This is a genomic window from Anaerocolumna sp. MB42-C2, from assembly GCF_030913705.1.
GTDB lineage: Bacteria > Bacillota > Clostridia > Lachnospirales > Lachnospiraceae > Anaerocolumna.
On sequence record NZ_CP133190.1, the window covers coordinates 403,700 to 461,370 of the forward strand.

The window sequence follows — 57,671 nt, forward strand, 5'->3', positions numbered from 1 at the left end:
GGCTGCAATCTGATTGATTGTATTTTCATCTAATACGGTTATCTTAGGCATAGCTTAACCTCCTGTCCTACAGACGACTTTTGATCTTTTGCTGTATCTGGTATAACTTATTCATAGCTTCCATAGGAGTTAACGTATTCATATCCATTTCTTTTAACTCCATAATAATATCATCGTTTGAACTCAAGTCAAATAAGGACATCTGATCCGGAATTTCTCCATGCCGCTTTTTCATTTTGGCTGTGAGATCGGACATGTTTTGTTCTCTTAGGATAATTTCTTCTTTGTCTTTCACAGGAACTTTTTTATCTATATTTATGGATCTGGCTTTTTCAGCAATATCATTTTTACTTAATTCATCAACGATTTCGTGGGCACGTTTTAATACACTATCCGGTACACCGGCTAATTTTGCCACCTGAATACCATAACTTTTGTCCGCTCCGCCCTTAATGATTTTACGCAGAAAAATAATATCTTCACCATGTTCTTTTACAGCGATACAATAATTGTTAACACTGTCAAGTTTCCCCTCTAATTCCGTCAATTCATGATAATGAGTAGCAAACAGCGTTTTAGCACCAAGCAATTTTGGATTACTGATATGTTCCACCACGGCCCATGCAATACTTAATCCGTCAAAAGTACTGGTACCTCTACCGATTTCATCTAAGATCAGGAGGCTGTTCTTGGTAGCATTACGCAAAATATTTGCCACTTCTGTCATTTCAACCATAAAAGTACTTTGACCGGAAGCTAAATCGTCAGAAGCACCGACCCTGGTAAAGATTCGGTCTACAATACCGATCTCGGCATGGGCCGCCGGTACAAAACTTCCAATCTGTGCCAATAATACGATTAAAGCAGTTTGACGCATATAGGTAGATTTACCCGCCATATTGGGACCGGTGATAATAGAAATACGATTTTCTTTATTATTTAGATAGGTATCATTGGTTACAAACATATCATTCGATAACATCTGTTCAACCACAGGATGCCTTCCGTCTTTAATATCAATCACACCGTTTTCATTGATGGATGGTCTGGTAAAATTATTCCGTTCTGCAACCAATGCCATGGAAGCAAATACGTCGACCTTAGCGATTGCTTTCGCCGTTTGTTGGATCCGGTGTACCTCGTTCCCAATCTTATCCCTGACTTCACAGAAAATATCATACTCAAGGGAATAAAGCTTATCCTCAGCCCCTAAGATGACATCTTCCAGTTCTTTTAATTCTGGTGTAGTGTATCTTTCTGCATTAGCCAGAGTCTGCTTTCTTATCCAGGTATCAGGTACCAGATTCTGGTAAGAATTCGTTACCTCCAGATAATAACCAAATACCCGGTTAAATTTAATTTTTAAATTTTTGATCCCTGTATTTTCTTTTTCCTTGGTTTCCAATTCGGCAAGCCATGTTTTTCCTTCCGTTTTGGCTTTCCGTAATTTATCTACTTCCTCATGATAGCCGTCCTTAATAATACCGCCTTCCTTAACGGCAAGAGGCGGCTCTTCCACGATAGACTGTTCTATTAAATTAAAAATATCTTCTAACGGATCTAATTCCGTATAGATTTGTTTTAATAATTGACTGGAAGTATATTCAAGAAGTCCTTTAATATATGGCAACATGGATAAAGAAGATTTAAAAGATATTAAATCTCTGGGGCCTGCACTTTTATAACTGATACGGCCGATTAAGCGTTCCAGGTCATAAATGGGATTTAAATATTCTCGAATCTCTTCTCTGGTTATTACAGTATTATTTAATTCGGCAATCGCATCCAGTCTTTCATTAATTTCACTCTTATCTATTAACGGCTGCTCCACATAACTTCTTAATAATCTGGCACCCATGGCAGTTTTGGTTTTGTCAAGTACCCATAACAGGGAACCTCGTTTCTGCTTTTCTCGTAAGGTTTCCACTAATTCCAGATTTCTTCTTGTTGAACTGTCTAATAACATATATTTACTGGTGCTATAAGGGGTTAGTCTGGTTAGGTGGCTTAAGGAGTTTTTCTGGGTTTCATATAAATACTGCATAACGGCTCCTGCCGCAATCACTCCAATAGTATAATCCTTTACTCCAAGCCCTGCAAGGGAGGATACTTTATAATGCTCTTTTAAAGAATTAACACATAAGTCATCATCAAAATACCAGGGTTCTAAATCAGATACCGATATCTGCATCCGGTTTTTTAGATCTTCTATATCAACTCCGCTTACCATAAATGTGCTGTTACATATAATTTCAGAGGGATTGAATTTATTAATTTCATCTAAAAGTTTCCGATCCGTATCTACTTCCGTAACATAAAAATCTCCGGTAGTTACATCTACGGTTGCGATTCCATAAGCATTTATGGTATGTACGATTCCCATTAAATAATTATTTTTACTTTCATCCAGAGCCTGGGGATTTAAATTGGTTCCGGGCGTAACTATACGAATTACCTCTCTTTTTACAATCCCTTTAGCAGCTTTTGGATCCTCCACCTGTTCGCAGATTGCCACACGGAATCCCTTACTGATTAATTTATTCAAGTAACTTTCTACCGCATGATAAGGTATCCCGCACATGGGAGCACGTTCCTCTTGTCCGCAATTTTTGCCGGTTAAGGTGATTTCTAATTCTTTTGAGCAGGTTAATGCATCCTCAAAAAACATTTCATAAAAATCCCCAAGACGGTAAAAAAGAATGCAATCTTTATATTGATTTTTAATTTCCATATACTGCTGCATCATAGGTGTTAATTCAGCCATATTTGTTCGTCCTTCCGTATCTTCCTGATTCATGTTTTATCTTCTAAGTTTATTCTAACCGGAAGAAACTTTTCTCTTGTTTCCTGCCGATTCTATTTGCGTGAAAAATTAGCAAATGTTTATGCCCTTAAGAAAATGCACATCTCTTTTGCAGCTTCCTAAGCGATTGAACAACTCTCTTAATGTCCGCAAAAAATACAGCTTACCGGATAACATCGTCTGCTAAATTATCCCCGTCTGCTGCAGTAGTTGCTAATACATCGCATCTTTCATTCTGCGGATGTCCGTCATGGCCTTTCACCCATATAAACCGAACTTTATGAGGCTCTATGGCTTTTAAAAGTCTCTGCCACAGATCTACATTTTTCACCGGTTCATTTTTACCTCGTTTCCAGCCTTTTTTTATCCAGCTCTCAAGCCAATGCTCATTAAAAGCTTTGACTAAATATTGTGAATCAGAATATAAATCTACTTCACAAGGTTTTGTCAACGCTTCCAGTCCAATGATGGCTGCCATTAATTCCATTCTGTTATTCGTAGTTTTTTTGAAACCACCGGAATATTCTCTCATATGTTCCGTTCCATTCGAATCTATATATACTAATATAGTTCCATATCCGCCTGGTCCATCCGGATTACCTCTTGCAGCTCCATCGGTATAAATTGTTACTTTCATTTACTTCCTCCAAAAAAATGCTTGCTTTTACTATAATCTATTCTGTTAACATTTCAAACTTCAGATTCATCTGGTCAAAATTCAAAGATATTATATCATAATTGCAAAAGTAATGCAAAAACTGTTCTGTTAATGAAAAATTATATACAATTATCGGTGAAAATCACTCTCCAATAATTAAATCAGATGCATACGGAAGTGTATGTATCCAATCACATACAATATGCCACTCATTTAGCTTATGATTTTTCCTAGAGTGATAGATATTCAAAAGGGTTTCATAATTTAAGGTACAGGTTCTTAGCTGGTTATAGCTGGACGGTAACAATTGAATCATATTATACCAAATAGTTTTATCTTTATTTTCGATATATCTGATTCTTAATTCTTCTAAGTATTTAATTAAAACTAAGAATAGTTCTTTCGATTCTGTGTTTAGTTGATCGTAACTAAAATCATCCAATTCAAATGATTTACTATGTATTTTATGCATGGTGCTGGTGGAATTAGATACTGTTGCAACTTTATAAGTATCAAACTCCTTCCACCAATATAAGGGTGCGGTAATATCTACAGACACCAAAATCTGACGTATAAATTTCCGATGGTCACTTCCGGCACGACATAGTTTTTTAACCAGTGCTAAATCTTGTTCACCTAATACATACGATCCATCTGCTGAATAATAACTGTCACTCTTCTCCCAGCTGTTCATAGGGTTTCTTGCACCCCGTATGGAATTGTCCAAATTCATTACACTCGTTTTATCAATTATTAACATATACCCTCCAATAATTTCGACATTTTTAACTCTTGATACGATTGCCATCTTTCGTAGTGGCCATTTCTGCCATGCCATATATAATGGTATGAAAAGGAACAAGTGAATCCCATATAAAACGGTTATTATCTACCGAAGATTCTCCGCAGTCTATAATCTTAGTATGTTCTCTTAGGTGCTCTAAAGTGTCAATAACCGGTTTTAATTTATCATGGGAAATAGAATCACTAAAATCACTGATATTCTCTAAGATAGTATCTACAAATACATGAGCTATGATCTCTATAGCCAAAGAGTGGTTACTTATCTTTAGGGGTTTCTCGAATATAGTTTCATAGGTGTTTAAAATATGCTGAGATAAAAAATAAGAACCATGAGATGGTAATTCCAGGAAATTCATCAGCATATCGTCAGCTTTAATACGAACCACACTATCCTCATATTGAATCGATATATTGCTAAAGTCTTTATTCCACATTTCCATATTAATGATTCTCCTTTGTATTACTTAGTGTTACGACAACCAATTCCGGCCTGTTAAAGATTCTTACAGGTATTACACTATTGCCAAGTCCCCTGCTCACAACCATAGAGGTACTTATTTTTAAGGTTAAGCCGCTTGTATATTTTGGTAAAAACCCTTGATTCGGAGCATAAATTCCGCCAACAAAAGGTATTCTGAACTGTCCGCCGTGGGCGTGACCGCAAAACACCAAATCAATCTTATTCGCAGCATAAATATCTATTAACTCAGGCCTATGGGATATTAAAATCTTAAATGTATCAGCAACTTGATTTGATACCGAATCTGCCATTTTACTTAAGCATTCATTGATTTCTTCCTTTTGCGTTAATGGAAATGGATCGCCTAATCCCATAAGAACAATTGATTTCTTATTTCTGGTTAACAACATAGCTTGATTATCCATTATAACGGTACCGGCTTCAAGCAACTGTTTCTTTAATTCTGAATATTTATCAGACCATTTTTCATGATTACCGGTTACAAAATAGACAGGAGCAATTTTTAAAACCTGTCTTATATAATCCATGGAAATATTTATATTAGTATGGTGGCTATCAATCATGTCACCGGTAATAACAATTATATCCGGTTTTATTTTTTTAGTCAGTTTCACTAATTTTGCCTGGTTCCGTCCAAATTCTTTATTATGCAAGTCAGAAACCTGTAAGATTTTAAACCCTTGAAAAGCCTCAGGTATTTTTTCATTTGAATACGGAATAGTGGTAATTGTTATGTCATTATTTTGCCAATAGAAAAACAGAATCAGTGAAACGAATGTAGAAATTAATAATAATCTATTCTTCTTAATATATAATCTTAATTTCATCTACCTTTCCTTTCAGTATTACTAATTCAGATTCTTTATTATCTTATTACTAGCCCGTTTAAAACGAATTATCTATGCCGTTCTATGCATAACTCAACTAAATATACTAATAAAGTTATTTCTATTAATTCAGTTTATCTTAATATATCCCAGGTACCCTCCTCTAAGAAATGATTGGCACTGCTGGCAGCATTATCTATGATATCTTGTGAATATCCCATAACACCAAGGAGTTTAATTGCATTTTTAGAGATGGCCCTTCCGGAAAATAATTTATAATCAAATAAAACATTATTATCAACCACCTGTTCCTGGAAATGGTAATTCGAATAATAATTTTCCAAAATATGCGTTAATTCAATATCATGTGTTGCCGCAAAACACATGGCATTTCCCTGCGATAAACTGTATAATATCTGAGAGGATGCCGCTATACGTTCCAAGGTATTCGTTCCTCTTAACACTTCATCAACAAAACATAAGGTAGGAACTTTGTCATTGAGACGGTCTAATATTCTTTTTAATGATTTTATTTCAACTATATAATAACTTTCTTTGCTGAAAATGCTGTCCTGCAATGCCATGGAAGATGCTATCTGGAAAAAGCTCGCTTTATAACTTTTACTCATGGAAGTGTAAATCGTTTGTGACAGGATTGCATTAATAGCAAGGGTTTTTATAAAAGTAGATTTACCGGATGCATTAGAACCGGTAATTAGTACACATCGGTTTTCGTTAATAGAATTCGTTACGGGATCTTCAATCATTGGATGAAATAAATCTGTTACGTTAAGAAACGGAACTGAATCCTTAGTAAATTCAGGAATACAGTAGTAATCAAGCATGGTCCTAAAAGAGGCGACTGCAATCATACTGTCCAAAATTCCAATCTTAACATACATTTCATTTAACACAGCACGATTTTGCTTAAATGTGTTTAACATTGAATTAAACTTGATTAAATCTGTATGAAATAACATTCTTTCATAATCTAAAATCAGATCCAGCAAATCACCGTTGGGATTTTTACCGGCAACTACTCTGGAACCTTTTTTAAATTTTGAAAACTGAGAACGTGCTTTCTCCAATTGTTCCGTATAAGTTTTAATTTCCGGTATTTCCAGTTTGGTTATATCCTTTACCGAATTTAACAAACGGATTATATAAGAACAAACACTGAAGTATGAGTCAATTTCTGCCTTACGTCTATAGTACTGAATTATGTTATTGGCTACCATTACAAAAGTTAAAAAACCACCTGCTGCCGGATTAATGAAAATAAGCAAGATAGCTGCTATTAATCCGCCGGCCATAAAATAATGGGGAAGGCTGCTTTTTAATTTTAAATTATCTAATTGATTAATATATTCATAAACTGAAATATGCCTCAATTTACCCATTCCACGTAAAGCCACCTGTAACAGAATCCTTTTATCTTCATTTTTTTGAAAAAATTCAATCAGGCGGTTACGTTCTAATAAATCCTCTTCGTTAAATTCAATTTTTCGTAAAACAGAATATAGATACTCCTCACCCATTGCGCTTCCCGTATTGTTAATCAGCATAAAGATCTGATCCATATCAATATCGTTCCATGTAATATCATCAACATCCTGGCTATCTTCTTTAATGGATCGGTAATAACTGGATAGAGATTTTAAGGTCTCGTAAGTATACTCCTCTTCAGGTATCTGTCCCCATTCACTTTTAAATTTTTGTATTAATTTAATTCTGTTGTTTTTCTTATCATAAATGCTTTTCCCTATAAAAGCTGCAATAACCGCAAATCCAATAATTATAAAATCCATATTTCTCCTTACCGTATGCTTTCGCATAACTCCCCTGACGGGTTTGTTTTTCTTATGTTTTATTCTGTATAAACATCATTCAAATTATTATAAATTTTACAGTTCATTATGTCAACGTTTTCTCATTTACATATATTATAATATTCTGATTTAAATTAAAACTAATTAACTATATTAGCGTGCATCCCATCGGTCGTGCTTCTAATTCATGGGGAAGTTTGCAGGACTTTCCTCGTATGAAATAAAGCAAGGATGGAATTCTAAGAATTCCATCCCGTAAAATAATTTTTTAAATTATTACTTAATCATTAATAAATCTTACTACTTTTATTGGAGATCTGTAATACATATTCGAAATCTTAATACCCGTTCTAGGGTTACTTGCATGAATAACCTGACCATTACCAATATACATGGCAACATGACTGATATAACTTCCACTTCCATAAAAGACCAGGTCACCAGGTCTTACCTCTGATGAATTAATCGAGAATCCGGCAGTAGCCTGCCCTCTGGATACTCTTGGGAGATAATAACCAAAATGCGAATATATTCCTCTGGTAAACCCGGAACAATCAACTCCGTTTGTTAGACTATCACCGCCCCAAACATACGGATTACCTAAAAATTGTTTTGCGAATGCAACCATATCCGCTCTTACCCCGGATACTCCGGCCTGTAATTCTTCAACCGTAACAGCTTTTTGCAACGCATAGGACAAATCGATATACTGTCTGGCTACATACCCTTCGTCACTATCAATATTAACTTTAATCCAATCGGTACTTACTTCTTCCACTTCTAATTCTTCATCTATCGGTACGCTTGTGAGAACTTCAGATAATAGACTTTCATCTGTTCTGACATTCAATGTCTCCGTATTAACAGTAGCGATTAAACTTCCAACTTTCTTAGCAAGTTTGACTGCTTTATCTCCGGTAATCAAATAAGATTTCATTACATATCCGGTAACCTTACCGGATTTTATCTTAGCCCATCCATCCTTATCTACGTCTAAAATAGTACATCCTGCATTCTTTGGTAACTTTCCAATTATCTTCTCATCTTCGCCCGGACCGCTTCTAATGTTCAAGTGATTTTCTACATCTGCAATACCTAAATTACTATAATCATAAGCTGCAACACTGGATTCCAGGGTTGCTATCGTTATCTCAGAAGCAGCGGCAGTGTTGCCTGAATTATAATAATTGTCCAATGTAACCGTTATTCCTGCAATAGGTTGCTCCCCATATACAGTTTCAGCACTTGAAGTTTTAGAATTTATTGCAATTAAAGCGGTTCCAGCGATACATAGGCATGAAATCTTCAGAAACTTTGCATTTACTTGGTTCATCGGTTTCCTCCTTGGAACATTAATTTAATATGTACCTGTAACAGTTTTATCTAAGTTGTTACAAATATATTAAATTTATTTCTAACTTATTATAGCAATAGTTCATAAATTTGTCAACTATGTGTCAGAAATATTTTACAATTTTGTTAAATCGAATAATATTTTTGTAATACTGTAAATTATAGGTAAAAACAAATCATATCTTCTCACCTACCACCAAATACAATTTTTATTTACGACTTAGTTTATGTGCAGCAACTAGTAAGTCCTTTCATAGTAATATCATAATATCATAAGACCAGGGAATTTGGATAAGTTTAGAAAATCCATTGAAAGCATCCGTTTCCTATGATATAATCTCTAAAGTTATGACTACTAAGAAAGCTGGTAAACAAATGAAAATACTTACAAATTTCCATCATGAACGGGACTTTAACTTCTTTTTGCTTGCAGGACTATTCTCTGGAATTGGAGCAGGCATTAATACATCCATTTTCAATAATTATTTAAGTGATATCTTCAAACTATCCGAAGATACCAGAGGGTTCCTTGAAGTACCCAGAGAAACACCGGGCTTTTTAATTATGATAGTTCTGGCAGTATTAAGTTCACTCGGCGATGTACGGATTGCGATGCTTGGTATGGCGGCCGCAGGAATGGGTATGCTTGGACTCGGTGTGCTCTCGCCCACCTTTGCAGTCATGATCATCTGGATGATGATGTACAGCCTGGGTACACATATGATCATGCCGGTTACTCCATCCATTGGCATGTCCTTGTCCAATCAGGAATCCTTCGGAGCCAGACTTGGAACTGTCAGTGCTTTTGGCTTGTCCGGTAGTATTATTGCTTATGTCTATATTTTCTTGGGCTTTAATTTTTTACATATGACTTATCAGACTGCTTTTTTGACCGGCACTGTTTTCTATATGTTTGCTGCTTTTGCAGTGGCGATGATGAAAAAGGGCGGACCGGACGTCAGAAAAGTAAAATTTGTATTCAGAAAACGTTATTCTCTCTATTATGTACTGGCTGTCGTCAGCGGAGCAAGAAATCAAATATTTTTGACGTTTGCCCCCTGGGTACTGATTAAGGTGTTTGACGTTAAGCCTCAGATGTTTGCTATCTTAGGAATGGTGGTTGCCTTTATCAGTATAGGCTCACGGAAACTAATTGGTAAATTGATTGACAACCGTGGTGAGCGGTTCGTACTGACTTTGGAAGCGGTTCTGTTATTAGCCATTTGTCTCGGATATGCCTTCTCGGGCAGAATTTTCTCCGCCAGTGTCGCCGTGATAATTATCGCCGGCTGTTATGTCATTGACAATTCCATGTCTGCGGTAGAAATGGCGCGTTCAACTTATGTACGTAAAATTGCCGTAGATCTTGCCGACGTGACTCCGACGTTGTCAACTGGTGTAAGTCTGCAGCACATCGCCTCAATGGTCATTCCTATTTTCGGCGGTCTTTTATGGATGGAAGTCGGATATCAGGCTGTATTTATGGCTGCTGCTGTTATCGCGCTCTTGAACCTGATTCTTTCCAGAAGAATTAAGATTGTATAAAATACTTAAACCAGTATTCACTGCAGAAAGGTTTCAAATAATTCCAGTCGGTTCCTTCTCAAAGCTGTTATTCTTAAGCTTACGCTACACTGCCAGCCTCTAACCTACTGCTGAACAAAAAATTCAGTCGAAGCATGAACTTCGACTGAAAAGTTAAGACCCAAACCTATTACTTAAGCGCCGTAAAGAAGCGGATACTCGCTTATAAGATTAGATTATAATACAGATAATTCCTCCATTGCTGTCATTAATAATCTTCTGCATCGTTTCCTGAAGTTTTAACTGGCTTTCATCTGTCATCTTATTAATCTTAGTACTAATCCCCTCATCTACTAATTGCTGAATCGATTTTCCATAAATATTAGTTTCCCAAATACCATTCGCATTTTCTGCTGAATTCTTTTTAATATAAGCAATCAGATCATTTGCCTGCTCTTCACTGCCGACAATAGGAGCAATCTCCGTTTCGATATTTGCATTTATCATGTGTATGGATGGTGCCTTAGCTTTAATCTTTACACCGAACTTATTACCATGTTTCATAATCTCAGGTTCTTCGATGGTAATTTCATCCCTGGTTGGCGCAACTACTCCATACCCTCTGGAACGCACCTGGTTGCAGGCACTGCTTACTTTTTGATATTCATTTTTCATATCAGCAAGTTCCCTGATGGTACTGATTAACTGATATTCATCCGCAATTGGAACACCGATTAAATCACTCAGTATTGTATAATAATAATTATCATCAAATTCTACATTGACTTTGACTTTACCGTTTTCCATTTCTATTTTATCGATATTAAATTTTTTAACATACTGGCTGTCTGTTGTTAAATTATCTGTTCTTGCATCACGGATTAAAGATATTTTCTTTAGCAGCTGCTTCACTGATTCTATTAAATCCATTTTCAGCCAATGATCATCGGGTAACATCTCAGCCCATTTTGGTATGTAAAAATTAATTTCGGATACTGGAAAAACAGATAATATGTTAGTCATAATACGATGAATATCATCTTTTTTTAATTGCTCACAGTTAACCGGCATAACCGTCACATTATATTTCACCGCTATATCATTTGCTAAATTTAGTGTACTTTCGGAATAAGGCCTATTGGTATTGAGTAAAACAATAAACGGTTTTCTAAGTTTCTTTAATTCCGCAATGGTTTTTTCTTCCGCCGGAATATAATTATCTCTTGGAAGATCGCCGAAGCTTCCATCCGTTGTTACAACAATACCTATGGTTGAATGATCATTAATAACTTTCTGGGTTCCGATTTCTGCTGCCTGGGTAAAGGGTATTTCATAATCAAACCACGGCGTTTTTACCAAACGCTCCTGCTCATTTTCAATATGACCGGAAGCTCCCTCAACCATATAACCCACGCAATCGATTAGACGAATGTTAACTTTTGTATTATCCCCCAATTGAATCTCCGCGGCTTCTTTGGGTATAAACTTTGGTTCAGTAGTCATTATGGTTTTACCGGCAGCACTTTGGGGCAATTCATCTATTGCCCTTTCTTTGTTATGTATATCCTGAATATTTGGAATAACCAATAGATCCATGAATCTTTTGATAAAGGTAGATTTTCCCGTCCTAACCGGCCCCACCACACCTATGTATATGTCACCGCCTGTCCTAGCCTTAATATCATTATATACGTCGTATATCTGATTCGATAAGTCAAGTGACGAAAATTGCTCTAACATATGCCATCCTCCTTTCGGTTCTAATTAAACATATGCTAGAGCAAACTTTTTTATTCTATAGTTGTATATTACATTTATATAATTTTTTTCTTGAAATGAATTTAAGAGATATTATTTTATATTCAATTAAATTTCGACTATTATTTATATTCTACAATCAGTATAAAATATACCGCTTATTTATTCCATTTTAATTCGCTATATTCTCTTCTTTTATCTCGAAGCAGTAAATCGGCAACTGCTTCTTCTGCAGATTTATTTTCAAACAGAACCAGATTAATCTGTTCTACAATAGGCATTTCTACATTATATTTCTTAGCCAGTGCAAGCGCTGCCTTTGCGGAATAAACACCTTCTACAACCTGCTTTACTTCTGCCATAGCTTCACTCATGGTATATCCTTTCCCAATGAGATAACCGGCATTACGATTACGGCTATGCTTACTTGTACAGGTTACAAATAAATCGCCGACTCCGGATAAACCTGCAAAGGTTTCAATCTTCCCCCCCATGGCAACTCCAAGGCGACTAATTTCTGCAATACCTCTTGTCATAAGAGCAGCTTTTGTGTTATCGCCAAAGCCTAACCCATCTGCTACACCAGCGGCTAATGCAATGACATTTTTAATGGACCCTCCAAGTTCAATACCAATTACATCCGGACTGGTATATACCCGGAAACGTTCACTCATAAATACATCCTGAATAAAATAAGCAGTGGCCTTAGAATCAGCTCCAACTACACAAGTTGTAGGAATTCCCCTGCTTACTTCTTCCGCATGACTTGGCCCAGACATAACAGCCACATCCGCGTTATTTAATTCTTCTTTTAATATATCCGTTAGTGTATCAAGGGTTGTTTCTTCAATCCCTTTTCCGACATTAACAACAATTTGAGTTTCTTTAATAAATGGTCTTGCCATTTTAGCTGTTTTCCTTACATATGGAGAGGCTACCGCAAATACAATTAAGTCTTTCTCCTTACAGGAACTTTCCAAATCATCGGAAATAGTTACAGAATCCGGAAGTTTTACGCCGGGAAGTTTATCTTTTAGTTCCCTTTCATTCTTTAAGAGTTCTACTTCTGCCGGCAAAGCAGACCAAAGTGTAACCTCATGTTCATTATTTCCTAATAATATTGCTATAGCAGTTCCCCAAGCTCCAGCTCCTAAAATGCTTACCTTTGCCATTTATTTGCCTCCTTATTTTTCAATCTTTACCTTTTGTCCAATTTTATTTTCAGTTCCGTTTAAAAGCCTTGTTATATTGGAACGATGTTTAATAAAAGCTGATATTGTAAATACCAAGCTGACAATAAGCATATGTAAGTTACCCGGATACAGAATTAATATCCAAACCGGAAAAAGAACGGATATCATTAAAGACCCAAGTGATACATATCTGGTTATAACTACAACAATGACAAATAAAATGAATGCAGCAACACCAAGGCGCCAGTCAAAAGCAAACATAACCCCTCCGGTTGCCGCAATTCCCTTTCCGCCTTTAAACTTAAGCCAAAACGGGAAATTATGTCCCAGTACAACCCCAAGTCCTGCATAAAGAGGCAGCAATTGTCCGTAATTGTCGTTCTTAATGATAAAACGAACCAGTAAGACAGGGATAATTGCTTTAACCGCATCACCTAAAAAAGTCAAAAATCCTGCCTTCCACCCCAGCGTTCTAAGGGCATTCGTCGTACCGGCATTTCCACTACCGTAATTTCTGATATCAATATTATTTGCCTTACCGATAACATAAGCGGTTGAGAAGCATCCGAAACCATATCCAATGATTAAGCAAATCAATATTAAAAGTAGCATATTATTCTTTTTCCTTTCGCTCCCTAATAAAAAACTTCAATGATGTACCTTTAAAACCAAAGGCTTCCCTGATTTTATTCTCTATATACCTGGTATAGGAAAAATGCATCAAGGATTTATCATTAACAAAAATAACAAAAGTCGGCGGTTTAACGGAAACCTGCGTGATATAATAAAGTTTTAAACGTTTTCCTTTATCTGAGGGCGGCTGTTGAAGTGCAACTGCTTCCATCATAATTTCATTTAATACACCCGTTGCGACACGAAGATTCTGATTTTGAATTACCTGCTCTATTAAATCAAATAATTTAGGCAGTCTTTGACCGGTCAGTGCTGATATAAATATCATCTCTGCATATGGCATGTAGGAAAGGGTTTCTTTTATCTTGGCCGTGTACTGATAAATAGTTTTATCATTTTTTTCAATAGCATCCCATTTATTGACTGTTATAATAACACCCTTACCCCGTTCATGGGCAATACCGGCAATCTTAGCGTCCTGCTCCGTAACTCCTTCTTCCGCATCGATTACAATTACAACTACATCTGCACGTTCAACGGCAGATACGGTTCTGACAATACTAAAGCGTTCAATATCTTCCTTAATTTTACTCTTTCTGCGAAGACCTGCCGTATCAATAAATACATACTCTTTTCCATGATATTTCACTGTGGTATCGATTGCGTCTCTTGTAGTTCCTGCGATATCAGAAACAATAACCCGTTCCTCACCGATTAATTTATTAATGATGGAGGATTTACCTACATTGGGTTTACCAACGATGGCTATTCTCGGCCGTTCATCTTCCTCTTCTGTCATATCTTCCGGACGGAAATGTTTAATCACTTCATCCAGCATGTCTCCCAAACCCAGTCTTGAGGCTGCGGAGATTGGCATAGGATCTCCAATTCCTAAATTATAGAATTCATATACATCCGGCATTAACTTTTCAAAACTATCCACTTTATTTACGACTAAAACAATTGGTTTCGTAGAACGTCTTAACATATCTGCCACTTTAAAATCATCATCTACGAGACCTTGCCTTACATCTACAATAAACATAATAACATCTGCGGTATCTATAGCAATTTCCGCTTGTTGTCTCATATAGGAAAGTAATACGTCATCACTCTCTGGTTCAATACCACCGGTATCTATCATGGTAAATTGCTTGTCCAGCCAGGTCACATCCGCATAGATACGGTCTCTTGTAACACCTGGAACATCCTGAACTATGGCAATTCTCTCTCCTGCAAGAACATTAAATAAAGTTGACTTTCCTACATTAGGCCTGCCAACAATTGCTACTATCGGTTTACTCATATTATTTTCTCCTTATGTCTTAATTCACTACAGCATTGATTAAGGACTTTCCGTCTGATTGTACAATACGGATTTCAGTTTGTAAAGTATTTTTCAAATCATCAACCGTAATATCATCCAATAATACATTTTCACCGTTACGCAACAGTACGTCAGGTAGTATCAGATAATCCCCTAATTCTTTTTCTTTTAACTGGTCCATTATATCTTGACCTGTTAATAATCCCGCTACTGTAATTTCTTCTCCAAAGAACTTATTAACTATAGTATATACGGTTATTTGAATATTAGGATATTTTTGATTTATTTGAGCCATTAAAGTTTTGAGAATAGGTGCAGCAAGTATACCAGTTGCCATAGATACAGTTTTTGTACGATTATCACCTTTCATTGTAGTGTAATAATCATCAAATTCGTCCATTAAAGAGCGGACCATACCAACTCCATTTTCAATCTGTAAATATCCCTCATAATTATCTGCATCCGGAATCGGTAGTTCAGCCGTAATATACCACTCATCACTGGCATGTATAAATCGTGTACCGTATTCATTATATAAAGTATTCTGCCAATAATGAATTATATTAAGTACTTCCAAGGCGTCCTCTTTATTGAATTTCTCAAGATGAGTTAAATTATCCCGGTATTTCGTTAAACCTACCGGAACAACAGATACGCTTTGCATATGAGGAATATATGCCGCTAAGTCATGTATGGAACGAACTAATTCTTTACCGTCATTTATTCCCTTGCAAAGTACAATCTGCCCATTCATGGTAATACCGGAATCAAAAAGCTTTTTTATTTTATCCAAAGCTTCACCTGCAAAGCGGTTATTTAACATCTCACAGCGCAGTTCTTTATTTGTAGTGTGAATGGATATATTGATTGGTGATAATTTATAAAATATAATACGGTTGATATCCTCCTCAGACATATTTGTTAACGTAATATAATTACCCTGTAAAAAGGATAATCTTGCATCATCATCTTTAAAATATAAAGTTTCTCTCATTCCGGGAGGCATTTGATCGATAAAACAAAACATACATTTATTTCTGCAGGAACGATAGGAATCCATTAAACTTTCTTCAAATTCAATTCCCAAATCTTCCTCATACTCTTTTTCTATTTCTAATTCCCATTCTTCACCATCAGGCTTTCTTATGAGTAAGACTAAATACTCGTCATTTACAGCATAATGATAATCAAAAACATCTTTTATTTCTTTCTCATTAACGTACAGCAGACGATCTCCGGGTTCAATTTCCATTTCTTCGGCAATACTTCCTGCTGCTACAGTTTTAATGAGATGACCTTTTTCATTCATTGTAAATCTTGTCCTCTCTAATTTTTACCTTATTAGTATAGCAGTTGTACTAAAAATTATCAAATGAATTTTCTTTCGGATTAGGTAGTTTATACTATTTTGATGGAGAATCAGACGGACACTTTGCCTGGAAGGTTATTGAAAGGGAGGAGGGATGGATTTCACATTTTCACATAGTTTTATGTTCTCAATACTTTGTATAGTTTATAATTCAGTTTCAAAGTTTCATTAATTTGTATTAAGTTATACTTTATGGTATTATGTGGTTATTGGTTTTGATATTAGTTTTTAGTATTAATAATTGGTTCTTTAGTATTAATTGTTATTTATTATTTTTAATATTAATTATTTTTATGTTATTTAGTATTTATAATTGTAGGATTAATCTGATAAAAGCTTTCATAAAATACGTATTGATTGAACTATCCAAAACCTAATTATTATTAAATCTTTATTACTTATTATATATTTATTCGGGAGGGTTATTTATGAATATCACACTAAATCATACTATTTCAGTGAAAGATTATAATATGCTTCGTAAAGCGGTTAATTGGCTCACTTTGGAAGAAGAGCAGGCAAGGCGCGGAATTGATAATACTTATTATTCAGTGTGTGCCATAGACGGTGATAAAACGATTGGTATGGCAAGGGTTATCAGTGACGGCGGTTATGTTGTTTATATTGCGGATGTTATCGTTTTACCGGAATATCAAGGTAAAGGTGTTGGACAATTAATAATGGAAGATGTTATGAAATACATCTATGAGGTTATATCTGACGGAGCTCCGGTTATGGTAAATCTTATGTCCGCTTTTAGTCGTGAAAGTTTCTATGAACAGTTTGGTTTTGTGAAACGACCGACCAAGGAAGTTGGCGCAGGTATGTTTCAATGGGTCAATTTAAACAATTAATCCCTATAACTCTAGTCTAACCTGACTTTCATTTGAAAATCAAATAAATCAGTATTTTCAAATATTCTATTTATTCAAAAAATATTGTGAAATATTTTTAAATACAAATATTTTGATTATTTTGAAATTTCCTATTGACCGTGACCTAACGTAATCCCATATAATTACATCACAAACCAATAAGGAGGATGTAATTTATGAAAACTTATCTAGTAACCGGAGGCGCGGGTTTTATCGGCTCAAATTTTATACTTTATTTATATCAGGTATATGGAAATGATATAGAGGTTATTAATCTGGACCTTCTAACTTATGCCGGAAATCTTTTTTACCTTAAAGCTATTGAGAACGATCCTGACTATCATTTTATTCAAGGGGATATTTGCAATACAAAGCTGGTGGAAGATATTATGAAAACCTATGATATTGACTATGTGGTTCATTTTGCAGCAGAATCCCATGTAGACAAAAGTATCAAAGATACTGATGTATTTGCTAAGACCAATATTATGGGGACATTAAATTTATTAAATTGTGCTAAGAAATCATGGGAAATTGACAATGGATTTAAAACCGGTAAAAAATTCTTATATATCTCCACAGATGAGGTATATGGTGAATTAGGCAAAGAAGGGTATTTTACGGAAACATCACCAATTTCACCAAGAAACCCTTATTCTGCAAGTAAAGCAAGCGGAGATATGATGACAAAAGCCTATTCCGAAACCTACGGTTTCCCAGCTGTTAGAACGAGATGCTCCAATAACTTCGGACCGCATCAATTTTATGAAAAACTAATTCCCTTATATATTAAAAACTGCCTGCTAAATAAAAAGCTGCCTGTATACGGGGATGGCAGTGCTGTTCGTGACTGGATCTATGTTTCAGATCATTGCAGCGCCATTGACTTAGTCCTTCAATCCGGTAAGCTGGGTGAGGTCTACAATATCGGCAGCCACAATGAAAAAACAACCTTGGAAATTGCAAAGACAGTTACTGAAATATTAAAGAATGAATATACTATTAAAATTCCCGAGGATAGGATTGCTTTTGTAAAAGACCGGAAAGGCCATGACCGCAGATATGCAATTGATTCCTCCAAAATAGGCAGGGAATTAGGTTGGAAACCATGTAAAACCTTTGATGAGGGTATCAGGGAAACTATAAAATGGTATCTGAATCATATGGATGCTATTAAAGATTGATTTATTTGAAGTTTAATTATATATGAACAAGATTTGAGTGTCAAAAGACATATAGATAATTTACATTAGTCCTATGCCCCTCTACACCGCTTTTGCCACTCAAAAATCTATACAGAAAGCTGTGAAAGGCCGGACGCCCCTATATGAAAGATAATATGTATTATTCTACCGGAGAGTTTGCAAAAAGAGCAAGGGTATCTATCCGTACAATTCGTTATTATGACAAACAAGGTATATTGAAACCCAGTTTTATAAATGAATCAGGGTATCGTTATTATACTGATTCCGATTTTGGTAAACTGCAAAAAATATTGACATTAAAATATCTGGGGTTTTCCCTGGATGAGATTATGGATATTACAGGAAATAATAATGATCAGAATTATGTTAAGCAATCATTTCAATTACAGCTTAAACTGGTACAGAAAAAAATCGATGAGCTTCAACTGATAGAACAATCCATAAAAGATACCTCAAAAATTTTTGATGAACACCAGACGATTGATTGGAATAAAGTAATAGATTTGATTCATATTACTAATATGGAAAAAGATTTAATCAAACAATATAGAAATTCTGTTAATGTAGATATACGTATCAGTCTGCATAAAAATTACTCCAATAATCCCATTGGCTGGTTTCGATGGATTTTCTTAAATTTTCTTTTAAAACCGAATGAAGATATTCTGGAGATCGGCTGCGGAAATGGTGAACTATGGAGGGTTAATAAAGAGTTTCTTCCAAAAGGCTGTACTCTCCTGCTTTCAGATATTTCAGTCGGTATGATAAACGATGCTAAAAAAAATCTTATAAACTTTGGAGATACTATAAACTTCCAGGTTTTTGACTGTCATGAGATTCCTGCACCGGATAAATCCTTCGATCATGTCATCGGCAACCATATGTTATTTTATTTAAAAGACCGCGAGAAAGCGTTTCATGAAATCATACGAGTTTTAAAGGAGGATCGGTACTTTTACTGTAGTACATATGGTAAGGATCATATGAAAGAAATTGAACAGCTGGTCAAAGAATTTGATTCCAGAATTGCACTTTCCGATATAAATTTATATGAAATCTTTGGTCTGGAAAATGGAAAAGAAGAGCTTTTAAGATATTTTAGTGAAGTCGAAGAATTAAGATATAACGATTATCTAATTGTTGATAAGGAACAGGCTATTATCGATTATATTTTATCCTGCCATGGAAATCAGCACGAATTTCTGAAAGACAGATATACCGAATTCAGTGATTTTATAAAGAAAAAGCTGCATAAAACAGGAACTCTGAAAATTACAAAAAATGCAGGAATATTTCGCTGCAGAAAATAATGGAATTATTTTACATAAGGGATCAGAAGTACATTTTTTGTTACTGTCTACAGGCAACATCACGACGTTTTTTTTGAGTTTAGCGAAGCGAAACAGAAAGCGGAGAATTGCAGCGTATGAACGCTGCCTCCTCGTTTTGTGTGCGTCGCGAAGTGTGTTATTATTCACGGAGCTGCTGCTTTTTGCAGGGGCAAAAATACAACCAGTTATAAAATTTATTTCACATATTACTTTGTTCTTTATTGACGAATGGATTTCGGAGTGTTATAAATAGTATGATAATGATTTCTTTGGAGGCTTTTATGACAACCACAAATAATAATATAGAAACAATTCCCGTAGCACCTTTAAAAATAATGTCCCTGGATAGCTTTCGTCCTCTGGCAGAAAAGATAAATTCCCTGATTGTCAAAGCAAGACATGACCAGGCTTTGGAATATACCAATTTTCCTGCTTTTTTAGGTTATGAAGCTGATACTTATTTGGTAGATGCTGATTGTCCCAGATTTAATTCCGGGGAAGCAAAAGGTATCATCCGTGAGTCCATTCATGGAACAGATTTATATATTTTAGCCGATGTAACAAATCACAGTATATATTATAGTTTAGATGGTATGAACAATATGATGTCACCGGATGATCATTTTCAGGATTTAAAGCGTTTAATCGATGCTTGTAACGGAAAAGCACATCGTATCAATGTTATCATACCTTTTTTATACGAAGGCAGGCAGCATAAACGTACTCACTTGGAATCTCTTGATTGCGCAACTGCCCTTCAGGAATTAGCCAAAATGGGTGTAAAAAATATAATTACATTTGATGCCTTAGATCCCCGTGTACAAAATGCCATTCCCATAAAAGGGTTTGATAACTTCTATACCTCATATCAGTTTATCCAGTCTTTATTGGCTACGGAAAAAGGATTAAAATTAGACAGCGAACATCTAATGATTATCAGCCCGGATGAAAGCGTAATGGCGAAAGCAATTTTTTATACCAACATATTAGGTGTAGATTTAGGAATGTTTTATAAAAGGCATGATTATACAGATTCGGAAAATGATGTCAGTCCTGCAGCGGTATATGAGTTTTTAGGCTCCGACGTAGAAGGAAAAGATGTTTTAATTGTAGCAGATATGATTTTTACAGGAAAAAGTATTCTTGAAATCGCATTAGAATTAAAGAAAAGAAAAGCTTCCAAAATATTTATTGCTGCAACCTTTGGTTTATTTGCTGAGGGTTACGCTTCCTTTGATAAATTCTATGAAGATGGAATCATAAACCGTGTTTTTACTACAAATCTTACTTATTGCCCTCCCCAATTACTGGAGAAAGAATATTACACCAATGTAGATTTAAGCAGATATCTCGCGCTTATCATCCACACCATCAATCACGACCAATCCGTTGATGGAATTCTAGACTCCAAGACCCGAATCCAGGATATCGTAGCAGATTATCAGAAAAACAATTAGAACAATCCTCCGCCTAAGGTTACCGATTTATTACTTAATAATAATTGGCACCAGATGCGGAGGCTATTTTTCACCTAAAAAAAATACCTATGAAAAGAACTTATGACACTCAAATTATTCTTTTATCATTAAAAATGCGGCTAGCGTGCCGCGTTTACCTTTCGTTGCCCGGTGTGAAAACAATAAATCGCTGTTGCATGAGGTACATACGGAAGAAATATGAATGTTTGTATCCTTAACTCCGGCATCTATGAATATATGACGATTGGCCTGCCATAAGTTTAATTGATATTTATCATTTCCTTTATCAAGTAGAATATCTTTCATTTGCTCCGGATTAAATTCATTAACAAATGCCTCTGCTACATCTTTACTAACCTCATAACAGTCCATACATATGGAGGGTCCTATTAATGTTATAACGTCTTCCGGTTTTGTATTAAAATTCTGCTGCATAACCTCAAGGGTAACCTTACCCATTCTTTTTACAGTACCTCTCCATCCGGAATGACTTAATCCGATGGCCTTATTTTTCATATCTACCAAATATAAAGGAACACAATCAGCATAATAGGTAGCCAATGTAATACCGGGTTCATTTGTAATTAATCCATCAATTCCTTTATAGTCTCTCTTTTTAACTACTCCTTTTCCCTTATCTTTTGCTGTAATCAAACGTATCTCTGTATTATGTACCTGATCCGTCGTAACTATATTCTCCGTTGAAAAACCAATACTATCACTGATTCTTTTATAGTTTACCGTTACACTATCAGGATCATCTCCGTTACTGAATCCAAGATTCATAGATTCATAGATACCGGTACTAACCCCTCCAAGTCTGGTTGAAAAACCATGTTTGATAAAACCGATATCGGATAGAATTGGGAATGTAATAAAAGGTGCAATTTTATCTGTATTCAGTACAGCCTGTTCATTATTTTTAAATTTCATAATAACCTCTTTCTCTATCCCTAATACACAGCTTCAAAAGCATTTTGAATTAAAGAGATCTCCTGATCTAATATATTCACCACATCAAATCGGCACGGAGTATCCGTTGGAATCCGTTTTATCGTCATGTAATAAAGTGCGGTATGAGTAATTTTTTTCATTTTATAAAAATCTACTGCTTCCTGGGGAAATCCTTTTGCTGTGTCCTTGCGATATTTAACTTCAACAAAAATAAGATAATTTTCTTCTTTTGCAATAATGTCTATTTCACCGGTTCTGCAGCTAAAATTCTGCTCCAGAATTATATAACCGCTTTTTTTAAGATAATCAGCGGCAAGCTGTTCTTTTTGTGTTCCGATAGTTCTTTTATTGTACAAAACTATTCCCCTTTCGGAAGTACCTTGGATTTAATGCGATCCATATTATCAACAAATAATAAGATTTCAGATACAACATCATATAACTCAGGCGGAATATAATCTCCTATATCTAATTTAGAGAGCGTAGAAGCTAATTGTTCGTCTTTATGAACCGGAATTTTATTCTCATTTGCCTTTTTAAGGATTTTGTCCGCCAAGTATCCTTTCCCTGAAGCAATAATTCTGGGTGCAGCTTCATCCGGATTATATCCTAGTGCAATAGCAGTTTTATTTATTGGATTGGTATTTTTTTTATTCTGAAATCGATCATTGCTTTCAGCCATTTACCTTGCTCCTTTGTCTATCCTATGAAACAGGAATATGTAAATATTACAGTATAGTTCCAACCTAAAAGAAATTTTTAATAAAACTTAATCGATGAATAGGGGTAGGCCCTAACCTTTTTAATACCTCAATATGCTCTTTAGAACCATAACCTTTATTAGATGCGAAATCATACTGAGGAAATATACTGTCATAAGCCACCATGAGACGATCTCTTGTTACTTTCGCAATGATACTGGCCGCTGCAATCGATATACTTTTTGCATCCCCTTTAATGATTGGTACTTGCCTAATCGTTATTTCCGGTATAGTAACCGCATCAATAAGTAATATCTCCGGTTTCACTGACAGATTGGCAATCGCCTGACGCATAGCCTCATAAGTTGCCTGTAATATGTTAATTTCATCAATTTTTGAGGGCGGAATGCTGCCTACACCTACCGCTACTGCCTGCTCCATGATTAAGTCATATAATTCTTCCCTTTTTTTCTCTGATACTTGCTTGGAGTCATTGATATAAAGTATATTGCAATCTTTGGGTAATATTACCGCTGCCGCTACAACGGGGCCTGCCAAAGGCCCCCGTCCAACTTCATCAATACCACAAATGTATGTATATTCATTGTATTTATTCTCATACACTTTCATCTGTTCGGATCTTTTTTGCTCCTTTATCAGTTTTTCTCTCTCTCTGTCAAATTTCTGAATTAATTTTATAACACCGGTTCGGGTATCAGATCTATATTTATTAATAATATCGTCAAGTTTACTTGCATCCGTTAACTCTAATTCATTTTTAATATCACTAATTTTAATATCCAAAATAATTCTCCTTTTCCTTAGTTACTTAAGAAACCAAACCGATTAAGCGGCCAGACGCGAACCCATGCTTTACCGATAATTGCTGATTTGGATACATTACCGACCGCAGGATCCCTGCTATCCATACTATGATTACGATTATCCCCTAACACAAAATACTCATTATCTCCAAGCACAATTGGTCTTTCTGCTATTCCTTCCCTGTCAAGAGAAATCTCTTCTTTGCCATAGTGTTCATCCAATAATTCATTGTTAATGTATATCTTTCCATCAAATATCTGTACTGTCTCTCCCGGCAGTCCGATGATTCTTTTAATATAAAAAATATCTTTAGTATCATCTTCCGGAAAAACAACGATATCAAAACGGTGAGGTTTCATAAAATGATAAGATAACTTATCGACGATTAAGTTATCCTGATTGGAAAGCGTATTCTCCATAGACTGACCGAGGACCTGCGTCCTTTGGCCGACAAAATGTAAAATTAAGAAAGTAGAAAGAATAACTAATAGAATATAAAACAATATATGCAGGCTCTCTGAAGCAATTTTCTTTGCTTTCTCACTATTGCTTCCATCGTTTAATTCTAAATTTTGTTGTTCTGACACATTACCACCGCTTTCTAATCAAAATCAATTCGTTTCAGAAATCTCAGGAAACTCTAAAGTGATATTACCTAATCTTCCATTCCTGAAGTCATCCATAACAAAACCGGCTGCTTTATTTAAGTCTAATTCACCGCCCTTAATTCTGCAAGCCCTTTTTTCTGCAATACGGCTTAAAGTTTCTATGGCTGAATCATTCTCTTCAATTCCGTAACGTCCTGCCAGGTACCCATTGTAGTTGTTTAATAAAAAGTTTATTAACTCGATGGACAGTTCATAAATATTCAATATTTCTTCCCGAATAGATCCAATAAAAGCCAGTTTTAAACCAACTGCCTGATCTTCAAATTTAGGCCATAAAATTCCGGGAGTATCTAAAAGTTCTATGGTTTTATTTATTTTAATCCATTGTTTTCCTTTGGTTACACCAGGTTTATTACCAGTTTTTGTAGCCGCTTTGCCAGCTATACTATTAATGAAAGTTGATTTACCAACGTTTGGTATCCCTACGACCATAGCACGAAGCGGGCGATTTAAAATACCTCTTTTTCTGTCTCTTTCAATTTTTTCCTTGCAGGCATTCTGAACAACATCATTTACTTTTCTAACCCCGTTTCCGTTTTTAGAATTTACCAAGGTCACATAATATCCCTTACTTTCAAAATAAGCCTTCCAATTTTCTGTATGTTTTTCATCAGCTAAATCATATTTATTTAATAAAATAACTCTTGATTTATTTTTCGCCATTTCATCGATATCTGGATTTTTACTGCTAAGCGGAATCCTTGCATCAACCAGTTCTATCACTACATCAATTAATTTCATATCTTCCTGCATCATACGTTTCGCTTTTGTCATATGACCGGGGTACCATTGAAAATGCATTCTTTTTCCTCCCTTTTATTGTTATTGGAGTTTTTATATATCAATTAAAATTTTTATTGATTTTAATTACTCTTGTACCGTTTCTTCAACTGTTTCTAAAGAGTTGTTTCCACCTGAACTATTTTTATTGTGTATATTATTTATAAAATCAAAATTATTAGTACGTATCCATGCCTTACCAACGATGTCATCAAATAATATATTACTAATATTGGCAAATCGACTATCTTCACTGTTATTTCGATTATCACCTAATACAAAATATTCATTGTCATCGAGCTTAATTTCTTCAGCAGCAAGCCCACTGTTTTTTATAGGTTCTGTAATAAAAGGTTCTGAAAGAATTTCTCCGTTAATACGAATATGACCATTTTCAATTTGAATCTTTTCTCCCGGAAGACCAATAATTCTTTTAATATTAAAATAACTATGTTCTTTATTCGTTTGTTTAAATACAATTACATCAAAGCGTTTTGGTTTTGCAATCTTATAAGCAAATTTATTTATAATGATTTTATCCTGATCCTTTAAAGTTGTTTCCATTGACTCACCTAACATGGTAGTTTTTTCCAAAGCGTAATTCACTATGGTATATGCTATTGAAACCACAATAACAATCTCAATAATCCAAATGATTATGCTGACAATAATTTTTTTAACGAAAGGTTTCTTACTATCTCTATCAAAATCAAATTCCATATCTAACTCCTATAAAACCAACGGATTGGTCAGTTCACTTCCTATGTTAAAAAGGGACAATACCTAAGTAGTTGTCCCTTCTCGTTTTTTTGTTCATTCTGTAATGAATTATTTTACGATTTCTTTAACTTTTGCTTTCTTACCTACTCTATTACGTAAATAAGTTAACTTAGCTCTTCTAACTTTACCATATCTGATAACTTCAATCTTCTCTACACTTGGAGAATGTAATGGCCAAGTCTTTTCAACGCCAATGCCGTTAGATGACTTTCTTACTGTAAAAGTTTCTTTCGCGCCACCGTTTTGTCTTTTTAAAACAGTACCTTCAAATATCTGAGTTCTTTCACGGTTACCTTCTTTTACTTTAGCATATACCTTTACAGTATCGCCTACATTAAAACTAGTTACGTTTTCTTTGAGCTGAGCAGCTTCAATGTTCTTAATAATATCGTTCATTTTGTGACCTCCTTAATATTTAGATGTTCTTAATACCTTGCCTGCCGGATATGTAATACCCTGTCCCAAAATCAGAAAAGCGGTGTATCAGAGGACCATCCCATCTCACAACATCTTACTTTAACATATTCATTTATCGATTGCAAGTATTTTATAATGTTCCAGGCATATTTTTATTACTTACTGTTCACTCCTCTGGAAAAAGCTGCTGCTTCGCAAACAATAACAGACTTTGCGATGTACACAAAACGCATGGGAAGCGTTCCTACACTGCAATTCTCCGGTTTTCTGTGACAATACACTCTCAAAAAACACGTCGCGTTGTTGCCTGTAAACAGTAACTTTTATCTTGCACTAAATATTTCGCTTTTATACAATATATCCAGCTTTTATACAATTTATCCAGTCTTTATACAATAAACAGTCTTTATACAATCTATCAGTTATTCGACCGGTTTATTCAGGTAATCAAATAAAAACTTCTTTTCTCTAACGGTAAGTACTGCCTTTTCCAGCAGATCAGGTCGTGTTTTCGCCGTCCGAAGAATCGATTGTTGTTTTCGCCATTCTTCTATTTTGGCATGATGTCCGGATAATAGAATATCTGGAACGGATTTTTCCATAAAAACCTCCGGTCTCGTATATTGGGGATATTCTAATAAATTATCCTGAAATGATTCAAATTCTGCAGATACATCATTATTTAATACTCCCGGTACTAATCTGGCAATGGCATCAATCATAACCATAGAAGGTAATTCCCCTCCTGTCAGAACGTAATCTCCAATGGAAACATAATCAGTAACAATCATCTCGAGTATCCGTTCATCAATACCCTCGTAATGTCCACACAAGAATATTAAATCTTCCTCTTTCGCAAATTCTTCTGCCATCGTTTGATTGAATACGCTCCCCTGAGGGGTTAGATAAATTACCCGGGTTTTTTTAGGGCATAGATTTATGGTATTTATATCATCATACTCCGTAGTATGATGATTTCCATTTGTAAATTCCGCTGAATTTTTCTCGGTTCGGATTAATTCTTCTACATATTGGTGGGCACGGTATACCGGCCCGGGTGCCATTACCATACCCGCACCTCCGCCGTAGGGATAATCATCCACCCTATTATGTTTATTTTCTGAAAAATCACGGATATCTACCGCCTTAAGGGACAAAAGTCCTTTTTCCAAGGCTCGTCCAATAATACTTGTATTAAGCCCCTGCTCTACCATTTCAGGAAATAAAGTCAAAACATAAAAATTCATGAAAACTCCTTCCTAAATTAAACCGGGCAAAACATGAACTTTAATTATTTTATTGGTAACATCAACATCTAAGATACATTCCTTGATAGACGGCAATAAAACTTCTTTGCCTTCTTTTGTTTTTACAATATACACATCGTTTGCACCTGTTGCCATTACTTCCGTTAATTCACCTAATTCAGTTCCCTCTTCCGTAATTACTTTTGAACCGATAATATCATATATAAAATATTCATCTTGTTCAAGTTTAACGGCATTTTCTCTGGTAACAAGCAGGTCTTTACCTTTATATTTTTCAATATCATTTATATTATCAATTCCCTTGAATTTAAGAATGGCCTGTTGTTTAAAAAACTTCACTCCCTCTACTTCAAGTTCTAACTGTTCTTTTCCTGTATCTAATATAACATGCTTCAAAGTTTTAAATCGATTAATATCGTCAGTTGTAGGGAAAACTTTCACCTCTCCACGGATACCATGGGTAGAAGATATTACTCCAACTCTTATATACTCGTTCATTACGGCTCCAATCTGTTCCTGGTTTTATTTATATGACAAAACAAGAACCCATGCCAATAAGGCTAGTCCGATAAGACTGGGTTCTTGTAAAATATAACGGAATCTTTAAAAGGATTCCGTAATTAAACAAAGCTTCTGCTCTAGCATTCGACCTTTGTTTTTTAGTTGGAAATTTATTTATTGTAGTATCTCAACTACAACTTTTTTATCATCCTTTGTAGCTGCTGCTTTAACAACTGTACGAATGGACTTTGCAATACGGCCTTGTTTTCCAATGACTTTTCCCATATCTTCAGGGGCCACTTTCAATTCAACAATAATAGACTTATCGGTTTCCTTCTCAGTTACAACAACTTCTTCAGGGTGATCAACGAGTGATGTAGCAATTACTTTAACTAATTCTTTCATTACTCTTCACCTCCACTGGAATGTGAAATGCATAGTACAAAACTGTACGATCCTTGTAGCAACTAATCCGTAAACATTATTTTGTAATGCCTGCTTTTTTAAATAAATTACCAACTGTTTCAGTAGGTTGAGCACCATTTGATAACCATTTTTTAGCTGCTTCTTCATTAACATTAAAAGCACTTGGTTCCTGAGTTGGATCATAAGTACCAATCTCTTCAATAAACTTACCATCTCTTGGTGATCTGGAATCAGAAACTATGATTCTATAGAAAGGAGCCTTTTTTTGTCCCATTCTCTTTAATCTAATTTTAACTGCCATTGTATTCACCTCCTTATATTAATATCTCTTAATATAACTTATCAGAAGATGCCTTTTATCTTTCCATAAAAGACGCTGTGTTGCGCCGTGCATCCGATTATAGGAAATATGGTCTTATTCCTATAATATAAATTATATATTAAGTCTCTATTGTAAAAGTTATAACAAATAGTTTGTATAACATACAACCAATTAAAACCCAAAGGGCAACTTAAATCTTCCTCGTTTTGCTCCCTTGCCGCCCATCATGCCGGAAAATTGTTTCATCATTTTTTTCATCTGTTCGAATTGTTTTACCAGCTTATTTACTTCACTGATATCAACTCCGGCACCTTTTGCAATACGTTTTTTTCTGGATGGATTAATGATATCCGGATTAGCACGTTCTGCTTTGGTCATGGAATAAATAATTGCTTCAATACCGGAAAGAGCATTTTCATCAATTTCCGTATCTTTTAATCCACCACCCATACCACCGGGCATCATCTTTAAAATATCACCGATGCCGCCCATTTTTTTAATTTGCTGCATCTGTTCCAGGAAATCATTAAAGTCGAATTCGGCTTTTTTGATTTTCTTCTCTAATTGCCTTGCTTTATCTTCATCAAAATCAATCTGTGCTTTATCTATTAAAGTCAGGATATCTCCCATGCCTAAAATTCTGGATGCCATACGGTCCGGGTAAAATTGCTCCAAATCGGATAATTTTTCACCCATACCAACATAAAGAATAGGCTTCCCTGTTACGGCACGAATGGAAAGAGCAGCACCACCTCTGGTATCACCGTCTAATTTCGTTAAAATTACACCATCAATACCAATTTTATTATTAAACATCTCCGCAACATTCACGGCATCCTGCCCGGTCATGGAGTCAACTATTAATATAGTCTGATGTACATTAACATTCTCTTTAATCTCGATTAACTCATTCATCATATCTTCATCTATATGAAGTCGGCCGGCTGTATCTAAAATAACAACATTATAATTATTTTTAGAAGCATGTTCAATCGCAGCTTTGGCTATATTAACGGGTTTGTGTTTATCACCCATAGTAAATACGGGAACACCCTGTTTATCTCCATTGATTTGGAGTTGCTCAATCGCAGCCGGTCTGTAAATATCACAGGCCGCTAAGAGCGGTTTTTTGCCTTTGGATTTAAATTTGCCAGCCAGTTTTGCTGTCGTAGTGGTTTTACCTGCCCCCTGAAGACCACACATCATAATAACGGTGATTTCATTACCGGGTTTGAAAGATATTTCAGTGGTTTCTGAGCCCATCAGATTAACCATCTCTTCATTAACAATTTTAATTACCATCTGTCCCGGAGTTAAACTTGACATAACATCCTGACCAACTGCTCGCTCCTGAACGGATTTTATAAAATTCTTAACAACCTTAAAGTTAACATCTGCTTCCAGCAAAGCCATCTTTACTTCTTTTAAAGCAGTAGCAACATCTGCTTCTGATAAACGTCCTTTGCCTCTCAGGTTCTTAAATACATTCTGTAATTTTTCGGATAGGCTATCAAATGCCATGCACAACCTCCTGATTATTATCACATCTCAAATCGAGAATACAACTGTATTAAAATTTACAATAGTTAGCTGGGTTAGTTTCCTTGTAAACTATAAATCTTTTAATATTTTATCTGATATCATGATTATCTCTTCCAGGCAGTTATGATGATTTGTTTCCATCATTTGTTCAGATATTTCCTTAATCTGATTTACTTTTGCTTTTGTCTCTTCAAACTTTTTCACCAGACAAAGCTTTTCTTCATAATCCTTTAACTGTCTGCTGCAACGTTTTACGATATCATATACTCCCTGCCTGCTGATGCCTTGATCTTCTGCTATCTCACTTAAGGACAAGTCATTCAGTATATAATCTTCAAATACGTGTTTATTATGGTTTTTTAACAATTCACCGTAGAAATCAAATAAAATCGAAAGTTCCACTTTTTCTTTAAGTTTATCGTCCATAACCATATCTTTCATTTCAGCACCACCTGTAAAGCATTTTTCTTTACAGGTGATAGTATAACTTTTTTTAAATGGTTTGTCAAGTTATTTTCTTGTCATTATTTTTTACTTTTTCTTTAAGTAATAGTATTGTTTTTCAATGAATCTTATTAACAGCACTTTGATATTCATTTTTCAGGAATTTTTCGTCCATTTTATGTATAGGTATTACAGGGGTGGGTTCTCCTATAGTTTCTCTCAGTCTTTTCTCCATAACTAACAGATGCCGCCATTCACCGAATTTGTATGCAGTATTATAATAAGTCCCAACTTCGGTAAATCCATATTTTCTATGCAATGCGACACTGCTTTCATGGGGAACACAGATTAATGTGTAGATATTATATATTCCCTGCTTTTCTACAATATGAAATAGTGCTTCATATAATGCAGTTCCTATCCCTCTTCGGTGATATTTTTCATTTAAATAAACAGAACACTCACAATCCCATCCAAAAGCAGCTCTTTCCAAGTGAGGTGAACAATAGGCATATCCGGCAATCTCACCATCAATTAGACACACTAGCCATGGGAATTTATCCATAACTCTCTTCATACGTTCACGAAAAATTTCAACCGGAACTTTATCATATTCAAAAGTAATAACTGTATTTAGGATATAAGGCTCATATATTTTATATATTTCCTTTGCATCTTCTAATTCTGCCATACGTATGACTACCTGACTCATATTAACTCCTCTTATTAATATTTTATATAGATAATTGCGAAACTCAAAATTTGTATTAATATGACATGCGATTCATACAATTTTAGAGCTGAATCTTGCCCCTAAAGGCAACTGAAGCTATAAAATTCGTATGTATTGTATGGAATATTTAGATAACTATGTTGTTTCGCAATTACCTAATATGATTAGGGTGTCAAAAGGTTCTTCCCTAAATTAATAATAATATTTGTACCTTGAAAATTTAACACAAACACAAATCAATCTCGATTATCTGGTATAATTGTATTATCAATTAACCATAGATGAGATATGAAAAAAGGCTTTTTCTCTAAAGGATTATAATCAATTTTCCATAGATAATAGTATATTTTCTTGTTTTGCATTTAGCATAAATATTTTCTTGTTTCCCTATTCTAATCCTTGATGCGTAAATATAAACGTTCCTATTCCTACTGCAATGGTTATATTTAATGAATCTACATCCGGAGATTGTGGGATACATATACTGGTTCCTTCTTTTAGAAAAGAATCATCTAATCCAGTGGCTTCGTTACCAAAAACAAGGGAAAATAGATCTGTTTTGGGACAGTTTTGTATTTCCAGAGTATTAGTTCCGTTAAGCATAAAAGTAAACACATCATGTTTTTGGTATATTTCCCTATATTCCTTAAAAGAATCAAAATATTGATGCCGTAACTTAAAAAGAGCACCCATGGACGATCGTATTGTTTTTGGATTAAATACATCTGCGCATGGTGTAATTAATGCAATATCCTGAATCCCCATTCCCAATGCGGTACGGATAATAGTACCTAAATTACCCATATTACTCGGATTAACTAAAACGATATGTGATTTATTTCGATCCAGAATACATTTATATTTATCAAATACTCCGATAACAAAGCAATTCTCTTTATCACTTAATTTACGAAACAATTTATCATCTGTTAGAATCGGTATTTTATAATTGTTACATAAACTGACCAAGCTGTCCCGATCAGTAAATGTAGAGTGTAAATATACTGCCTGTACCGATTCCGGATGCCCCTTTATTAATTCAAACGTTGGAAAAGCTCCTAAGGTGTAGGAATACTCTATACCTTTTTTATATGGTTTAATTTGATCCATATACCATCCTCCAAAATTCTTATTTCTAATAAACTTTTTAATAGCATTGCTATTAATTTTCACACGATTTTTCATTCTTTTTTATTTGATATTGCTTTTTAATTTACTTATTAATCTTAATTTTTGATTTTGTTTTATTAATCAAGCATTTTATATTATTTTTAACTTACTTTTTCATAATTTTCGATGCAACTGTTTTAATCTGCTTTTTAATATTATTTTTTAATCTTACTTTTTAGCTTATCATTTTATCCTACTATAGTAATCTATTTTTTATCATAAGTAAATAGCATATTAGCTTAATATTAAATTATCATTAAGTTAACATAATATTATTATGTTAACTTAATGATAATTTAAATAGTATTACTGAAATTAACATATTATTATAACATATAAAAGGTTAAGGGCAAATTTCATTTTAATGAAATTTGCCCTTAAATAATACAATTAATCAGTTGTTATTATACTGGATAAGCTTTATTTTGTGTATCCGCAGCAGATAAATCTACTTTTGTTTTCTGAGCCTGACGATACTTAAAGAATTCAGTTGCGACCTGAGGGAATAATGCATAGGATAATACATCTTCATCCTGTTCTTTCCATTGTTCCATTTCTTTTTCAATCGTTTTTAATTCAGGTTTTAAAAGGTCTGCAGGACGGCAGGTAATTGGTTTCGTATCTCCGATAACTTTCTTTTGAACATCAGGATCAAAAGGTTTTACAGTACGGCCATATTCTCCTGATAATACTGCTTTTGTCTCTTTTGTTACCATCTTATAACGTTCTCCCGCAATAACGTTAAGCACCGCTTGAGTACCAACGATCTGGCTGGATGGAGTAACCAATGGCGGTTCACCGAAATCTTTACGTACTCTAGGAATTTCTCTGAGTACATCATAGTATTTGTCTTCCGCTTTTTGTTCTTTTAACTGAGAAACAAGGTTGGATAACATACCGCCCGGTACCTGGTATAATAAAGTTTTAATATCAACGCCCATAACCTTAGGATTTAACAGTCCGGTTTCTAATGCCTTATCTCGCATTGGTCTGAAGTAATCAGCGATTTCAGCAAGTAACTGTTGGTCATATCCGGTATCATATGGGGTTCCTTTAAAGGTTTCTACCATAACTTCCGTCGCCGGCTGACTGGTACCCATAGCAAATGGAGACATAGCGGTATCAATGATATCACATCCTGCTTCTACCGCTTTCATATAGGTCATGGCTGCAACACCACTTGTATAATGAGTATGAAGGTCAATCGGAATACTTACTGCAGATTTAAGTGCAGTAATTAGATTAGTTGCTTCATACGGAACTAAAAGACCAGCCATATCTTTCAAACAAATTGAGTTTGCACCCATCTCTTCAATTCTCTTAGCCATATCAATATAAAATTCTGTAGTATACGCATCACCTAATGTGTATGATATAGCAACTTGAGCATGACCTTTTTCTTTATTAGCAGCTTTTACAGCACATTCTAAGTTTCTTAAGTCATTTAATGCATCAAAAATTCTAATGATATCAATACCATTGGAGATAGATTTCTGAACAAAATATTCTACTACATCATCTGCATAATGACGGTAACCTAATATATTCTGTCCTCTGAATAACATCTGTAATTTCGTATTTTTAAAACCAGCTCTTAATTTTCTTAGTCTTTCCCAAGGGTCTTCTTTTAGGAATCTTAAAGAAGCATCAAAAGTTGCACCACCCCAGCATTCAACTGCGTGGTAGCCGACTTTATCCATTTTATCAATGATGGGAAGCATCTGTTCTGTTGTCATTCTTGTGGCAATTAAGGACTGATGTGCGTCACGTAATATAGTTTCGGTAATTTTTACCGGTCTTTTTGCTTGATCTGACATTCTTATACCTCCTGCTGTATAATTTTATAATTTATTTCAAGTCCTGTAAATTTAGAATTGATATAAATACTTTTGATTGAATTAATTAAACCCCAAAAACAACAAGGTATGTGTATGTTAAGTAATGAATGCAGTTTGTTCCGGACGCTTTGTTAAAGCCTTAACAAAACCATATTAGGAATAAACCTTGCTTTCATTACCGTGATTTTATGCGCTGTATAATCAGAATTTAATTTATACGATCAATTATTTTAAAGTAGCTAATAAAGTATTGGATTCTACCATATCACCACCAGATACATTAACGCTGGCAACAGTACCATCATCAGGTGCAACAATTTCATTTTCCATCTTCATCGCTTCTAATACAAACAGTACCTCCCCGCGTTTTACAGCTTGACCAACACTAGCTTTAACAGCTAAAATTTTTCCTGGCATAGGTGCATTTACTTTAATGTTTCCAGCTGCACCTTGAGAAGCTGCTGGAGCTGGAGCTGCCGCAGGAGCTGGAGCTACTGGTGCTGCAACTGGTGCTGCAACTGGTGCCGACTGCAATCCTTCTTGTACTGTTACTTGATATGCTGTTCCGTTAACGGTAATTGTATAATTCTTCATGTTTAATTTCCTCCTTGTATTCATGCAAATATACTAGGCTCACATCGAACCGTATTATTTATCCTTATTCCGTTTAAGCTAAAACATTTATGCATTCTGCCATCTTTTATTATTCACTTTTCTTATTGACCTTACAATTAATCCATCAGCAGGTGCTTCATCACCCATAGATGCCATAATTGCAGCGGTAATAACAGCTACTAATTCGGAATCATTAATTAAATTCTTACCAGCTACTTCATCAACTGCCGTACTAACCGGTTTTACCGTATTAGCGGGAGGATTTTGATTCGTTGATGTTCTATTTTGATTATTTGACCCTGAATTTGATATATATTTAAATATTGATATCACTCCGGCAATGGCAATTATTGCAGCCGCTATCATTCCTATACCGGCCAGTATATTTACGATTGGCTGCGGAATACCATCTGTAAAATTCACACTGGTATTTGCAGCTAACATGGTCTTATATAATCCTAAATGTAATAAACTCATAATTTGCTCCCATCTGCGCTGCCTGCGCAAGTTCTATCAGGGATGTAATTTACTATACTGTACCGTGTTTTTTACTTGGACGGCTTTCTCTCTTAGTAAATAACATCTCGTATGCGTAAATTAAATGTTTCCTTGTTGATGCTGCATCAATAATACTATCAACATATCCGCGTTTCGCTGCAGCCACTGCACTGGATTGAAGTTCCGCATATTCATCCGCTTTTGTATTGACTGCAGATGGATCTTTATCACAGATGATTTGTGCAGCTAATTTAGCATCCATCATTCCTATTTCCGCACCTTCAACAGCAAAAACAAGATCGGCACCGATATGTTTGGAGTTCATGGTTAAATAAGCACTTCCATATGCTTTTCCAGTTATTACATTTACTTTAGGAACCGTTGCATTAGCAAACGCATAGGTAAGTTTTGCTGTTGCAATACCTATAGATTTTTCTTCTGCTAATGTAGCTTTATATCCTGTAACATTCGTTAAGGTTAAAATCGGTATATTAAATGAATCACATATTTGAGCGAAGCTTTCTGCTTTATAACATCCTGCTGTAGTTAAAGAACCGTCGAATTTTTCTGCTGCTTTACCGTTTTCATCCAATACTTCCGTACGATTAGCAATTGCACCTACGGTCATACCATTAAGGCGTACAAATCCTGTAACCATTTCCTTTGCATAATCTGCTTTTACTTCAAGAAAATAATTATTATCTGAGATTTGCTTTAGTGCAACGGCTGCGTCGGTAAATGATGCAGAAAGCCCAGGAACCATTCTGTTTAAGTCATCTGTACATTCATCATAAGATGCATCATCTTCATTATTAGATGGCAATATGCTTACTAGGTCCCTGATAGAAGCAAGTACAGCCGCATCATCTTCAAGAACAAAATCTACAGTTCCTGATTTTGATTGGAAATCAGCTGAAGCTGTATCCAGTTTCGATGTATAATTACCCTCTATTGCATTCGGTGAATTAACAAATAACTTAGCGCCGTTCTTAGCCATAAATGAAAAATCACTTAAGGATGTCATAACTGCTGATCCTCCACCAGAAGTACCAAGTACTGCTGTAATTTGTGGAATAACCCCAGATGCTAAAGTCTGTTTTAAATAAATCTCACCAAAACCGTTTAACGCATCTGTTGCTTCTTGCAGTCTTAAACCGGCACAATCAATTAATCCAATGACCGGCGCTCCTACCTTAAGTGCTAAATCATAAATATGTGCTATTTTTTTTGCATGCATTTCTCCAATTGTTCCATTTAATGCCGATTTATCTTGACTATATACATATACAAGATTACCGTCAATAACTCCGTAACCGGTTATAACACCATCAGCAGGAACCTCATTCTGCTGCAGATTAAAATCGGTACTTCTTCTTGTTATTAATGCACCGACTTCAACAAAACTATTGCCGTCAAGCAAAGAGTTTATTCTTTCTCTTGCTGACAATTGCGCTGTCGTATTCATTTTCTGCCCTCCGTTTTTCTATTTAGTAAAATTAAAATCAAATTTTCTGCCGATTATAAGTATATTCCTTTTTTACCAAAATTTCAATACTTAAATGTATAAAACTTCAATTTTGATTATATTTTAACAATATTAAATTACAAATAAATCAAAACTATTCCAAACCGCTTACATATTTTTTGATGGCATCCAATTGAAATCCTTTTCGATATAAACTGGAAATCAATTTTGCTTTTTCTTCCTCTGTTAAATTATTAATATCACTCGTTTTTTTCTTTATAGCTTTTTGTAATGCTGTATCTTCATCTTCATATTCTTCACAAAAAGCCTGCTCAATATACTCTTTCTCCACACCCTTTTGTATAAGCTCTCCATAAATCTGACGTTTGCTTTTTGTTTCTTTTTTAAACCGTATATAGTTAACAGCATATCTTAGATCATCGATGTAATGATATTTTTTAATATAGGTAATTACATCGGCTATAATATTATCCGTATAATCTGCCTGTTTTAATTTCAGAATTAATTCCTGTTCCGTCCGGTCCATGTATTTTAAGATAGCCAGTGCTTTCTGTTTCGCTCTTTTTAATATTACATTTATATAAATATCCTGATAAACCAAATCAGATATTATATCCGTTTCTCCCAGCTGATAAACCATTAAATCCTTATGATACAGACAGAAGTGAAATTCGTTGTCGATATATACTTTTACTTTTCCTTTATTAATTTCATCTAATTTTGTAATTATCATTATAATTCCTTTCTTCTGGATTATTACTATGATTTATGGATATAAAACCAGAAATATAACCTTTATTATTCCTTTCTCACCTTGAATGCAAGGGTTTTGGATCGTTTTTGTAAATCCCATATATCCAAACACACGAACGGAGAAACCTGCTACGCTAAGTTTCTCCGGTTAATTAATTGATATATTCCACTAAATATCTGCGAAATTGTACTTTCTTAATTATGCTTTCTTAATTATATCTTAAATGTTCCTGCTTATTCTTTTTCTTCCGTGTTCTTAGAAAAATCAATTATATCATCGGCAATATTATATTTATCGCGTACTTTCTTATCAACTTCAGCGAAAATAACAGGATTGTCTTTTAAGAAAAGTTTAGCATTCTCACGTCCCTGTCCGATTTTGGCATCATTATATGCATACCACGCACCACTCTTGATTATAATATTCTCGTTAGCAGCCAAATCTAATACATCGCCTTCACGGGAAATTCCCTGTCCAAACATAATATCAAATTCCGCTTCCTTAAACGGAGGTGCAATTTTATTCTTAACCACTTTAATTCTTGTCCTGTTACCGATTATATCTCCGCCTTGTTTCAGGGATTCAATTCTACGTACATCCAAACGTATGGATGAATAAAACTTCAAAGCTCTACCGCCCGTTGTCGTCTCCGGATTACCAAACATAACGCCGACTTTCTCACGGAGCTGATTAATAAATATAACTATACAGTTAGACTTACTGATTACAGCCGTTAATTTTCTTAATGCCTGTGACATTAATCTGGCCTGCAAACCTACATGGGAATCCCCCATATCTCCGTCTATTTCTGCTTTAGGAACTAATGCCGCAACAGAGTCTACTATGATAATATCAACCGCTCCGGAGCGAACCATAGTTTCGGTAATTTCCAAAGCCTGTTCTCCGTTATCAGGCTGTGAAATATATAAATTGTCAATATCTACTCCGATATTCTTGGCATAAACAGGGTCGAGTGCATGTTCCGCATCAATAAAGCCGGCTATTCCTCCCCTTTTCTGAACTTCCGCTACCATATGTAATGCTACTGTTGTTTTACCACTGGATTCCGGTCCATAGATTTCAATAATCCTGCCCTTGGGAACACCTCCAAGACCTAATGCTATATCCAGACTGATTGAACCGGTGGGAACTGTCTCGATGTTCATGTGAGCAGCTGTATCTCCTAATTTCATTACCGATCCTTTACCATATTGTTTTTCTATCTGTGCTAATGCTGATTCTAATGCTCTTGTTTTATCTTCCTTTGACATAATTAATCTCCTTTGCGTTCACGAACTTATGTTCTTGTTATTATAATAACTGATTCCGTTCTTTTTGTCAATATTGAATTATGTTATAAGTTATGGCTGACCTATTCAAGAGTGAAAGTTTATATCAAAATCCCCCCTTTATACTTCCCATGACATATGTTGTTTCCATTGTTTTCTCATTTAATTAAGTTGTATTGGGATAATAGTGAAAAAAAGAAATTCGTATTAATATAAAATCGCTGACGATTTATATCAGAATATAAAGACATTATAATTGTAGCATAGGATCATATTTCTGTAAATATTTTCTTCTAGATTTTTTATCATAATCTTAAGTTACTGTTCATAGGCAATAAACGCGACGTGTTTTTGTGAGTGTATTTTCACAGAAAACCGGAGAATTGCAGCGTAGGAATGCTGTCTTCGCGTTTTGTGTGCATCGCGAAGAGTGTTATTGTTCGCGAAACTGCTGCTTTTTGCAGGGAAATAGTAGCAATCTTAAGTATAATAAGCTTAAGTATATTTTATTTTGGGTAATCTCTCTTTCCAGTTCACAGATAGTATTTAGAAATATTGTATCATTGTCTGGTCTTTAATAAATCAACCAGGCAATGGTACAAATTCATACGTTATAATGAATCAGCTATTCATTTTATTAATTATATTTGTCATATACTTAACGGTAAGTATTCTTAGGTTGAACAATCTTAGGATTATATCCTTTATCTTTTAACGCTTTTACAATCGTATCTTTGTGCTCGTGTCCGAATGCTTCCATGGTTATGGTTAATTCAACAGCGCTGTTTCTGTTTATACTTACAAACTGGTTATGATCCAGACGGATTATATTACCCTGATTAGCCGCTATTACGCTGGATACATTTACCAGTTCACCCGGCCTGTCAGGAAGAAGAACCGATACGGTAAAGATACGGCCTCTCTGAATCAGTCCATGCTGAACAATGGAGGATACGGTTATTACATCCATATTTCCGCCGCTTAGTATGGATACTACTTTTTTATTTTTACACTTTAAGTGTTTTAAGGCTGCAACTGTTAACAGACCGGAGTTTTCTACCACCATTTTATGGTTTTCGATCATATCCAAAAAGTTAACAATCAGTTCATGGTCATCAATTGCAATTACTTCATCAATATTTTTCTGAATATAAGGGAATATTGTAGAACCTGGAGTTTTAACTGCAGTACCGTCTGCAATAGTTTCAACACTATGTAAGGTTACAACATGGCCTGCTTTTAAGGATTCCTGCATACAGTTGGCTCCCATAGGTTCAACACCGATAACTTTAACATTGGGATTTAATAATTTAGCCAAAGTTGATACACCAGCCGCTAAACCGCCGCCGCCAATCGGTACTAAAATAATATCTACGGTTGGAAGCTCTTTAAATATTTCCATAGCTATTGTTCCCTGACCGGTTGAAACAACCTCATCATCAAAAGGATGAATAAAGGTATAACCTTTTTCTTCTGCTAATTTGAGCGCATATTGACAGGCATCATCATAAACATCACCATACAGGATAACTTCAGCACCATAACTTTTGGTCCTGTTCACTTTAATCAACGGTGTGGTTGTAGGCATTACAATGACAGCTTTCGCATTGTACATTTTAGCAGCATAAGCAACTCCCTGAGCATGATTACCGGCAGACGCTGTGATTAATCCTTTATTTCTGTCTTCATCCGACAGGGTACTAATCTTATAATAAGCTCCGCGAACCTTATATGCCCCGGTAAATTGCATATTTTCCGGTTTCAAATATACTTTATTACCGGTGGAATCCGAAAAATAATCACTGTAAATCAGTTTTGTTCTTAACGTTACCTTTTTGACGGTTTCTGCAGCTTCTTCAAACTTATCCAATGTCATCATAATCTTTTGTCTCCTTTTAATTGAACAGCGCGTTTACAAAATCTTCTGCGTTGAATTTTTGCAAGTCATCAATATGTTCCCCTATTCCAATATATTTTACCGGTATACCCAGTTCTGATTGTATCGCGATAGCAATTCCACCTTTGGCGGTACCGTCTAATTTAGTTAAAATAATACCGGTTATATCTGCAACTTCACTGAATTGCTTAGCCTGTGCAAGTGCATTTTGTCCGGTAGTACCATCTAAAACTACTAAGGTTTCACGGTAAGCATCCGGATATTCTCTCGTAATTACCCGATCAATTTTCTTAAGCTCTTCCATTAAATTCTTTTTATTATGAAGTCTTCCTGCTGTATCGCATATTAAAACATCCGTATTGCGTGCTTTTGCAGCTGTAACCGCATCGTAGATGACAGCGGCCGGATCGGATCCCTCCTGTTGCGCAATGATTTCCACTCCTGCACGGTTTGCCCATTCCGTTAATTGTTCAATCGCAGCAGCCCGGAACGTATCGGCAGCAGCAACTAATACTTTTTTCCCTTTATCTTTTAACTGCCCTGCTAACTTACCTACCGAAGTGGTTTTACCTACTCCATTTACTCCGATTAATAAAACGATGGATTTTCTATTCTCAAATTCATAAGCAGCTTCACTGATTTTCATCTGCTCCATAATGCTTTGAATCAACAGATCCTTGCATTCTTTGGGTTCTTTTATTTTCTTCTCTTTTACTTTTCTTTTTAAATCTTCAATTATTGCACCTGTCGTATTAATACCCAGGTCTGCCATTATTAATATTTCTTCCAGTTCTTCATAAAACTCATCGTCTATATTAGAAAATCCGTTAAAAATGGACTCAATACCGGCAACAATATTATTTCTGGTTTTGGATAGGCCGGCAACTAATTTACTGAAAAATCCTTTCTTTGTTTCTCCCATGGTATTACCCTCCTGTCACATTATTTATCTAAATCATTTTCTATTAAATTAACGGATACCAAAGTTGATACACCCTTTTCCTGCATTGTAATGCCGTATAAAATATCAGCTGCGGCCATTGTACCTCTTCTATGTGTAATGATTATGAATTGGGTATCTTTTGTTAATTTATGTAGATATTTTGCAAAACGCTTAACGTTTGAATCATCTAAAGCCGCTTCAATTTCGTCCAGCAGACAGAAAGGCGAGGGTTTTAAATTCTGTATGGCAAATAATAAGGATATTGCAGTTAACGCTTTTTCACCACCGGATAGCTGCATCATATTCTGCAATTTCTTACCAGGCGGTTGTGAAGTGATAATAATACCTGCCTCTAAAATATCTTCCTCTTCCGTCAATTCCAAAGTTGCTTTTCCGCCTCCGAACAATTCTTTAAAAACAGTATCAAACTGCAAGCAAATAGAATGAAATTTCTCTTCAAACTGTTTTCGCATCTCATCATCCAGTTCTTTAATTATTCCCAATAACGTTTCTTCTGCTTTTAATAAATCATCTCTTTGATTTCTTAAGAAAGTATATCGTTCGGTTAAATTCTTGAAATCTTCAATGGCATTAACATTAACATCACCAAGATTTTTAATTTTTCCTTTCATATCCAAAATATTCTTCTTGGCTTGAGGCATATTATCAATGGAATCCGACTTAAATTCCATTGCAGTATGAAGAGTAAGTTCATATTCTTCCCAGATATAATTTATTTTTTCATCACATTGCTCGGTAAGTTTTTCTAATTGATTTGTTAATCGAAATACCTCTTTATCCAGATTGTTGATTTCTTTGGATAATTCTTCTCTTTTCTGAAAGAAATTCTTATGATTTCTAGATATTTCTTCTTTAACCACATTTAATCCTGTTATCTTTTCTTCAAAGTCCCTGACCTGATTCGTGAATATCTCTATTTGTGCTTCTGTATTTTTAATCTGCTCCAGCTTTTCATCTACTTGAACGGCTGCATCTTTCTTGTTCGTATTAAGAGCCGTTTCTTCTTCATAGAGTTTCTCTAATTCCCGTTTAATACGTTTGATGTGTTCCAGCGTATTTTGATTTCGTTGTTCCAAAGCAGAAAAATCAACACGTAGAGAAGCCCCTTTTTCAACTATTTTATTTTCCAGAACTTTTTCTGATTCCAGTTTTTTATTAATATCTTCTATTTTTGATTCATTTTCTTTGCTCTTTATCTCATTTAATTGTAAGGATTCCTTTAATTTATTAATATTATTATTTAATTCTACACTTTGATGTTCAATTTCTTTTATTTCATCGGTAAATTCTTTGTAAATTACTTTACCTTCTTCTTTCTTTTTTAATTCCTGATCCAGGTTCATTTTTATCGTATTCTGATTCAGATAAAAATCCTGTAAGGTAACTTTATTATCCTCGATCTGATTTCTTGCTATATTCCGTTTATTCTTTTTATTTTCTTTTTCAGAATTCAGGTTGAGTATAGAATTTTCCAATATTTGAACATCAGCTTCCAATTCTTCTATTTCCCGGCGTCGGCTAAGCAGATTACTGGAATTTTTATAAGCACCTCCGGATAAGGAACCTCCGGGGTTTAATAATTCACCGTCTAATGTAACAATTCTTAGAGAATAGTTATATTTTCTCGCTAATTTTAAGGCATGTTCAATATTATCCAAGACAATACTCCTGCCAAGCAGATTAGACATAAGTCCGCCGAATCTGGGTTCGGTACCTACTAAAGTATTGGCAAGACCTAATACACCGTCTTCGGATAATATTTTATCGGTATTCATCATCTCCCTGGCGGTAACGCTGGTTAAAGGTAAGAAAGTAGCTCGGCCGAATTTATTTTTCTTTAGATATTCAATTAAGCTTTTTGCCGTCTCTTCATTATCAGTAACAATATTTTGTATATTTCCGCCTAAAGCGGTCTCAATTGCTGTTTCATATTTCGGTTCTACCTTGATAATATCGGCTACAACACCTAGGATGCCAGACTGGGCCTCTTTTCTTTCCATTACTCTCTTAATACTATTGCCATATCCCTCATACCGTTCAGTCAGGTTTCGTAAGGATTCTAATCTAGATCTTTCCTGGTGGTACTTCTGCTGATTCTCAGTAATCTGTTTAGTGAGCAGATCTATATCTTCCTGAAAAACCGTTACAGACGTTTCAATTTCTTTATTTTCTAAATTCATTTTCTCTATTTGCGTTTCTATTTTCTGTAACTTTTCCTGTTGTTCGGATATGGTAATATCAATAAATGCTTCTTCACTTTTATTTCGTAAAAGCTTCTGATTTAATTCCACTTTTTTGATATTATTTTGTTCCAACATGGTTTCATATCTCTGAAGGTTTGTTTTGATATTTGAATTTTCACTAAGGAATTCAAATATTTCACTATTACATTCTTCAATTTGTTTGGTGCATCCAGATATATTAATTCGAATTTTCTCAAGTTCATTTGTAACAGCTAATTGTTCCTCGTCCAATTGATCAAGCTTTATATCCAGTTCTTTCTTATCACGAACAAAACTTTCCTGCTCCTCTTTTCTAACCCTGATATCATTGTTGATTGTCTGAATTCTTGACTCATAATGCATGTCGTTTTGTTTAACCGCCAGAATCTGCTCATTTAAAACCTTTATTTTACCTTCTTGTTTCTCTTTAGCAAGTTTACTTTCACTTAACGAATTTTTATGCTGCTCTAATTCCTCATTTATTCTTTCAATCTGTAATTCCAGTTTTTCATATTCTACTTTTGTATTCTCATAATTTTTATTACTAGCTAATAAAGAATCCTGAACAATCTGAATTTTTTCTTCGATTTGCTTTTTAGAATCCTCCAATTTTTCATTTTCCAAGAGGAACAAGTTTACTTCCAGAATTCTCAATTCATCACGGAGTTTAAGATATTCTTTTGCAACAGCGGATTGTTTTTCTAATGGCCCTATTTGCTTTTCTATTTCTGTTAAAATGTCATTAATACGATACAGATTTTGCTTTTCTTCTTCCAGGTTTTTCTCGGCCGATTGTTTCCTTTTTTTAAATTTAACAATACCGGCTGCTTCATCAAAAAGTTCTCTTCTGTCTTCAGGTTTTCCGCTTAGAATTTTATCAATCTGACCTTGTCCAATGATAGAGTAACCTTCTTTGCCGATGCCGGTATCCAGAAATAATTCTTGCACATCACGCAGTCTGCAGACGTTCCCATTAATTAAATATTCACTTTCACCGGATCGGTAAACACGTCTTGCTACTGTTACTTCGTCAAATTCAATTGGCAGTTTATGATCTGAGTTGTCAAGTGTTATAGCCACATAAGCATATCCCATTGACTTTCTGGTTTCCGTACCGGAGAATATAATATCCTCCATCTTAGCGCCTCTTAACTGCTTTGCACTTTGCTCACCCAAAACCCAGCGAACCGCATCAGCAACATTACTTTTTCCGCTGCCGTTTGGGCCTACTATACCTGTAATACCATCGTGAAACTCAAATGTTATTTTATTGGCAAATGATTTAAAGCCATGAACTTCAATGCTTTTTAAATACATTATTTTTCCCCCGACAGTATAGATTTTTTCTTATTCATTTTAAGAATGGATTGATAAGCCGCTTCCTGTTCAGCTGCTTTTTTCGTTCTCCCAACGCCAATTCCCAACTGAATATCATTTACAAGAGCAACTACCGTAAATTGCTTATTATGATCCGGGCCTTCTTCCTTGATTAATTCATAAGTTAACTGTTCTTTGTATTCACTCTGAACAATTTCCTGTAAGATAGTCTTGCTATCAAAAAAGAGTTTTTTATTTTCAACATCTGCTAAGATATAGTTACAGATAAACTCTTTTGCATTAGTAAAACCACCGTCTAGATAAATAGCCCCAATTATTGCTTCCATCGCATCAGAAAGTATGGAAAAACGTTCGCTGCCTCCTGTTGCAGCTTCTCCTTTTCCCAGAAGAACATAATTGCCGACCTTAATATCCCTTGCACAAGCCGCTAACGTCTGCTCACATACTAATCTGGCTCTTAACTTAGTCAGATCCCCCTCCGGCATTTTAGGATTTTGCATATATAAAAATTCACTAGTTACTAATTCCAGTACAGCATCCCCAAGGAATTCAAGTCTCTCGTTATTCTCAAGCTTATTCATACGCTTTTCATTGGCATATGAGCTGTGGGTTAAAGCATGTTTTAATATTTTTCTGTCATTAAATCGGTAGTTTATTGTTTCCTCAAAATATTTTAATTTTTCTAAACCAGCCTCTTCCGATCGCTTCATGTTATTCCTCCTTTCAATTCAAAATAGATTAATATAGAAGTTTGGTAATTGCAAAACAAATAATATAAATCAAAAACTTATTTTGTTTTACATTTGCCTGGATTATTAAAAAGTATATGAAAAACCCTTTCAAAAAGGCAAAGCTCCTGTAAACAAGAGCAAGGCCCTATTGAAAGGGCTTCAAATAAGTAAAGTTACTTATTGGTTAAGTGCGTTTTTGATTTGTTCTACTGCATCTCCTACAGTGACGATATTCTCTGCTTCTTCATTCGCAATTTCAATATCAAATTCTTCTTCGATTCCCATAATAATTTGAAAAAGGTCCAAGGAATCCGCTCCTAAGTCATCCACAAAGGTCGTTTCCATTGTAATTTCATCTTCTTCCACGTTTAATACTTCACTGATTATTTTTTGTAATTTTTCAAATTCCATTTCTATCACCTTTCTTTGCCTTTATTCTTCTTGAATATTCATTCTAATTTTTTCGTTTATTTGTTGTTCTGTGAATGTAACACATTGAATGATTGAATTTTTAACTTCAACACTCTTGGAATTTCCATGGGTTTTAACTACCAGACCGTTTAAGCCTAATAGCGGGGCTCCGCCATACTCAGATGCATCAAAGGACTTTAACGTTTGTTTTAACGCCGGCTTACAAAGCAATGCACCAATTTTACTTTTGGTTGTACTCATTAACCCAGTTTTAATCTTACTGATTAGAGCACCTCCAAGGCCTTCATAGAGCTTAAGAATAACATTACCAACAAAAGCTTCACAAACGATTACATCCGCAGCTCCGTTCGGTATTTCTCTTGCCTCAATACTGCCGATAAAATTAATATCATTGCAATTCTTAAGAAGCGGAAACGTTTCCTTAACCAACATATTACCTTTTTCCTCTTCCGTACCAATATTAACAATTGCTACTCTTGGATTTTTAATACCAACAACATGCTCCATATATATAGAACCCATCTTAGCAAATTGCACTAAATGTGTTGGTCTTGCATCAACATTAGCTCCGCAGTCTATAAGTAAGGAAACACCGTTCATCGTAGGAAGTAGCGGAGCTAATGGAGGTCTTTCTACTCCTTTAATCCTACCAACTATAAATTGTCCTCCTACCAAAACTGCACCTGTACTTCCTGCAGATACGAAAGCATCGGCTTCCCCGTTTTTAACAAGATTCATTGCTACTACTATAGAAGAATCTTTTTTACGGCGAATAGCCATAACCGGTGCTTCATCATTGGTAATAACATCATCGGCATTCACAATGATCAAGCGTTCTTTATCATAGTTATAGTTCTTCAACTCTTCCTTGATAATCGCTTCTTTTCCTACAAGCAGCACTTTGATATCTTTTCTTTCGTTAACTGCTTCCACTGTACCCTTTACAATTTGACCAGGAGCATTATCACCACCCATTGCGTCAACTGCAATTCTTACATTTGTATCCATCGCCTACCCCCGTCTGCGCATTTATTACTCCTATACTGATTCATATAAGTTCCCATAACATTCGATAATAAGGTTGATATGCTATTTATATTCCACCTTTTTCCAATCCATAAGACTCCCTGTCAGTATCTATACACAATATACTAGATATTATTATAAAAATCAACCACAATTTATTAAAAAAAATGATATTCCTATGTCAGTATGAGGCTTTTTCTAAAATTTATAAAAATTCATAAATTTATTCCAAATCCCGAAAATATATTACTGTTCACTCCCCTGTAAAAAGCAGCAGTTCCGCGAACAATAACATGCTTCGCGATACACGCAAAACGAGGGGGCAGCGTTCCTACGCTGCAATTCTCCGGTTTTCTGTGACAATACACTCACAAAAAACACGTCGCGTTGTTGCCTGTGAACAGTAACAAAATATTCTTAAAAAGTGTCTGGCTCGCCAGGACAACCGAGCCGCAGCGGGTTGCGGAGTAATAACTACCATTCCACCAGCGGCGCCTATCGGCACACAGTGCCTTTTGTATAATAGGGAAATTCCGAGAACTCCTAATTATTTAAGAAAGAGTCTGGCTCGCCAGACTCTAGCGCTGACGCGCTGTCACTTTAGTGACAACTTCCAATAGTGCGTCATGCGCATCCCGCCCGGAGGGCTTGTTATTTCATAGGGAAGTTCGGAGAACTTTCCTATGAAATAACAAAGGTGTCAACATACTGACACTTTCGCTCCTGGACCCTGCAGCTATATATATCCTTTCTGAGAGGTGTTCACTTGACGGTCCAGCTACTTATACATCAAACAGTTACACCCTATTGCATAAAGAAAGAATCTTCATCCATATATTGGTTGAAGATTCTTTCTCTAGCAATTAAGTAAATATATTAATTTATAATAGATTCAATGAATAAAAATTATAATAAAATTCTATTATATTTTTTTATAGAAGAAAGACTTATAGGTAGCAAACTGCAGATTTTGGGGTTGAATAATTTGTTCCGTACTGCCTACAAATAATATTGCATCTTTTTTTAAAGCCGCGTTAAATTTTTTATAAATATCATCTTTGGCTTCTTCCGTAAAATAGATTAAAACATTCCTGCATATAATCAAATCACATTGACTTGGATAGGAATCTTTTAATAAGTCATGCTGTTTAAATTCCACACAAGCTTTTATACTATCTAATATCTGGTAGGTACTATTATTAACTTCCCTAAAATATTTTGTTACAAATTCCTGAGGAAGTCCTTTTAAACTTTTGATATTATATAAACCTAATTTCGCTTTCTCTAGTATCTGTTTATCAATATCAGTTGCAATAATCTTTATACGGGAAAGAGGCATAAACTTGGATAAAAGCATAACCAGCGAATAAGGTTCATCTCCGGTCGAACAAGCGGCACTCCATATTTTTAAACCATTGCCAAATCTATTAAATAAATAGGGCAGCACTTCAGCTTCCAATAAATTCCATTGTTCAGGATTACGATAAAATTCTGATACATTAATGGTCAGATAATTGACAAATTCTTCAAGCATAACAGGATTCTTCTTTATCGTCTCTACATAACCAGTATAAGAAGTAATCTTATGTTTTGAGATTAATGCATCAATTCTTCGTTTCATTTGGCGCTCTTTATATGAATTTAAATCAATTTTGGTGATATGGTAAATCTGTTCCTTGAATACCTCATAATTATCTGCCAAATAGAAAAACTCCTTTTTCTTCTGTATAGTCTTTAATGATTGATTATTCCTCTGTTGCGGATTCACTTACCTCAACAGATTCAACAGTATCTTCCAAGGCTTTTACGCTTAAACTGATCTTCTTTTCATCATGATTAAAATCAACAACCTTAGCTGTTACCTCTTGTCCGACTTTAAGAACATCCGATGGTTTTTCAACATGTTCTTTGGAAATCTGAGATACATGTAATAAAGCATCTACACCTGGTTCTAATTCAATAAATGCACCAAAATCAGTCATACGTGCAACTTTACCAGTTACAACATTACCTACTGCATATTTTTCATCTGCTTTAAGCCAAGGATTAGCGTCTTCAAATTTTAAGCTGAGAGCAATCTTTTCACCGGAAATGTCTTTAATAAGAACTTTAACCGTATCCCCAACCTTAAATACTTTTTTTGGATTCTCTACTCTGCCCCAGGACATTTCAGAGATATGAAGAAGACCGTCAGCACCGCCCAGATCGATAAATGCACCGAAATCTGTAACATTCTTAACAACACCTTCTACTGTCATTCCTATACTGATTCTTTCAAATAGTTCTTTTTGCATCGCTTGTTTTTTCGCAACGATTAACTGTTTGCGGTCACCGATGATTCTTCTCTTTTTCGGATTAAACTCGGAAATTACAAATTCAATTTCTTCTCCGGCATATTTTGCTAGGTTTTTTTCGTATCCGTCAGATACTAAACTGGCAGGTATAAAAACTCTTGTTTCATCAATAATAACACTTAAGCCGCCTTCTAAAACAGCAGCTACTTTTGCTTTTAATACTTCCTTGTTATTAAAGGCTTCTTCCAGTCTCTTGCTGCCTTTTTCCGCAGCTAATCTCTTATAAGTTAAGAGAACTTGTCCTTCACCGTCATTTACCTTTAATACTTTAGCCTGCATTACATCGCCTTCTTTAACGAGTGTAGTTAAATCAGCATTTGGTGTATTGGTATATTCACTTCTGGTAATGATACCGTCTGCTTTGTAGCCTATATTTAATACGATTTCGTCTTCTTTTACACGTATTACAGTGCCCTCTACTACCTCTCCGTTTTGTATTGTTTTTAATGATTCCTCCAATAATTGTTCAAAACTCATTTCTGACATGCGGTATGAACCTCCTTGATAATATTGTTTGGGGTGGATGCCCCTGCTGTAATACCTACGCTACGAAAAGATTTGAGTTCCTCCAAATCCAGGTCTCTAAGTGTCTGTATATAGTAAGTATTTTCACATTCTAATTTAGATATTTCGTATAGCTTCCTGGTATTCGAACTATGTTTACCGCCGATAATAATCATAGCGTCAGATTCTTTAGCAAGCTGCCTTGCTTCCGTTTGACGCTCTTCGGTAGCATTACATATCGTATTTAAAACAATTATATCATAACCCTTTTTTGATATAATTTCAACTAAATCTTGAAAATTCTTGTAATTAAATGTCGTTTGGGATACAATACAGATCTTATCAACCCCAGTTAAATTCAAGTTTTCCGCTTGTTCGGCATTCTCAATTACTGTATAATTATTCGAACACCAGCCAATAATTCCTTCCACTTCAGGATGATTATTATTGCCGATTATTATGATGTGACGCCCTAATTCGCCTTGTTCCTTAACTATTTTATGGATTTTTATAACAAAAGGACAGGTTGCGTCAACTATTTTTAAACCCTGTTTTTCAATGATATCATAGATTTCCTTAGATACTCCATGAGAACGTATAATTATTGTACCCTCTGTAATGGATTTTAATTCTTCTAATGTATTAATGAGTCCAACACCTTTTAAAGTTAAATCAGCAACCACTTCATCATTATGGATAATAGGTCCATAAGTATAAACTTTGGTGCCTTTTTTTATTTCCTCATACACCAAATCTACTGCACGCTTTACTCCAAAACAAAAACCTGCGGTTTTAGCAAGTACTATATTCATAACATATCACCATTATATTTTTCTTTAAATAATAAAATTATTTTATCAATTACTTCTTCTATTGTCAAATCGGAGGAATCAACTAAAACAGCATCTTCTGCCTGCCTTAGAGGAGATATCTCCCTATTCATATCCTGTCTGTCTCTTTTTATGATATCGGTTTCGATGTCCTCTATCTTACTTGAAATGCCCTTGTCTTCCAGCTCTTTCCACCTTCTGAGTGCTCTTGTCTTTGAACTGGCAGTAAGATAAATTTTAAGATCAGCATTCGGTAATACCACCGTCCCAATATCTCTTCCATCCATAATTACATTAGAAGAAGACGCTAAACTTTGCTGTAATTCAACCATCTTTTCTCGTACAGCATGATATCTGGCCACTACGGAGGCATTCTTTCCCACTTCTTCATCGCGAATGAAAGCAGTAGCATTCTCGCCGTTTAACTTTACCTGCTGTTCTCCGTCTATGTATTCAATTGTTATATCTATCCGACTGCATGCTTTCGATACAGCTTCTTCCTCTGCCGTGTCTATACCATTTCTTATCATATATAAAGCCATTGCCCGGTACATAGCCCCTGTATCAACATAGATATATTGTAATTTTTGTGCGATACTTTTTGCTATGGTACTTTTACCCGCTCCGGCAGGTCCGTCAATCGCTATATTATAATTTTTCATTATAGCCCTCCTGTTTATACGAATATATATAACAAGTTAATCAGTCACTTTATTTGAAGTTATAATTACTTATTACTCGTATATCTTATCTAATCAATGTCTGTATATTAATTATTAACATGATTCGGTTGATTCTTAAACAGCATTGCCAGCAGAATAAGCAGTGGACCATGCTATCTGCAAATTAAACCCTCCGGTTAATGCATCCAGATCCAATACTTCCCCTGCAAAATAGACACCGGTAATTAATTTTGATTCCATAGTGGATGGATTTATCTCTTTTACCAGAATTCCACCTCTTGTGATAACGGCTTCATTGTAATCTCTTAAACGGGTAATATGAAATTCCATTCCTTTCAGCAGTTCTACCAGGCGGCTTCTTTCTTCTTTGGTTATTAAATTAACCTTTTTTTCCGGGTCAATGTTGCTTAATGCTATTATAACTTGAATTAGCTTACGTGGCAATAGTTGATCCAGCGCATTCTTATATTGTTTATTGCTAAATTCATCAAAATCCCTTAAAATTCTGGTATCTAACTGTTCCTTTGACAGGGCCGGTTTTAAATCAATTGATAAAACCAAATCTTTGTTTTCCATATATGGAATACAGTAACTGCTGGCACTTAATATTACCGGACCGCTTACTCCGAAATGAGTAAATAAAAGCTCACCGAAATCAGAATAGATTTCTTTCTTTTTCGACGTAATCGTAATATGAATATTTTTTAAGGAAAGTCCCTGTAATTCTTTTATGGTACTTACTTCTGCCACATTCATTGGTACAAGGGACGGATATAATTTGGTAACAGTATGTCCCATATTCTTAGCAAAACGATAGCCATCGCCGGTAGATCCGGTAGCCGGATAGGACAAACCGCCAGTTGCTATGATAACTTTATCGCCATGGACTATTTCCGGTTTACTTTTTATTTTTATTCCGCAAAAGCAATTATCCTTAACTAAAATCTCTGATACTTCACTGTTGTATCTGATATCTACTCCAAGATGTTTTAGTTCTTTTAATAAAACAGCAAGAACATCCGAAGATTTATCCGATTCCGGGAATACACGGTTACCTCTTTCAATTTTCGTCTTTAATCCTATTTCTTCAAAAAAATTTATTATATCAAAATTATTACAGGCATAAAATGAACCATATAAGAATTTTGGATTAGTTACTACATTTTGAAATAAATCATCCATATCACACGCATTCGTTAGATTGCATCTTCCTTTACCGGTTATATAAAGTTTTTTACCCAGCTTATCATTCTTTTCCAATAAAATAACCTGATTACCATTTCTGGCTGCAATTACAGAAGCCATCATTCCTGCGGCACCACCGCCTACTACTATAACTGTGGTATTATTTATACTCATAATATCACCTCCTGATTAAATACACTCTGATAATCAATATAATGAAAGAATCCCAATTCTTATTAATGTAAGAATCAGAATTCTTCCAGATTCGTTTGAACTGTTTATATGACATAAATGAATTCGTTATTAACTATAGGATGTCCTGCAAAATAAAAATTATTATTTTGATTTACTGTTATCCAGATATACTTCATCCAATCCATATGCAAGATGTCCGGACTCATAGGCATGGCCTTCCACTCTGAAGATAACTTTGGGATACTCCGGTAAATTATCTACCAGACTTTGTGCAATGGCATCCAAAATAGTTTTCTCCATCCCACTTCCGACATTTGTTAAAGGAGGCTGGTCCGACTTAAAATTAACAATTACCGTATCCTGTTTCGTCTCCACAGAGTCAATCCCAACAGTAATAAGTCTGTCCGCTAAAGAATCTGTCACAAGGTCAATAATTAACTGTGGATTGATTTCATTGCCTTCCGGAACTAAAGCAACGACAGATTCAACTCCCTGGGTATTTTCATTGATCGTATAAATGGACACTTCCTTTGTTGCTACCCGTTCTACTGTTTCTGAATCTTCTTTTGTAGACTCAACCGAATCTGAATCCTGTGATTTAGTTGTTTCATCCGTATTACTTTCTTTGGTCAGTACATCCTTATCAACTGACTGGATATTTTCAATGGTCTGTTTACCATCATTATTTGTATTCCCCAATATCTGCTTGTCTGATTTTAAACTACACCCGTTTGCAGCAATAAACAAGGAAAATGTAGTGATTAATAAAATTCGTTTCATATAATTATGTCGCATAACTATCACTCCTGACTTAAATACTGATTCCTTTCGCTTATAAAAACAGCTAGCTTGATTATGTTATTTTAGAAATATTACAAAATTACAATTTCATAATTTATATAATATTCATTAACTATGTCATTTTTATGTTAAAACATGGGTAATTTAATGGTCTTTTTCAAGTTACTAATCTTTTAGCAAAAGCTTATTTAATTCAGTAAATAATTAAGGAATTAAAAAAATCAAAATTTTATTTCTCGTATCTTATCATCTTCCATATTGTTCCAGAATTGCATTCCTAAGAAGATCCAAAGCATAAATTACAGTCAAATCTCTTATTTTTTGACGATTCCCTTTTAATCGGTATTCTTTAATATGAAGTTTTTCATTTACAGTGCATCCAATATATACAAGTCCTACTGGTTTTTCTTCCGTTCCACCGTCCGGACCGGCAATACCGGTTACGGCAAGTGAAGCTTTGCTTCCGGATGAGGCAGCTGCTCCCTGTGCCATTTCAGCAGCAGTTTCCCTGCTTACCGCTCCGTATCTCATTAAGGTCTGCGGACTGACTTTCAAATACTTTTGTTTCGCCTCGTTGGAATATGTTATAAATCCTTCACCTAAAACAGCAGAGGCACCGGGCACATTAACAATTCTTCCGGCTATTAATCCGCCAGTACAAGATTCTGCAGTGGTTAACATAATATGATGTTTTGCTAACATCGAGACAACAATATCTTCCAGATTTTCATTTTCATCCGTTGTATAGATTGCATCCGCAAATCTTCTCTTTAATTCATCCACCATTGGTTTTACCAGTGACTTACCACTTCCTTCACTATCGGCAGCCGCTGTTATTCTGATATGAACTTCTCCATTTTTGGCATAGGTAGCAATGGTTGGATTTGTCTGCTTCTCAATTAAATCCTTCACCATAATTTCCGCCTTGCTTTCACCGATGCCGCATATTTTCACCATTTCAGAATAAAGAATACCTGGTTGTAATTTTCTAAGGAAAGGAATAATATCATTTTCAAACATAGGAATCAATTCATTAGGAGGTCCCGGCAGTAAAATAATCACTTTATTATTATAGGTATTCTTAAGACCACTGTCATCTTCTGACTCGTTCATCTCAACAATCAGTCCTGGAGCCGTGCCATTATGGTTATCAATTACCAGAGAACTTTCTATAATTAATGCCTGCTTCCAATTATTTTCAGGGATACTATCAAGTTTTCTATCTTTAAAATATTCCTGGATTCTTTCTTTGGAGTGAGAATCCTCAATGAGACTTCTTTGTAAAACTTTTGCAGTTACCTCTTTTGTTAGATCATCCTTGGTTGGTCCCAATCCTCCTGTTAAAATAATAATGTCCGAACGGGATAAGGCCAACTTCAAAGTATTACTTAACCTGTCTTCATTATCTCCGACAGACACTTGATAATAATTCGATATACCCAGCTGTGCACATTTTACTGCAAGGTAATTGGCATTGGTATTCACAATATTGCCAAGCAGTATCTCAGTACCGACACTAATGAATTCTGCTATCATATTCTTACACCTATTGCATATCGCAGACCATTCTGCGATAGTGCCTCAATATTAAAAGTTAAACATTATTGCGGCAACCTTTCTTTATAAAGTTATTTTATATTTTTTTTCATATATACATATTTCTTAAATTTCATTTTACTCCTTTAGAATAGCCATCTATGCTATTCTAAAGGAACCCTATATCCAGGCTTTCGGCCCGCTCGTTCTATATTGGCCTATTTATTTCTTTCATTTATTATTTTCTGATAAAACCCTCCTATTTTTAAACAGATAATCTACCAGGGATATTAAAGTTAATATCAGGGATAAATAGATAAAAATCTGTTCCAATATATTAAAAACAGGAAGATTAAAATTAACGATTAATAAAACTGACATAATCATCTGGGCAGTTGTTTTGAATTTAGCAATATTACTTGCCGCAATAACTACACCGTTATCAGAAGCCACAAGTCTGAATCCGCTGATAATGAATTCTCTTGATATAATGACAATGATAATCCAGGCCGGAACCAGTTTTAATTCTACAAAACATATCAAAGCCGCGGACACTAATAATTTATCAGCCAATGGATCCATAAATTTTCCGAAATTAGTCACCAAGTGATATTTCCTTGCCAGATATCCGTCCAAAGCATCTGTCAGACAGGCGATAACAAAAATTGCCGCAGCAATGTAATTACCAAAAGGGATATTTGGCACCAGGTAAATGACCAAAAATAACGGAATCATAAATACTCTTGCAATTGTAATTTTATTTGGTAAATTCATAAAAACACCCTTTCTCCCCATGGGGATTTTATATTAATTCTCCTATCAAATCATATTCTTTTGCATCGGTTACTAAAACATCAACAAAATCACCGGACATTAATTCACCGCGGGCCGAAACGAAGATATATCCGTCAACATTTGGAGCATCCATATAAGTCCTTCCTATATATATGCTTCCGTTTGCCATAAACGGATCCTGGTTTTCCAATAATTGATTATCCATCACATCTTCCGGTAATTTACCTTCAATCATAACTTTTAATTTCTTTCCAATCATATCTTTGGCATGCTCGAAAGCAATCTTTTGTTGTAATTCCATTATTTCAGACTGTCTGCGTTTTTTAATGTGTTTATGGATCTGGTTTTTCATTTTGGCAGCTGGAGTATCATCTTCTTTTGAATAAGTAAAGACACCTAACCTGTCAAATTTCATCTCCTTTAAAAATCCTTTTAATTCTTCATGGTCTTCTTCAGTTTCACCCGGAAAACCAGTTATCAAGGTAGTTCTAAGCGCTATATCAGGAATCTTATTACGAAGTTTGGTAATAATCTGTATTAGCTCTTCTTTGTTGGTTCTTCTGCCCATCTTCTTTAAAATAGTATCACTGGCATGCTGTATTGGCATGTCAAGGTAGTTGCATATTTTATCTTCTGTCCGGATTACTTCTATCAATTCATCCGTAATTTCTTCCGGATAGGAATAAAGAATCCTAATCCAGTTTAATCCCTCGATTTTA

Annotated in this window: 55 protein-coding genes (2 of these 55 running past the window's edge); 5 read left to right on the top strand and 50 right to left on the bottom strand. The window is 35.0% G+C overall.

All coding sequences use genetic code 11. The features are described from left to right. The 8 genes from mutL to RBU59_RS01840 form a co-directional block, all read right to left on the bottom strand. Positions 1-51: the beginning of a DNA mismatch repair endonuclease MutL gene (gene mutL, locus RBU59_RS01805; RefSeq protein ID WP_308146177.1), read on the bottom strand. It extends 2,001 nt beyond the left edge of the window; the window shows 51 of its 2,052 coding nt (coding positions 1-51); it begins with the start codon at positions 49-51; the stop codon falls past the left edge of the window. A gap of 16 nt (positions 52-67) precedes the next feature. Continuing rightward, on the bottom strand, positions 68-2,764 hold the full coding sequence (gene mutS / locus RBU59_RS01810; protein WP_308148525.1) for a DNA mismatch repair protein MutS: 2,697 nt from the start codon (positions 2,762-2,764) through the stop codon (positions 68-70). A 202-nt stretch (positions 2,765-2,966) separates the two neighbouring features. After that, on the bottom strand, positions 2,967-3,440 hold the full coding sequence (rnhA, locus tag RBU59_RS01815) for a ribonuclease HI (RefSeq protein ID WP_308146178.1): 474 nt from the start codon (positions 3,438-3,440) through the stop codon (positions 2,967-2,969). Between the two features lie 163 nt (positions 3,441-3,603). After that, positions 3,604-4,221: a hypothetical protein gene (locus tag RBU59_RS01820; protein ID WP_308146179.1), complete on the bottom strand. Its 618-nt coding sequence runs from the start codon at positions 4,219-4,221 to the stop codon at positions 3,604-3,606. Between the two features lie 25 nt (positions 4,222-4,246). Then, positions 4,247-4,705, bottom strand: a complete 459-nt coding sequence (locus tag RBU59_RS01825) for a hypothetical protein (RefSeq protein ID WP_308146180.1) — start codon at positions 4,703-4,705, stop codon at positions 4,247-4,249. Between the two features lies 1 nt (position 4,706). Then, the gene (locus RBU59_RS01830; RefSeq protein WP_308146181.1) at positions 4,707-5,573 is read right to left on the bottom strand and encodes a metallophosphoesterase; all 867 of its coding nucleotides are present in this window, start codon (positions 5,571-5,573) and stop codon (positions 4,707-4,709) included. A 134-nt stretch (positions 5,574-5,707) separates the two neighbouring features. Further along, complete coding sequence (locus tag RBU59_RS01835) at positions 5,708-7,381, bottom strand: MutS-related protein (protein WP_308146182.1); 1,674 nt, start codon at positions 7,379-7,381, stop codon at positions 5,708-5,710. 301 nt (positions 7,382-7,682) lie between these two features. Further along, positions 7,683-8,735, bottom strand: a complete 1,053-nt coding sequence (locus RBU59_RS01840) for a C40 family peptidase (RefSeq protein ID WP_308146183.1) — start codon at positions 8,733-8,735, stop codon at positions 7,683-7,685. 395 nt (positions 8,736-9,130) lie between these two features. Here RBU59_RS01840 and RBU59_RS01845 point away from each other — a divergent pair, with 395 nt between their 5' ends. Then, complete coding sequence (locus tag RBU59_RS01845) at positions 9,131-10,300, top strand: MFS transporter (protein ID WP_308146184.1); 1,170 nt, start codon at positions 9,131-9,133, stop codon at positions 10,298-10,300. A 210-nt stretch (positions 10,301-10,510) separates the two neighbouring features. Here the strand turns inward: RBU59_RS01845 and spoIVA are convergent, their stop codons facing one another. The 5 genes from spoIVA to RBU59_RS01870 form a co-directional block, all read right to left on the bottom strand. After that, a complete protein-coding gene (spoIVA, locus tag RBU59_RS01850) occupies positions 10,511-12,019 on the bottom strand; it encodes a stage IV sporulation protein A (protein ID WP_308146185.1) in 1,509 nt (502 codons plus the stop codon). A 176-nt stretch (positions 12,020-12,195) separates the two neighbouring features. Continuing rightward, entirely contained in the window at positions 12,196-13,209 is a 1,014-nt protein-coding gene (locus RBU59_RS01855) for an NAD(P)H-dependent glycerol-3-phosphate dehydrogenase (protein ID WP_308146186.1), read from the bottom strand. 12 nt (positions 13,210-13,221) lie between these two features. After that, positions 13,222-13,842, bottom strand: a complete 621-nt coding sequence (plsY, locus tag RBU59_RS01860; RefSeq protein WP_308146187.1) for a glycerol-3-phosphate 1-O-acyltransferase PlsY — start codon at positions 13,840-13,842, stop codon at positions 13,222-13,224. A gap of 1 nt (position 13,843) precedes the next feature. Next, on the bottom strand, positions 13,844-15,169 hold the full coding sequence (gene der / locus RBU59_RS01865) for a ribosome biogenesis GTPase Der (RefSeq protein WP_308146188.1): 1,326 nt from the start codon (positions 15,167-15,169) through the stop codon (positions 13,844-13,846). 19 nt (positions 15,170-15,188) lie between these two features. Then, positions 15,189-16,499, bottom strand: coding sequence for a DUF512 domain-containing protein (locus RBU59_RS01870; protein ID WP_308146189.1), 1,311 nt, complete (start codon positions 16,497-16,499; stop codon positions 15,189-15,191). A 488-nt stretch (positions 16,500-16,987) separates the two neighbouring features. On the opposite strand from RBU59_RS01870, the gene RBU59_RS01875 reads away from it, so the two are divergent. From RBU59_RS01875 to RBU59_RS01890, 4 genes are all read left to right on the top strand, one after another. Next, positions 16,988-17,413 (top strand): GNAT family N-acetyltransferase, encoded by a 426-nt coding sequence (locus RBU59_RS01875; protein WP_308146190.1) that lies wholly within the window; start codon positions 16,988-16,990, stop codon positions 17,411-17,413. 197 nt (positions 17,414-17,610) lie between these two features. Continuing rightward, complete coding sequence (gene rfbB, locus RBU59_RS01880; protein ID WP_308146191.1) at positions 17,611-18,618, top strand: dTDP-glucose 4,6-dehydratase; 1,008 nt, start codon at positions 17,611-17,613, stop codon at positions 18,616-18,618. A 143-nt stretch (positions 18,619-18,761) separates the two neighbouring features. After that, on the top strand, positions 18,762-19,949 hold the full coding sequence (locus RBU59_RS01885) for a MerR family transcriptional regulator (RefSeq protein ID WP_308146192.1): 1,188 nt from the start codon (positions 18,762-18,764) through the stop codon (positions 19,947-19,949). A 302-nt stretch (positions 19,950-20,251) separates the two neighbouring features. Then, entirely contained in the window at positions 20,252-21,427 is a 1,176-nt protein-coding gene (locus RBU59_RS01890; protein WP_308146193.1) for a ribose-phosphate pyrophosphokinase, read from the top strand. A 114-nt stretch (positions 21,428-21,541) separates the two neighbouring features. Here the strand turns inward: RBU59_RS01890 and pgeF are convergent, their stop codons facing one another. The 37 genes from pgeF to rimO all read right to left on the bottom strand — a co-directional run. Further along, positions 21,542-22,381 carry a peptidoglycan editing factor PgeF gene (gene pgeF / locus RBU59_RS01895; RefSeq protein WP_308146194.1) on the bottom strand — a complete coding sequence of 280 codons (840 nt, stop codon included), beginning with the start codon at positions 22,379-22,381 and terminating at the stop codon, positions 21,542-21,544. Positions 22,382-22,401: 20 nt separating this feature from the next. Beyond that, entirely contained in the window at positions 22,402-22,758 is a 357-nt protein-coding gene (locus tag RBU59_RS01900; protein ID WP_308146195.1) for a YraN family protein, read from the bottom strand. Between the two features lie 2 nt (positions 22,759-22,760). Next, complete coding sequence (locus RBU59_RS01905; RefSeq protein ID WP_308146196.1) at positions 22,761-23,084, bottom strand: EscU/YscU/HrcU family type III secretion system export apparatus switch protein; 324 nt, start codon at positions 23,082-23,084, stop codon at positions 22,761-22,763. 64 nt (positions 23,085-23,148) lie between these two features. Further along, the gene (locus RBU59_RS01910) at positions 23,149-23,907 is read right to left on the bottom strand and encodes a ribonuclease HII (RefSeq protein ID WP_308146197.1); all 759 of its coding nucleotides are present in this window, start codon (positions 23,905-23,907) and stop codon (positions 23,149-23,151) included. Between the two features lie 17 nt (positions 23,908-23,924). Then, positions 23,925-24,515 (bottom strand): signal peptidase I, encoded by a 591-nt coding sequence (gene lepB, locus RBU59_RS01915; RefSeq protein ID WP_330698460.1) that lies wholly within the window; start codon positions 24,513-24,515, stop codon positions 23,925-23,927. Between the two features lie 24 nt (positions 24,516-24,539). After that, the gene (ylqF, locus tag RBU59_RS01920) at positions 24,540-25,397 is read right to left on the bottom strand and encodes a ribosome biogenesis GTPase YlqF (protein WP_308146198.1); all 858 of its coding nucleotides are present in this window, start codon (positions 25,395-25,397) and stop codon (positions 24,540-24,542) included. Positions 25,398-25,463: 66 nt separating this feature from the next. Beyond that, positions 25,464-26,096: a signal peptidase I gene (lepB, locus tag RBU59_RS01925; protein ID WP_308146199.1), complete on the bottom strand. Its 633-nt coding sequence runs from the start codon at positions 26,094-26,096 to the stop codon at positions 25,464-25,466. Between the two features lie 108 nt (positions 26,097-26,204). Continuing rightward, complete coding sequence (gene rplS / locus RBU59_RS01930) at positions 26,205-26,552, bottom strand: 50S ribosomal protein L19 (protein WP_308146200.1); 348 nt, start codon at positions 26,550-26,552, stop codon at positions 26,205-26,207. Positions 26,553-26,995: 443 nt separating this feature from the next. Further along, entirely contained in the window at positions 26,996-27,820 is an 825-nt protein-coding gene (gene trmD / locus RBU59_RS01935) for a tRNA (guanosine(37)-N1)-methyltransferase TrmD (RefSeq protein WP_308146201.1), read from the bottom strand. Between the two features lie 12 nt (positions 27,821-27,832). Beyond that, positions 27,833-28,339, bottom strand: coding sequence for a ribosome maturation factor RimM (gene rimM / locus RBU59_RS01940; protein ID WP_308146202.1), 507 nt, complete (start codon positions 28,337-28,339; stop codon positions 27,833-27,835). 177 nt (positions 28,340-28,516) lie between these two features. Further along, complete coding sequence (locus tag RBU59_RS01945; protein WP_161839039.1) at positions 28,517-28,747, bottom strand: KH domain-containing protein; 231 nt, start codon at positions 28,745-28,747, stop codon at positions 28,517-28,519. A 76-nt stretch (positions 28,748-28,823) separates the two neighbouring features. Next, on the bottom strand, positions 28,824-29,069 hold the full coding sequence (gene rpsP / locus RBU59_RS01950) for a 30S ribosomal protein S16 (RefSeq protein ID WP_308146203.1): 246 nt from the start codon (positions 29,067-29,069) through the stop codon (positions 28,824-28,826). Between the two features lie 192 nt (positions 29,070-29,261). Next, positions 29,262-30,611: a signal recognition particle protein gene (gene ffh, locus RBU59_RS01955; protein ID WP_308146204.1), complete on the bottom strand. Its 1,350-nt coding sequence runs from the start codon at positions 30,609-30,611 to the stop codon at positions 29,262-29,264. Positions 30,612-30,701: 90 nt separating this feature from the next. Next, positions 30,702-31,073: a YlxM family DNA-binding protein gene (gene ylxM / locus RBU59_RS01960; protein WP_308146205.1), complete on the bottom strand. Its 372-nt coding sequence runs from the start codon at positions 31,071-31,073 to the stop codon at positions 30,702-30,704. A gap of 121 nt (positions 31,074-31,194) precedes the next feature. Next, the gene (locus RBU59_RS01965) at positions 31,195-31,788 is read right to left on the bottom strand and encodes a GNAT family N-acetyltransferase (protein ID WP_308146206.1); all 594 of its coding nucleotides are present in this window, start codon (positions 31,786-31,788) and stop codon (positions 31,195-31,197) included. A gap of 408 nt (positions 31,789-32,196) precedes the next feature. Continuing rightward, a complete protein-coding gene (locus RBU59_RS01970; RefSeq protein ID WP_308146207.1) occupies positions 32,197-32,919 on the bottom strand; it encodes a TrmH family RNA methyltransferase in 723 nt (240 codons plus the stop codon). Between the two features lie 464 nt (positions 32,920-33,383). Next, positions 33,384-34,796 carry an oxaloacetate decarboxylase subunit alpha gene (locus RBU59_RS01975; RefSeq protein WP_308146208.1) on the bottom strand — a complete coding sequence of 471 codons (1,413 nt, stop codon included), beginning with the start codon at positions 34,794-34,796 and terminating at the stop codon, positions 33,384-33,386. A gap of 246 nt (positions 34,797-35,042) precedes the next feature. Then, positions 35,043-35,411, bottom strand: a complete 369-nt coding sequence (locus RBU59_RS01980; protein WP_308146209.1) for a biotin/lipoyl-containing protein — start codon at positions 35,409-35,411, stop codon at positions 35,043-35,045. Between the two features lie 87 nt (positions 35,412-35,498). Next, the gene (locus RBU59_RS01985) at positions 35,499-35,909 is read right to left on the bottom strand and encodes an OadG family protein (protein ID WP_308146210.1); all 411 of its coding nucleotides are present in this window, start codon (positions 35,907-35,909) and stop codon (positions 35,499-35,501) included. A gap of 52 nt (positions 35,910-35,961) precedes the next feature. Beyond that, positions 35,962-37,395, bottom strand: coding sequence for an acyl-CoA carboxylase subunit beta (locus RBU59_RS01990; protein ID WP_308146211.1), 1,434 nt, complete (start codon positions 37,393-37,395; stop codon positions 35,962-35,964). 154 nt (positions 37,396-37,549) lie between these two features. Continuing rightward, positions 37,550-38,149 carry a regulatory protein RecX gene (locus RBU59_RS01995; RefSeq protein WP_308146212.1) on the bottom strand — a complete coding sequence of 200 codons (600 nt, stop codon included), beginning with the start codon at positions 38,147-38,149 and terminating at the stop codon, positions 37,550-37,552. Between the two features lie 254 nt (positions 38,150-38,403). Further along, positions 38,404-39,441: a recombinase RecA gene (gene recA / locus RBU59_RS02000; protein ID WP_308146213.1), complete on the bottom strand. Its 1,038-nt coding sequence runs from the start codon at positions 39,439-39,441 to the stop codon at positions 38,404-38,406. 676 nt (positions 39,442-40,117) lie between these two features. Continuing rightward, positions 40,118-41,338, bottom strand: a complete 1,221-nt coding sequence (gene ilvA, locus RBU59_RS02005; protein WP_308146214.1) for a threonine ammonia-lyase — start codon at positions 41,336-41,338, stop codon at positions 40,118-40,120. A 16-nt stretch (positions 41,339-41,354) separates the two neighbouring features. Next, positions 41,355-42,278: a signal recognition particle-docking protein FtsY gene (gene ftsY, locus RBU59_RS02010; RefSeq protein ID WP_308146215.1), complete on the bottom strand. Its 924-nt coding sequence runs from the start codon at positions 42,276-42,278 to the stop codon at positions 41,355-41,357. 20 nt (positions 42,279-42,298) lie between these two features. Continuing rightward, positions 42,299-45,859 (bottom strand): chromosome segregation protein SMC, encoded by a 3,561-nt coding sequence (gene smc, locus RBU59_RS02015; RefSeq protein WP_308146216.1) that lies wholly within the window; start codon positions 45,857-45,859, stop codon positions 42,299-42,301. Then, entirely contained in the window at positions 45,859-46,590 is a 732-nt protein-coding gene (rnc, locus tag RBU59_RS02020; protein ID WP_308146217.1) for a ribonuclease III, read from the bottom strand. The genes smc and rnc overlap by 1 nt, the downstream gene beginning before the upstream one ends. 198 nt (positions 46,591-46,788) lie before the next feature. Further along, the gene (gene acpP / locus RBU59_RS02025; RefSeq protein WP_161839024.1) at positions 46,789-47,022 is read right to left on the bottom strand and encodes an acyl carrier protein; all 234 of its coding nucleotides are present in this window, start codon (positions 47,020-47,022) and stop codon (positions 46,789-46,791) included. A gap of 21 nt (positions 47,023-47,043) precedes the next feature. After that, positions 47,044-48,051 (bottom strand): phosphate acyltransferase PlsX, encoded by a 1,008-nt coding sequence (gene plsX, locus RBU59_RS02030; protein WP_308146218.1) that lies wholly within the window; start codon positions 48,049-48,051, stop codon positions 47,044-47,046. A gap of 940 nt (positions 48,052-48,991) precedes the next feature. Next, positions 48,992-49,771, bottom strand: a complete 780-nt coding sequence (locus RBU59_RS02035; RefSeq protein ID WP_308146219.1) for a CheR family methyltransferase — start codon at positions 49,769-49,771, stop codon at positions 48,992-48,994. A gap of 43 nt (positions 49,772-49,814) precedes the next feature. Then, positions 49,815-50,909, bottom strand: a complete 1,095-nt coding sequence (gene rpsA / locus RBU59_RS02040; protein ID WP_308146220.1) for a 30S ribosomal protein S1 — start codon at positions 50,907-50,909, stop codon at positions 49,815-49,817. Continuing rightward, positions 50,897-51,739 (bottom strand): 4-hydroxy-3-methylbut-2-enyl diphosphate reductase, encoded by an 843-nt coding sequence (gene ispH / locus RBU59_RS02045; protein WP_308146221.1) that lies wholly within the window; start codon positions 51,737-51,739, stop codon positions 50,897-50,899. The genes rpsA and ispH overlap by 13 nt, the downstream gene beginning before the upstream one ends. Next, entirely contained in the window at positions 51,736-52,419 is a 684-nt protein-coding gene (gene cmk / locus RBU59_RS02050; RefSeq protein ID WP_308146222.1) for a (d)CMP kinase, read from the bottom strand. The genes ispH and cmk overlap by 4 nt, the downstream gene beginning before the upstream one ends. Positions 52,420-52,554: 135 nt before the next feature. After that, complete coding sequence (locus tag RBU59_RS02055; protein ID WP_308146223.1) at positions 52,555-53,799, bottom strand: NAD(P)/FAD-dependent oxidoreductase; 1,245 nt, start codon at positions 53,797-53,799, stop codon at positions 52,555-52,557. Between the two features lie 162 nt (positions 53,800-53,961). Beyond that, positions 53,962-54,615, bottom strand: coding sequence for a hypothetical protein (locus tag RBU59_RS02060; RefSeq protein ID WP_308146224.1), 654 nt, complete (start codon positions 54,613-54,615; stop codon positions 53,962-53,964). A 252-nt stretch (positions 54,616-54,867) separates the two neighbouring features. After that, on the bottom strand, positions 54,868-56,157 hold the full coding sequence (locus tag RBU59_RS02065; RefSeq protein WP_308146225.1) for a competence/damage-inducible protein A: 1,290 nt from the start codon (positions 56,155-56,157) through the stop codon (positions 54,868-54,870). 231 nt (positions 56,158-56,388) lie between these two features. Beyond that, complete coding sequence (gene pgsA / locus RBU59_RS02070) at positions 56,389-56,931, bottom strand: CDP-diacylglycerol--glycerol-3-phosphate 3-phosphatidyltransferase (RefSeq protein ID WP_308146226.1); 543 nt, start codon at positions 56,929-56,931, stop codon at positions 56,389-56,391. Positions 56,932-56,959: 28 nt separating this feature from the next. Beyond that, positions 56,960-57,671, bottom strand: the 3' portion of a protein-coding gene (gene rimO, locus RBU59_RS02075; RefSeq protein ID WP_308146227.1) for a 30S ribosomal protein S12 methylthiotransferase RimO. The gene runs 662 nt beyond the window's last position; only the last 712 of its 1,374 coding nucleotides appear in the window; its start codon lies off the right edge, out of view — the gene reads right to left on this strand; its stop codon occupies positions 56,960-56,962.

What these genes read in the sequence shown, in the direction of transcription:
- mutS (WP_308148525.1), bottom strand. Translation starts at nt 2,764, where the DNA reads ATGGCTGAATTAACACCTATGATGCAGCAGTATATGGAAATTAAAAAT.
- rnhA (WP_308146178.1), bottom strand. Translation starts at nt 3,440, where the DNA reads ATGAAAGTAACAATTTATACCGATGGAGCTGCAAGAGGTAATCCGGAT.
- RBU59_RS01820 (WP_308146179.1), bottom strand. Translation starts at nt 4,221, where the DNA reads ATGTTAATAATTGATAAAACGAGTGTAATGAATTTGGACAATTCCATA.
- RBU59_RS01825 (WP_308146180.1), bottom strand. Translation starts at nt 4,705, where the DNA reads ATGGAAATGTGGAATAAAGACTTTAGCAATATATCGATTCAATATGAG.
- RBU59_RS01830 (WP_308146181.1), bottom strand. Translation starts at nt 5,573, where the DNA reads ATGAAATTAAGATTATATATTAAGAAGAATAGATTATTATTAATTTCT.
- RBU59_RS01835 (WP_308146182.1), bottom strand. Translation starts at nt 7,381, where the DNA reads ATGGATTTTATAATTATTGGATTTGCGGTTATTGCAGCTTTTATAGGG.
- RBU59_RS01840 (WP_308146183.1), bottom strand. Translation starts at nt 8,735, where the DNA reads ATGAACCAAGTAAATGCAAAGTTTCTGAAGATTTCATGCCTATGTATC.
- RBU59_RS01845 (WP_308146184.1), top strand. Translation starts at nt 9,131, where the DNA reads ATGAAAATACTTACAAATTTCCATCATGAACGGGACTTTAACTTCTTT.
- spoIVA (WP_308146185.1), bottom strand. Translation starts at nt 12,019, where the DNA reads ATGTTAGAGCAATTTTCGTCACTTGACTTATCGAATCAGATATACGAC.
- RBU59_RS01855 (WP_308146186.1), bottom strand. Translation starts at nt 13,209, where the DNA reads ATGGCAAAGGTAAGCATTTTAGGAGCTGGAGCTTGGGGAACTGCTATA.
- plsY (WP_308146187.1), bottom strand. Translation starts at nt 13,842, where the DNA reads ATGCTACTTTTAATATTGATTTGCTTAATCATTGGATATGGTTTCGGA.
- der (WP_308146188.1), bottom strand. Translation starts at nt 15,169, where the DNA reads ATGAGTAAACCGATAGTAGCAATTGTTGGCAGGCCTAATGTAGGAAAG.
- RBU59_RS01870 (WP_308146189.1), bottom strand. Translation starts at nt 16,499, where the DNA reads ATGAATGAAAAAGGTCATCTCATTAAAACTGTAGCAGCAGGAAGTATT.
- RBU59_RS01875 (WP_308146190.1), top strand. Translation starts at nt 16,988, where the DNA reads ATGAATATCACACTAAATCATACTATTTCAGTGAAAGATTATAATATG.
- rfbB (WP_308146191.1), top strand. Translation starts at nt 17,611, where the DNA reads ATGAAAACTTATCTAGTAACCGGAGGCGCGGGTTTTATCGGCTCAAAT.
- RBU59_RS01885 (WP_308146192.1), top strand. Translation starts at nt 18,762, where the DNA reads ATGAAAGATAATATGTATTATTCTACCGGAGAGTTTGCAAAAAGAGCA.
- RBU59_RS01890 (WP_308146193.1), top strand. Translation starts at nt 20,252, where the DNA reads ATGACAACCACAAATAATAATATAGAAACAATTCCCGTAGCACCTTTA.
- pgeF (WP_308146194.1), bottom strand. Translation starts at nt 22,381, where the DNA reads ATGAAATTTAAAAATAATGAACAGGCTGTACTGAATACAGATAAAATT.
- RBU59_RS01905 (WP_308146196.1), bottom strand. Translation starts at nt 23,084, where the DNA reads ATGGCTGAAAGCAATGATCGATTTCAGAATAAAAAAAATACCAATCCA.
- ylqF (WP_308146198.1), bottom strand. Translation starts at nt 25,397, where the DNA reads ATGCATTTTCAATGGTACCCCGGTCATATGACAAAAGCGAAACGTATG.
- lepB (WP_308146199.1), bottom strand. Translation starts at nt 26,096, where the DNA reads ATGGAATTTGATTTTGATAGAGATAGTAAGAAACCTTTCGTTAAAAAA.
- rplS (WP_308146200.1), bottom strand. Translation starts at nt 26,552, where the DNA reads ATGAACGATATTATTAAGAACATTGAAGCTGCTCAGCTCAAAGAAAAC.
- trmD (WP_308146201.1), bottom strand. Translation starts at nt 27,820, where the DNA reads ATGAATTTTTATGTTTTGACTTTATTTCCTGAAATGGTAGAGCAGGGG.
- rimM (WP_308146202.1), bottom strand. Translation starts at nt 28,339, where the DNA reads ATGAACGAGTATATAAGAGTTGGAGTAATATCTTCTACCCATGGTATC.
- RBU59_RS01945 (WP_161839039.1), bottom strand. Translation starts at nt 28,747, where the DNA reads ATGAAAGAATTAGTTAAAGTAATTGCTACATCACTCGTTGATCACCCT.
- rpsP (WP_308146203.1), bottom strand. Translation starts at nt 29,069, where the DNA reads ATGGCAGTTAAAATTAGATTAAAGAGAATGGGACAAAAAAAGGCTCCT.
- ffh (WP_308146204.1), bottom strand. Translation starts at nt 30,611, where the DNA reads ATGGCATTTGATAGCCTATCCGAAAAATTACAGAATGTATTTAAGAAC.
- ylxM (WP_308146205.1), bottom strand. Translation starts at nt 31,073, where the DNA reads ATGAAAGATATGGTTATGGACGATAAACTTAAAGAAAAAGTGGAACTT.
- RBU59_RS01965 (WP_308146206.1), bottom strand. Translation starts at nt 31,788, where the DNA reads ATGAGTCAGGTAGTCATACGTATGGCAGAATTAGAAGATGCAAAGGAA.
- RBU59_RS01970 (WP_308146207.1), bottom strand. Translation starts at nt 32,919, where the DNA reads ATGGATCAAATTAAACCATATAAAAAAGGTATAGAGTATTCCTACACC.
- RBU59_RS01975 (WP_308146208.1), bottom strand. Translation starts at nt 34,796, where the DNA reads ATGTCAGATCAAGCAAAAAGACCGGTAAAAATTACCGAAACTATATTA.
- RBU59_RS01980 (WP_308146209.1), bottom strand. Translation starts at nt 35,411, where the DNA reads ATGAAGAATTATACAATTACCGTTAACGGAACAGCATATCAAGTAACA.
- RBU59_RS01985 (WP_308146210.1), bottom strand. Translation starts at nt 35,909, where the DNA reads ATGAGTTTATTACATTTAGGATTATATAAGACCATGTTAGCTGCAAAT.
- RBU59_RS01990 (WP_308146211.1), bottom strand. Translation starts at nt 37,395, where the DNA reads ATGAATACGACAGCGCAATTGTCAGCAAGAGAAAGAATAAACTCTTTG.
- RBU59_RS01995 (WP_308146212.1), bottom strand. Translation starts at nt 38,149, where the DNA reads ATGATAATTACAAAATTAGATGAAATTAATAAAGGAAAAGTAAAAGTA.
- recA (WP_308146213.1), bottom strand. Translation starts at nt 39,441, where the DNA reads ATGTCAAAGGAAGATAAAACAAGAGCATTAGAATCAGCATTAGCACAG.
- ilvA (WP_308146214.1), bottom strand. Translation starts at nt 41,338, where the DNA reads ATGATGACATTGGATAAGTTTGAAGAAGCTGCAGAAACCGTCAAAAAG.
- ftsY (WP_308146215.1), bottom strand. Translation starts at nt 42,278, where the DNA reads ATGGGAGAAACAAAGAAAGGATTTTTCAGTAAATTAGTTGCCGGCCTA.
- smc (WP_308146216.1), bottom strand. Translation starts at nt 45,859, where the DNA reads ATGTATTTAAAAAGCATTGAAGTTCATGGCTTTAAATCATTTGCCAAT.
- rnc (WP_308146217.1), bottom strand. Translation starts at nt 46,590, where the DNA reads ATGAAGCGATCGGAAGAGGCTGGTTTAGAAAAATTAAAATATTTTGAG.
- acpP (WP_161839024.1), bottom strand. Translation starts at nt 47,022, where the DNA reads ATGGAATTTGAAAAATTACAAAAAATAATCAGTGAAGTATTAAACGTG.
- plsX (WP_308146218.1), bottom strand. Translation starts at nt 48,051, where the DNA reads ATGGATACAAATGTAAGAATTGCAGTTGACGCAATGGGTGGTGATAAT.
- rpsA (WP_308146220.1), bottom strand. Translation starts at nt 50,909, where the DNA reads ATGTCAGAAATGAGTTTTGAACAATTATTGGAGGAATCATTAAAAACA.
- ispH (WP_308146221.1), bottom strand. Translation starts at nt 51,739, where the DNA reads ATGAATATAGTACTTGCTAAAACCGCAGGTTTTTGTTTTGGAGTAAAG.
- cmk (WP_308146222.1), bottom strand. Translation starts at nt 52,419, where the DNA reads ATGAAAAATTATAATATAGCGATTGACGGACCTGCCGGAGCGGGTAAA.
- RBU59_RS02055 (WP_308146223.1), bottom strand. Translation starts at nt 53,799, where the DNA reads ATGAGTATAAATAATACCACAGTTATAGTAGTAGGCGGTGGTGCCGCA.
- RBU59_RS02060 (WP_308146224.1), bottom strand. Translation starts at nt 54,615, where the DNA reads ATGCGACATAATTATATGAAACGAATTTTATTAATCACTACATTTTCC.
- RBU59_RS02065 (WP_308146225.1), bottom strand. Translation starts at nt 56,157, where the DNA reads ATGATAGCAGAATTCATTAGTGTCGGTACTGAGATACTGCTTGGCAAT.
- pgsA (WP_308146226.1), bottom strand. Translation starts at nt 56,931, where the DNA reads ATGAATTTACCAAATAAAATTACAATTGCAAGAGTATTTATGATTCCG.